General features: G+C 72.9%; 40 protein-coding genes. 26 read left to right on the forward strand and 14 right to left on the reverse strand.

What is annotated here, in order from left to right:
- Nucleotides 1–18 precede the first annotated feature (18 nt).
- From E1165_RS05035 to E1165_RS05045, 3 genes are read left to right on the forward strand one after another with little or no spacing between them, the layout of a single operon-like run.
- Nucleotides 19–1917, forward strand: a complete 1899-nt coding sequence (locus E1165_RS05035; protein ID WP_132388188.1) for a phosphatase PAP2 family protein — start codon at nt 19–21, stop codon at nt 1915–1917.
- A gap of 26 nt (nt 1918–1943) precedes the next feature.
- Complete coding sequence (locus E1165_RS05040; RefSeq protein ID WP_165945141.1) at nt 1944–3083, forward strand: Gfo/Idh/MocA family protein; 1140 nt, start codon at nt 1944–1946, stop codon at nt 3081–3083.
- A complete protein-coding gene (locus E1165_RS05045; RefSeq protein ID WP_207916578.1) occupies nt 3050–7474 on the forward strand; it encodes a glycoside hydrolase family 38 C-terminal domain-containing protein in 4425 nt (1474 codons plus the stop codon). The genes E1165_RS05040 and E1165_RS05045 overlap by 34 nt, the downstream gene beginning before the upstream one ends.
- Before the next feature lie 17 nt (nt 7475–7491).
- Here E1165_RS05045 and E1165_RS05050 read toward each other — a convergent pair whose 3' ends face one another.
- Nucleotides 7492–9672, reverse strand: a complete 2181-nt coding sequence (locus E1165_RS05050; protein ID WP_132388192.1) for a glycogen debranching N-terminal domain-containing protein — start codon at nt 9670–9672, stop codon at nt 7492–7494.
- 4 nt (nt 9673–9676) lie between these two features.
- Nucleotides 9677–10684: an SDR family oxidoreductase gene (locus E1165_RS05055; RefSeq protein ID WP_132388194.1), complete on the reverse strand. Its 1008-nt coding sequence runs from the start codon at nt 10682–10684 to the stop codon at nt 9677–9679.
- Nucleotides 10685–11170: 486 nt separating this feature from the next.
- Here E1165_RS05055 and E1165_RS05060 point away from each other — a divergent pair, with 486 nt between their 5' ends.
- A complete protein-coding gene (locus E1165_RS05060) occupies nt 11171–14086 on the forward strand; it encodes a LamG-like jellyroll fold domain-containing protein (RefSeq protein ID WP_207916581.1) in 2916 nt (971 codons plus the stop codon).
- A gap of 85 nt (nt 14087–14171) precedes the next feature.
- On the opposite strand, the gene E1165_RS05065 is transcribed toward E1165_RS05060, so the two are convergent.
- The 3 genes from E1165_RS05065 to E1165_RS05075 all read right to left on the reverse strand — a co-directional run bounded on the left by E1165_RS05065 (nt 14172) and on the right by E1165_RS05075 (nt 18688).
- On the reverse strand, nt 14172–15155 hold the full coding sequence (locus E1165_RS05065; RefSeq protein WP_132388198.1) for a TerC/Alx family metal homeostasis membrane protein: 984 nt from the start codon (nt 15153–15155) through the stop codon (nt 14172–14174).
- A 248-nt stretch (nt 15156–15403) separates the two neighbouring features.
- A complete protein-coding gene (locus E1165_RS05070; RefSeq protein ID WP_132388200.1) occupies nt 15404–17170 on the reverse strand; it encodes an ABC transporter permease subunit in 1767 nt (588 codons plus the stop codon).
- A gap of 3 nt (nt 17171–17173) precedes the next feature.
- Entirely contained in the window at nt 17174–18688 is a 1515-nt protein-coding gene (locus E1165_RS05075; RefSeq protein ID WP_132388202.1) for an ABC transporter substrate-binding protein, read from the reverse strand.
- Nucleotides 18689–18893: 205 nt separating this feature from the next.
- On the opposite strand from E1165_RS05075, the gene E1165_RS05080 reads away from it, so the two are divergent.
- Both E1165_RS05080 and E1165_RS05085 read left to right on the forward strand, forming a co-directional pair.
- Nucleotides 18894–20384: an ABC transporter substrate-binding protein gene (locus E1165_RS05080; protein ID WP_132388204.1), complete on the forward strand. Its 1491-nt coding sequence runs from the start codon at nt 18894–18896 to the stop codon at nt 20382–20384.
- Complete coding sequence (locus E1165_RS05085) at nt 20381–22114, forward strand: ABC transporter permease subunit (protein ID WP_132388206.1); 1734 nt, start codon at nt 20381–20383, stop codon at nt 22112–22114. Before E1165_RS05080 ends, E1165_RS05085 begins: the two co-directional genes overlap by 4 nt.
- Before the next feature lie 121 nt (nt 22115–22235).
- Here E1165_RS05085 and E1165_RS05090 read toward each other — a convergent pair whose 3' ends face one another.
- The 7 genes from E1165_RS05090 to E1165_RS05120 all read right to left on the reverse strand — a co-directional run bounded on the left by E1165_RS05090 (nt 22236) and on the right by E1165_RS05120 (nt 29640).
- Nucleotides 22236–23987, reverse strand: a complete 1752-nt coding sequence (locus tag E1165_RS05090; protein ID WP_132388208.1) for a hypothetical protein — start codon at nt 23985–23987, stop codon at nt 22236–22238.
- Nucleotides 23984–24565 (reverse strand): hypothetical protein, encoded by a 582-nt coding sequence (locus tag E1165_RS05095; protein WP_132388210.1) that lies wholly within the window; start codon nt 24563–24565, stop codon nt 23984–23986. Before E1165_RS05095 ends, E1165_RS05090 begins: the two co-directional genes overlap by 4 nt.
- A complete protein-coding gene (locus E1165_RS05100) occupies nt 24562–25107 on the reverse strand; it encodes an RNA polymerase sigma factor (protein WP_165945142.1) in 546 nt (181 codons plus the stop codon). Before E1165_RS05100 ends, E1165_RS05095 begins: the two co-directional genes overlap by 4 nt.
- A 205-nt stretch (nt 25108–25312) precedes the next feature.
- Nucleotides 25313–26347, reverse strand: coding sequence for a LacI family DNA-binding transcriptional regulator (locus E1165_RS05105; RefSeq protein ID WP_243704591.1), 1035 nt, complete (start codon nt 26345–26347; stop codon nt 25313–25315).
- 30 nt (nt 26348–26377) lie between these two features.
- Entirely contained in the window at nt 26378–27265 is an 888-nt protein-coding gene (locus E1165_RS05110) for a carbohydrate ABC transporter permease (RefSeq protein ID WP_132388216.1), read from the reverse strand.
- A gap of 2 nt (nt 27266–27267) precedes the next feature.
- Nucleotides 27268–28242: a carbohydrate ABC transporter permease gene (locus tag E1165_RS05115; RefSeq protein WP_132388218.1), complete on the reverse strand. Its 975-nt coding sequence runs from the start codon at nt 28240–28242 to the stop codon at nt 27268–27270.
- A gap of 84 nt (nt 28243–28326) precedes the next feature.
- Nucleotides 28327–29640, reverse strand: coding sequence for an ABC transporter substrate-binding protein (locus tag E1165_RS05120; RefSeq protein WP_207916584.1), 1314 nt, complete (start codon nt 29638–29640; stop codon nt 28327–28329).
- A gap of 300 nt (nt 29641–29940) precedes the next feature.
- On the opposite strand from E1165_RS05120, the gene galT reads away from it, so the two are divergent.
- Nucleotides 29941–33294 carry a galactose-1-phosphate uridylyltransferase gene (gene galT / locus E1165_RS30630; RefSeq protein ID WP_132388220.1) on the forward strand — a complete coding sequence of 1118 codons (3354 nt, stop codon included), beginning with the start codon at nt 29941–29943 and terminating at the stop codon, nt 33292–33294.
- 152 nt (nt 33295–33446) lie between these two features.
- Nucleotides 33447–34823, forward strand: a complete 1377-nt coding sequence (locus E1165_RS05130) for an NAD(P)/FAD-dependent oxidoreductase (RefSeq protein WP_132388222.1) — start codon at nt 33447–33449, stop codon at nt 34821–34823.
- Between the two features lie 13 nt (nt 34824–34836).
- On the opposite strand, the gene E1165_RS05135 is transcribed toward E1165_RS05130, so the two are convergent.
- Nucleotides 34837–35859, reverse strand: a complete 1023-nt coding sequence (locus E1165_RS05135) for a LacI family DNA-binding transcriptional regulator (protein WP_132388224.1) — start codon at nt 35857–35859, stop codon at nt 34837–34839.
- Nucleotides 35860–36127: 268 nt separating this feature from the next.
- Between E1165_RS05135 and E1165_RS29450 the strand changes: the two genes are divergently transcribed.
- From E1165_RS29450 to E1165_RS05190, 11 genes are read left to right on the forward strand one after another with little or no spacing between them, the layout of a single operon-like run.
- Nucleotides 36128–37651 carry a sugar ABC transporter ATP-binding protein gene (locus E1165_RS29450; RefSeq protein ID WP_207916587.1) on the forward strand — a complete coding sequence of 508 codons (1524 nt, stop codon included), beginning with the start codon at nt 36128–36130 and terminating at the stop codon, nt 37649–37651.
- Nucleotides 37648–38709, forward strand: a complete 1062-nt coding sequence (locus tag E1165_RS05145; protein ID WP_132388226.1) for an ABC transporter permease — start codon at nt 37648–37650, stop codon at nt 38707–38709. The genes E1165_RS29450 and E1165_RS05145 overlap by 4 nt, the downstream gene beginning before the upstream one ends.
- Nucleotides 38699–39760 carry an ABC transporter permease gene (locus tag E1165_RS05150; protein WP_132388228.1) on the forward strand — a complete coding sequence of 354 codons (1062 nt, stop codon included), beginning with the start codon at nt 38699–38701 and terminating at the stop codon, nt 39758–39760. The genes E1165_RS05145 and E1165_RS05150 overlap by 11 nt, the downstream gene beginning before the upstream one ends.
- Before the next feature lie 41 nt (nt 39761–39801).
- Nucleotides 39802–40881 (forward strand): rhamnose ABC transporter substrate-binding protein, encoded by a 1080-nt coding sequence (gene rhaS, locus E1165_RS05155; protein WP_132388230.1) that lies wholly within the window; start codon nt 39802–39804, stop codon nt 40879–40881.
- Nucleotides 40882–40941: 60 nt separating this feature from the next.
- The gene (locus E1165_RS05160; RefSeq protein WP_132388232.1) at nt 40942–41298 is read left to right on the forward strand and encodes an L-rhamnose mutarotase; all 357 of its coding nucleotides are present in this window, start codon (nt 40942–40944) and stop codon (nt 41296–41298) included.
- Complete coding sequence (gene rhaI, locus E1165_RS05165; RefSeq protein WP_132388234.1) at nt 41295–42476, forward strand: L-rhamnose isomerase; 1182 nt, start codon at nt 41295–41297, stop codon at nt 42474–42476. Before E1165_RS05160 ends, rhaI begins: the two co-directional genes overlap by 4 nt.
- Nucleotides 42477–42502: 26 nt before the next feature.
- Complete coding sequence (locus E1165_RS05170; protein ID WP_243704592.1) at nt 42503–44545, forward strand: bifunctional aldolase/short-chain dehydrogenase; 2043 nt, start codon at nt 42503–42505, stop codon at nt 44543–44545.
- A gap of 57 nt (nt 44546–44602) precedes the next feature.
- Nucleotides 44603–46039, forward strand: coding sequence for a rhamnulokinase family protein (locus E1165_RS05175; RefSeq protein ID WP_132388236.1), 1437 nt, complete (start codon nt 44603–44605; stop codon nt 46037–46039).
- On the forward strand, nt 46039–46833 hold the full coding sequence (locus tag E1165_RS05180) for a (Fe-S)-binding protein (protein WP_132388238.1): 795 nt from the start codon (nt 46039–46041) through the stop codon (nt 46831–46833). Before E1165_RS05175 ends, E1165_RS05180 begins: the two co-directional genes overlap by 1 nt.
- A complete protein-coding gene (locus tag E1165_RS05185; protein WP_132388240.1) occupies nt 46830–48257 on the forward strand; it encodes a lactate utilization protein B in 1428 nt (475 codons plus the stop codon). Before E1165_RS05180 ends, E1165_RS05185 begins: the two co-directional genes overlap by 4 nt.
- Nucleotides 48254–48904 (forward strand): LUD domain-containing protein, encoded by a 651-nt coding sequence (locus E1165_RS05190; protein WP_243704593.1) that lies wholly within the window; start codon nt 48254–48256, stop codon nt 48902–48904. The genes E1165_RS05185 and E1165_RS05190 overlap by 4 nt, the downstream gene beginning before the upstream one ends.
- 24 nt (nt 48905–48928) lie before the next feature.
- Here E1165_RS05190 and E1165_RS05195 read toward each other — a convergent pair whose 3' ends face one another.
- Nucleotides 48929–49423, reverse strand: coding sequence for a MarR family winged helix-turn-helix transcriptional regulator (locus E1165_RS05195; RefSeq protein ID WP_132388244.1), 495 nt, complete (start codon nt 49421–49423; stop codon nt 48929–48931).
- An 81-nt stretch (nt 49424–49504) separates the two neighbouring features.
- Here E1165_RS05195 and E1165_RS05200 point away from each other — a divergent pair, with 81 nt between their 5' ends.
- The 7 genes from E1165_RS05200 (at nt 49505) to E1165_RS05230 (ending at nt 57636) form a co-directional block, all read left to right on the forward strand.
- A complete protein-coding gene (locus E1165_RS05200) occupies nt 49505–50449 on the forward strand; it encodes an EamA family transporter (protein WP_132388246.1) in 945 nt (314 codons plus the stop codon).
- 69 nt (nt 50450–50518) lie between these two features.
- Nucleotides 50519–51520: an ABC transporter substrate-binding protein gene (locus E1165_RS05205; RefSeq protein ID WP_132388248.1), complete on the forward strand. Its 1002-nt coding sequence runs from the start codon at nt 50519–50521 to the stop codon at nt 51518–51520.
- A 20-nt stretch (nt 51521–51540) separates the two neighbouring features.
- Nucleotides 51541–52620 (forward strand): iron ABC transporter permease, encoded by a 1080-nt coding sequence (locus E1165_RS05210; protein ID WP_132388250.1) that lies wholly within the window; start codon nt 51541–51543, stop codon nt 52618–52620.
- Complete coding sequence (locus E1165_RS05215; protein WP_243704594.1) at nt 52617–53447, forward strand: ABC transporter ATP-binding protein; 831 nt, start codon at nt 52617–52619, stop codon at nt 53445–53447. Before E1165_RS05210 ends, E1165_RS05215 begins: the two co-directional genes overlap by 4 nt.
- Nucleotides 53448–53934: 487 nt before the next feature.
- A complete protein-coding gene (locus tag E1165_RS05220) occupies nt 53935–55074 on the forward strand; it encodes a SagB/ThcOx family dehydrogenase (protein WP_132388252.1) in 1140 nt (379 codons plus the stop codon).
- On the forward strand, nt 55071–56279 hold the full coding sequence (locus E1165_RS05225) for a cupin domain-containing protein (protein ID WP_132388254.1): 1209 nt from the start codon (nt 55071–55073) through the stop codon (nt 56277–56279). Before E1165_RS05220 ends, E1165_RS05225 begins: the two co-directional genes overlap by 4 nt.
- 97 nt (nt 56280–56376) lie before the next feature.
- Nucleotides 56377–57636 (forward strand): MFS transporter, encoded by a 1260-nt coding sequence (locus tag E1165_RS05230; protein ID WP_132388256.1) that lies wholly within the window; start codon nt 56377–56379, stop codon nt 57634–57636.
- Nucleotides 57637–57671: the final 35 nt, after the last annotated feature.

Raw genomic sequence — 57671 nt, forward strand, 5'->3', positions numbered from 1 at the left:
CCGCTGGAGTGATCACTGATGCCCGAGCCCGTCATCGCGTCCCACCCCCGCCCGCTGAGCCGCCGGAGCCTGCTGCGCCACACCGCCGCCGTCTCCGCCGGACTGCTCGGCGGGCCGACGGTCCTGTCCTGGCTCGCCGATCCCGCGGTGGCCGCCGCGGCGAAGGCATTCGTCGACGACTACCGGAGCAACACCACCGCCAACCTCACCGTCGACACGAACGCCGCCGTGCGCATCCTCTCCGGGGTGCAGCGGCTGTGGCAGACCGGCCCCACCTGGGACACCGGCGTGCCGCTGGCGCCCGAGGTGCTGCGCGCGAACGTGCGGTACTGCGCCGCCGTGACCGCCGCCCGTACCGAGGCGCAGGCCGCGCGGGCGTTCATCTGCGACCGCCAGCACCAGAGCTACGCGGTGATCGCCGGTCTCGGTGTGCTCGCCGACGTGTACAAGGCCGGGGCGCTCGCGGTCACCAGCATCACCGAGGCGCCGACCGGTACCCCGGCGACCACGGTCAGCGACGCCGTGCCGCCGGACGCGCCACCCGGCTCCGCGATCGGCGCCGGCTCGCCCACCTCGGCGCTGGGCGCGGTCGTCACCCTGGTGAACACCGTGCGCGGCCCGTTCGCCTCCAGCAACCCCAGCAAGTTCGCCGTGCAGTACCCACGCCCCTGGCGGATGACCGAGGAGAGCGAGGTCATCGACACCGGAGCGGTCGACGACCTCGGCTACCCGATCTACCGCAGCGACGTCACCGTCGCGCCGCAGCTGCTGCGCCAGCGTAGCCGCACCCCGGCCGACGACGGCGGCTTCCCCAGTGGCCACACCAACGCGCTGCACCTGGCCGCGCTCGCGTTCGCCTACGCCGTACCCGAACGCTTCCAGGAGTTGGTCACCTGCGCCTTCGACCTGTCGGACACCCGGATCACCGCCGGGATGCACTCGCCGCTGGACGTGGTGGGCGGCCGGGTCCTGGCCACCGCGTTGGCCGCCGCCGCCCTCAACGACCCGGCCAACGCCGAGCTGAAGGTGGCCGCGCGGGAACAGGCCGCCGCGTACCTGCAGGAGCGGACCGGCACCACCGCCGACACCCTCTTCGGGTACGCGCACCGCGCCGACCGCACCGTCGACCCGTACGCCGACCGGACGGCGAACCAGCGGTTGGTCGCCCCGAAGCTGACCTACATCCTGCCCCGGCGGGGCGAGGACGAGCCGCTGACCGTCCCCAGGGGCGCCGAGGTCCTGCTGGAGACCCGCCAGCCGTACCTGACGGCCGACCAGCGGCGCGCGGTGTTGCGCAGCACCGCGTTGCCGGCCGGCTACGCCCTGCTCGACGGGCCCGAGCAGTGGGGCCGGCTCCACCTGTTCGCCGCGGCCGACGGCTACGGCGCGTTCGAGGACGACGTCGACGTCACCCTGGACGCGGCTCGGGGCGGCTTCCACGCGGCCGACACCTGGCGTAACGACATCGGCGGCCCGGGCGGGCTCACCCTGCGCGGCACCGGAACCCTCGGCCTGACCGGCAGGAACCGGTTCCGTGGCGGCGTCCGGGTGCTCGGCGGCACCCTGGACGCCGGTTCGCCGGGCGCGCTCGGCTCCGGTGACGTCGAGGTCCACGCGGCCACGCTGCGGCTGGCCCAGGCCACCGTGCTGCACGGCGACTACCGCCAGCGCGGCGGGGTCCTCGCCGCCGCGGGCTGTCGGGGCGGGCAGGCCGCGCTGACCGTCGCCGGTACGGCCGAGATCGGCCGGGGCACCACCCTGGAGCTGACCGTCGAGGCCGGCGCGCACCTCGTGCCGGTGCTGCGCGCCCGCCGGGTGGTGGGCCGCTTCGACACCATCACGGTACGCACCCCCGGATACCGCGCCGAGCCGGTCTACACCCGCCACGCCGTCCTCGTCCGCGTGCGGCGCGGCTGACCCCCGGTGGTCTTCGGACAATGGTCATGACACCCGGACGCGCCGGCCAGCCGAGCGTCGTGCTGGTCGGCGCGCACGGCTACGGCCGCGGCCACCTGGAGCGGCTGGCGTGCCTGCACGCGGCCGGGCGGCTGCGCCTGATCGGGGTGGCCGATCCGCGGCCACTCGACGCCGCGCAACGCGCGCTGGCCGGTGCCGCCGTCCACCACCGCGACCCGGCCGCGCTCATCGCCACCGTCGAACCGGATCTGGTCGTGATCGCCACGCCGGTGCACACCCACGTCGACCTCGCGCTGCTGGCCCTGCGCGCCGGCGCGCACGTCCTGCTGGAGAAACCGCCGGCGCCCACCCTGGACGGCTTCACCCGGCTGCTCGCGGCCCAGCGCGACACCGGCCGGGTCTGCCAGGTCGGCTTCCAGGCGTTCGGCTCCGCCGCCGTCGGCGAACTCGCCCGGCAGATCCGCGCCGGCGTGCTGGGCCAGGTGCGCCACATCGGGGTCACCGGACTCTGGTGGCGCGACGACGGGTACTGGTCGCGGTCGGCGTGGGCCGGACGGCGGTGGTTGGACGGTCGGCCGGTCAACGACGGCGCCCTGACCAACCCGTTCGCGCACGGGGTGGCCCTGGCGCTGCGGCTGGACGGATCCGGCGGAGATCAGCCGATCGGCGAGGTCGAACTGGACACCTACCGGACCCGCGCCGCCGAGGCCCACGACACCGCCAGCGCCCGCGTCCGCACCGCCCTCGGCACCCCCGTCACGGTCGCCGTCACGCTCTGCGCGCCGGAGCCCGTCGAGCCGGTCGTCGAGGTGTTCGGCAGCGCCGGCACCGCCGTGCTGCGCTACACCGAGGACCGGTTGTGCACCCCGGCCGGCGACAGCACGCATCCCCGCACGGACCTGGTGGAGAACCTGCTCGACCACCTCGCCGACCCGGAGGTGCCGCTGCTGGTCCCGCTGGCGGACACCCTGGCCTTCACCCAGGTCGCCGAGGCGGTCCACCGCAGCCCGGCGCCGGTGGCGGTCGCGCAGGACTCCCTGGCCGACCTGCCGGCGCTGACCCGCCGGGTGGCCACGACCGGCCGGCTGTACCGCGAGCTCGGCGTGGGGTGGGCCCGCGCCGAGGCGTACCGGTGGACCCCACCACCGCCACCACCCACCGGGTGACCGCGACCGGCGACGACGAAGGACCGCACATGCGAATCAGCCAGATCGAGGGCACGGACCTGTTCCTCGGGCCCGAGGACGCGCCACGGCAGGTTGTCCGGGTCACCCTCACCGCCGGCAACCCGAGCCCACCGGCCCGGGTACGCGTCGAGGGGCCCACCGTCCGCACGCCGGAACCGGCCGTCACCGGACCGTTGGCCGCCGGAGAAACGGTGACGGTCGAGGTCGGCGTGCACGTCGCCGCCCCGGCCCCGGAAGGTTCCCGGCACCGGATCACGGCGGTGGCGGAGACCGCGACCGAGCGGGTCACCGCCGACGGCGACCTGCGTGCCGCCGCCACCGGCTGGACCGTGTGGATGATCTCGCACTTCCACTACGACCCGGTCTGGTGGAACACCCAGCGCGGGTTCACCGAGCTGTGGCAGCAGTTGCCCGACGTGCCCGGCGCCGACCGGCTGCGACCGCCGTTCGTCCGGACCGCCTTCGACCTGGTGCGGGCCCACCTCGACGCCGCCCGCCACGACGACGACTACCGGTTCGTCCTGGCCGAGATCGACTATCTCCAGCCGTACTGGAACGTCTTCGTCGACGACCGGGCGGACCTGCGCCGGATGCTGCGCGACGGCCGGATCGAACTGGTGGGCGGCATGTACAACGAGCCCAACACCAACCTGACGCACCCCGAGTCGACCATCCGCAACGCGGTGCACGGCATCGGCTACCAGCGCGACGTGCTGGGGGGCGAACCGCGTAGCGCCTGGATGCTCGACGTGTTCGGCCACGACCCGTCCTTCCCGGGGCTGATGGCCGACGCCGGCCTCACCTCCAGCGTGTGGGCGCGCGGCCCGTTCCACCAGGTCGGGGCCAAGCGGCACACCGGCGACATCACCCGGATGCAGTTCCCCAGCGAGTTCGAGTGGGTGTCTCCCACCGGCCGTGGCCTGCTCACCGCCTACCTGGCCAACCACTACGTGGCCGGCTGGGACATGGAACGCAAGGAGACCCTCGACGAGGCGATGGCCGAGGCGTACGCGCAGTACCGGGAGCTGCGCAAGGTCGCCGCCACCCGCAACGTGCTGCTCCCGGTGGGCCACGACCACAACATCCCGTCCCGGTGGTGCACCGAGATCCACCGCGCCTGGCCACGGCGCTACCAGTGGCCCCGCTTCCGGATGGGCCTGCCCCGCGACTTCTTCGCCGCCGTCCGGGCCGAACTGGCCGGCGGTCCCCGCCCCGGCGGCCGGCCGGTCTCCTCGCAGACCCGGGACATGAACCCGGTCTACACCGGCAAGGACGTCTCCTACATCGACACCAAGCAGGCGCAACGCGCCGCCGAGACGCTGCTGTTGGACGCCGAGCGCCTCGCCACCCTGGCCATGCTGCTCGGCGACCGCTACCCGAGCGAGGCGCTGGACAAGGCCTGGCGGCTGCTCGCCTACGGCGCCCACCACGACGCCGTCACCGGCACCGAGTCCGACCAGGTCTACCTCGATCTGCTGGCCGGCTGGCGGGAGGCGTACGAGCTGGCCGACACGGCCTGGCGGGGGGCCGTCGGCGCGCTCGCGGACAACGCCGACACCGCCGGCGACGGCCGCGCCCTGCTGGTGGTCAACTCGCTGTCCTGGGCCCGGGACGGGATCACCCGGGCCCGGCTGCGCTATCCCACGCCCGGCCCGGCCGCGGTGGTCGTCCGCGACGACGACGGCGCCGCGTTGCCCGCGGTGGCCGAGGGCTTGACCCGCCACGACGACGGCAGCATCGCGGAGATCGAGCTGTCGATCCCGGCTCGCGACGTGCCGGCGTTGGGTTACCGGGTGCTCCGCGTCACCGAGGCCGGCACCGCACCGGCGGTCACCGGATGGACGGCCGCCGCCGGCGCCCACTCGATCAGCAACGCCGCGTTCCGGGTCGACGCCGACCCGCGCCGGGGCGGCGCGCTCAGCCGCATCCTCGACCGCCGCACCGGCCGGGAACTGCTGCGCCCGGACGGGCTCGGCGGCGAACTGGTCGTCCAGGACGAGTACCCGGAGCATCCCCACCACGGGGAGGGCCCCTGGCACCTGCTGCCGACCGGGCCGGGCCGCGACTTCGGCGGCCCCGCCGAGGTACGGGTCGAGCAGAGCGCCGCCGGCAGCCGGTTGGTCACCGTCGCCGCCCTCGACGACCTGCGGGTCACCCGCGAGGTCACCCTCTGGCACGACACCGACCGGATCGACTTCCGCACCCTCGTCGACGGGTCCATCGGCCGCGACCGGCTGCTCCGGGTCCGGTTCGACCTCGCCCTGCCCGGCGCACTGCCGGTCGCGGAGGTCGGGTTCGCGGCCATCGGCCGCCCGTTCGGGTTCCCCGAGGCCGACACCGCGCAGCACCTCTGGACCCTGGACAACCCCGCGCACACCTGGGCCGGTCTGTCGTCGGCCGCCCGGATCCGGTTGCACGACGCGGACGGCGGCGTCCACCAGCACGCCATCGGCGTCGCCGAACTCGTCGCCGACGACGACCCGGAGCACACCGCCCGGGTACGTGGGCTGCTCACCGCGTTGGCCCGGCAGGGTGTCACCGCCAGCCGTACCTATCCGGGCGGGCCGCGCTACGGGGCGCTGGACGCCGATTCGAACCTGCCCGACGTGCGGATCGTGCTCGGCGCGCAGAACCCGTTCGCCGAGGCCGTCCTCGCGGCGGCCGGTGACACCTACCGTGCCGTGCTGGCCGCGACCGGGCGGGTGTTCGTCCCGGCGGCCCGGCCCCGCTCGCAGGTCTGGGTTCCGGGCGCGGACCTGCGCGGCCCGCGCGACCTGCCGGTGCTCATCGTCGCCGCCGCCGACCTCGGCCAGGCCGTCGACTCCCTCGCCGAGGATCTCGACGACGCGACGATCGAGGTGCGTCAACCGGCGCGACTGGCCGGCGCCGACGATCCGCTCACCGACTACTCGGTGGCCCTGGTCAACCACGGTACGCCCAGCTATGTGGCGCACCACGACGGCACGCTCCACCTGTCACTGATGCGGGCCTGTACCGGCTGGCCGAGCGGAGTCTGGATCGACGGGCCCCGCCGCGGCACCCCCGACGGGGCCGGGTTCGCCCTGCAACACTGGAGCCACACCTTCCGGTACAGCCTGCTCGCCGGGCCCGGTGACTGGCGGCGGGCCGGCTTCGTGCGCGCCGCGCAGGAACTGAACCACCGGCTGCGGGCCGAGAGCGTCCCGGCGGCATCCGGCCCGCTGCCCCGGGCGGCCAGCCTGGGGTCGGTCGAACCCGACACGGTCGTCCTCTCCGCGCTCAAGCCACGCGGCAACCCGGTCGCCGCCGGTCAACCCGGTGCGGTCGACCCGGCGAACGGCCTCACCCTGCGTCTCTACGAGTCGGCCGGCTCGCCGACACCGGCCCGGGTCCGGCTGTACGGCGGGTTGTGCGACCCGGCCGTCACCGACGTGGTCGAACAGGGCCTGGCGGTGTCGGCGGGGCAGCCGCCGGTCGGCCTCGACGGCGACGACCTGACCGTCGAGCTCAGCGCGACCGACGTGGTCACCCTGGCGGCGTTGCCGGCGCGGTCCGGGGTTGCCCGGCTGGCCCCGGCCGGGCGCGGCCAGCCGGTCACCGAGGTGGCGCAGCCCGTCTTCACCCGCTACTGGTTGCACAACAAGGGGCCCGCACCGGTGGGCAACCTTCCCGTCAGCGTGCACGTGCATCCCACGACGGCCCTGCTGCCGGGTCCGGGGGCGACGGCCCCGCTCCGGGTCACCGTGGGCTCCGCGACCGTCGCCACGGCCGGGTCGGTCGAGCTCGACGTGCCCGCGGGCCTGGCGGTGACCCCGGCCGGCCCGCACCGTTACACCCTCGAACCCGGCGAGTACCAGCACGTCGACCTCCGTGTCACCGCCGTCGACGCCCGGCCCGGACGGCACTTCCTGGCCGCGCGGATCCGGGACGGGTTGGGTCAGGTCCTCGAGGATGTCCTGACCGTCACCGTGGCTGCTGACCCCACCCGGGTCGAGGACCCGGCGGCGGGGGAGCCCCCGGCCCACGTCGACGCGGTGCTGGAACCGGCCGAGTTGGCGGTGACGGCCGGGACCAGCGGGACGCTCACCCTGCGGCTGCACAACCGTGCCGCCGGTGCGGTTCGCGGCGAGGCCGAACTGCTCAGCCCGTACGGCACCTGGGGCGGACCGGACGACGACCTGTCGACCGTCCCGTGGACCCAGGGGTTCGAGCTGCCCTCGGGAGGCAGCGGCACGCTCGACTTCACGGTGCGCGCACCGGCCGGCGCCCGGCCCGGGGGCCAGTGGTGGGCCCTGGCCAGGATCACCAGCTTCGGGCAGGTCTGCTACACCCCGGCCGTCCTGCTGACCGTCGCGCCGGCCAGCCCCGCCGAGCCCGGGGGCAGGACCTGAGCGCGGGACCGGACGGGTCACCGGGGTAGCAGCCGCTCCAGGCCGCGACCCAGGCGGGAGTGCGGGTCGCGCACCGAGGGGAGCTGAACGACCATCAGGTGTCCCCGCCGCGTCCGGTGACGCCAGCGGGTGCGGTTCCGGTGCCGCCAGACGTGCAGGTCGACCACGGCGCTGCCGACGCGTAGCCCGTTCAGGCGCAGTTCGGGCAGCCAGTCGGGCAGGTGGGGGTCGAGCAGCAGCAGGTGGGCGGGGGCGAACGGGCGCAGGCTGAGCAGTGCCTGGACCATCAGCACGACCGCGCTGGCGGACCAGGACTGCGGGGCGTTGGCCTTCGGGTAGACGCCCGGGTGCGGGTGGTCCGCGTCGCGGGCCAGCCCACCGACGGCCTCCGGGACGCGGTGGGCGGGGAACAGCTCGGCGAGGTCGAAGAAGCCGCGGGCGAGGCGGTGCAGTTCCGGCCAGCAGCCGTAGCGGCTGAAGCCGGCGGCGATGCTCGCCTGTTCGACGGCCCAGACGCTGCCGAGGTGGTAGCTGAACGGGTGGTAGGCGGGATTCTCGGTGCTCAGGGTGCGGATGCCCCAACCGGAGAACATGTCGGGCCGCATGAGCCGCCGCGCCACCCGTTGCCCCTGCCCCGGGGTGGCGACGGCGGAGAGCAGCAGGTGTCCGGCGTTGCTCGACACGACCCGCAGCAGTTGGCCGGCCGGCCCCAGCCCGAGGGCGTACACGTCGAGGTCGTCGAGCCAGAGCCGCTGGTTGATGCGTCGTCGCAGGCGGGCGGCCTGGCCCAGCAGCCGGGCGGCCTGGACGCGGTCGCCCGCGGCGACGAGGACGGGGACGATGTTGCGTAGCGCGCCGTACCAGTAGGCCTGTAGCTCGCAGGTGGCGATCGGGTCCTTCTGTTCGCGGCCGTCGGCGTCGACGATGGCGTCGGGGGCGTCCTTCCAGCCCTGGTGACGCACTCCCCGTGGGGCGCGTTGCCGGTACTCGAGCAGCCCGTCGCGGTCGAGGTCGCCGTAGCGGTCCAGCCAGGTCAGAGCGCGTCGCGCCGCGGGAAGCAGCGCCAGCGCGGTGGCGGTGTCGGCGGTCCACGCGTGGTACTGCCCCAGCATGGCGACGTAGTCGACGGGGGTGGCGTAGTCACCGTAGTAGCGGTCGAACGGGTTCTCGCCGAGCACGGAGGAGGGCGGGTCGCCGGCCTGGTGGATCATGGCGCCGGGTTCCTCGTCGCGCCAGTCGTCGATCCGGGTGCCCTGGAGGGCGGCGTTGGCCCGCAGCGCATCGCGTAGCGGGCTGCGCAGGGCGAGCAGCGCCTGCCACCCGGTGGCCAGCGTGTCACGGCCGAAGAACTGGTCGTACAGCGGGACGCCGGCGATCAACGCCGCCGGTCCTTCGGGCTGACCGAGGGCGAGGCTGGCCAGGTCCGTGATCGCGGTGTCCCAGGTCCGCTGCACTCCGGGGTCGCTGACGCGCAACTCGGGCAGGTCGTCGCCGAGGCGTGCGGCGACGGCGTCGGCCGGCGAGCCGACGGTGAAACGCCCCGGGCCGGGGGCGTGCTCCCGGCCGTCGAGGATCGCGGCCACGCTGATCTCCACCCGGCGGCGACCGCGTGCGGGCACCGACAGCGACAGCCGAAGGGCGTCGTCGTGCCAGTCGCAGTCGACCTCGGTCTCCACCCGCACCCGCACGGCGCGCTCCAGGTGGGAATGGTCGAGGCGCAACCGCACCTGCCGACGCGCCGGTTCCCAGTCGACGGCGGTGCCGCCGAGACGCTGCGGGTTGCCGGCGTCGGCTTCGGCGGGGCCGCTGAAGTCCGCCGCGAGGTGCACCCCGAGGGTCAGCGACCGGTGCTCGTGGCTGTGGTTGACGATGTCGGCGCGCAGCCGCAGGCCGCCGTCGAGGAACGCGCCGAGTTCGAGGTGGATGGCGCTGGCCTCGCGGTAGACGTCGGACTCGCGCCGGGCGGTGGCGTCGGGTGCCTCCGCGTAGGCCAGCATGGCGTCGGGGCCGACGTCGCTGACCGCGAACGGCGCCACGGGGTGCCCGTCGACGCTCCAGGTGAGCCGGGACAGCAGGCGGCTGTTGTGGACGTACAGGCCCTCTGCGCCCTCGCCGGTCACCAGCCCGAGCGGGTCGGTGACCAGCATGGTCCCTTCCCGGTAGACGAACCGCTGGTGGGGGCGGGTGCGTAGCTCCATGGCGTCACCGTCCTCGTCGGCGCAGGGCGGCCACGGCGAGCAGCGCGGCGCCGGCGGCCAGGGCCCGCAGGCGGTGCGGGTGGTGTTCGAGGACGCTGGTGTAGAGGCTGGTTGACTTGGCGTGCTGCCCGAACGCGCCGTCGGTGCTGCCGGGGCCGACGCTCGGGGTGAAGAGGTTGTCGGCGTCGTCGTCGGGGCGGTCGGAGTGTTGTTTGTCCACGACCCTGCCGGCCCGGAGCAGCACGGCGCCGGTCAGCCGGGGTGCGGCCCGGTGCACCAGTTCGAGCAGTTTCGCGCCGCTGCCGACCAGCGTCCGGGGCTGGGGGTGGACGATGGCGTGCCGCACCGCCTCGGCGACCACCCGGGGTTGGTAGATCGGTGGGATCGGCTGTGGCAGCACCCCGAGCTTCGAGCGGGCGTGCCGGAACAGCGGGGTGTTGACCGACGACGGCAGCAGGGTGCTGACGGTGATCGGGCTGCCGTCGTGTTCCAATTCCATGCGCAGCGACTCGGCGAAGCCGAGGACGCCGTGTTTGGCGGCCACGTACGCCGCCTGGAGCGGCACCGCCTGCACGGACAGGCCGCTGGCGACGTTGACGATGCCCCCCTCGCCCTGGGCGCGCATCTGGTCGAGGGCGGCCTTCATCCCGTACACCTGTCCGAGCAGGATCACCTGGATCGCCCGGGTGATCTCCTCGGGTGTCAGCTGGTGGACCCGGCCGTAGAGGGAGGTGGCCGCGCAGTTGACCCAGGTGTCGATCCGCCCGTACCGCCGCACGGCGGTGGTGGCCAGTTGGCGCACCTGGTCCCACTCGGCGACGTCGGTGGGGCAGACCAGGGCGGTGCCGCCGAGGCGGGTCACCTCGTCGTGCAGGGTGTCCAGCGCCGCGGTGTTGCGGGCGGCCAGCACCACCGTGGCGTGCTGCTCGGCCAGCAGCAGCGCGGTCTCCCGGCCGATCCCCGACGACGCGCCGGTGATGACCACGACCTGCTCGGGCAGTGAGCGGGGCACGACGCACTTCCTTCCTGGAAGGCCGGCGCAGGTGTCGAACCCTGCCGCTGGCGGTCTTCACGTCGTCGGGTTCCTCCTGGTGGCGCCCGGTTGTCCGCCCGGTGACTTCCCCGCTGCCGGTCGGACACACCAGTGAGCCGGACGATCCGGTGCGACCAGCCCGGGAAGAGGGAACGGTGCCCGGTGGGCCGCGACCGGGCTCACCAATCGCGGCATGTCGCGGTATTCCATGTTCCGAAGCCGCACAATGCCGCAAGCCGCCTCGTGCAACCGTGGGCGGCGCGCGGATGGGGGTCCATGACTCTGCGCGAGGCGCTGACCAGGCCCTTGACGTGGTCAGATGTGGTGGTTAACACTCTCGCAACCACTGCGTCACGGAGACGAGGCACTGTGGCGGCCGCTGGGGGGCGGCGCCACGCGACGGTGTGCCCCGCCTCGGCGCGGCATCCCTGCTCGTCCTAGAGAAGGGGCGATATGCTCCCCAGATTGTTAGCGCTAACATCGCATCGGCGGGTCGGTTCCCGTCTTCTGCCCGTCAGCGCCATCGCCACCCCGCGCCGACGCCGCGTCGCCGGTCTGCGTGCCGCCCTGTCCCTCGTGCTCGTCGCCGGCGGACTGGTCGCCACCGCACCGGCGCAGGCGGCGGAGGTGACCAACGGCCTCGTGCTGCGGTACAAGCTCGACGAGACCTCCGGCACGGTCGCCGTCGACTCCTCCGGCAATGGCCGAAACGGTACGGTCAACGGCACCGCCACGTGGGGCGGCACCGACGGGCTGGCCTTCGACGGCAGCAGCACCTACATCCAGGCGCCGAACAACATCATGGCGGGGTTGAACTCGATCAGCGTCGCGTTCGACGTCTTCGTCGACACCACCCAGGGCACGCCGTACTTCCTGTACGGGTTCGGCAACGTCAGCGGGACCCGGGGCAACGGCTACCTGTTCACCACCGGCGACGAGTTCCGTACCGCGATCTCCAACTCGTACTGGGTGGGGGAGCAGAGCACCCGGCCCTCGCCCTCGGGCAACCTGGCCCGCGGCGTGTGGAAGCACGTCACGTACACCCAGACCGGCACCACCGGCGTCCTGTACGAGGACGGCGTGGAGGTCGGCCGCAACACCTCCGTGACGCTCACCCCCGGCTCCATCGGCAACGGCACCACCACCGCCGACTACATCGGCCGTTCGCTGTACTCGGCGGACAAGTTCTTCAAGGGCAGGATGCGGGACTTCCGCGTCTACAACCGAGCCCTGAGCGCGGCCGAGGTGGCGCAGGTCGCCCAGTCCGCCGACCAGAAGACCGCGGACGCCGCCGCGGCGGCGCTCGTCGTCCGCAACATCAACGACGTACGCGGAAACCTGACCCTGCCCACCACCGGCGCCGACGGCACCACGGTGAGCTGGTCGTCGAGCAACCCGCAGGTCATCACCACCACCGGCGAGGTCACCCGGCCGGCCACCGGCGCGGCGAGTGCCACGGTGACATTGACCGCGACGGTGACGAAGAACGCGGCGGTCTCCACCCGGACCCTCACCGCCACGGTGCCCCCGCTGCCCGCCGCCGAGCCGTTCAGGGGCTACCTGTTCAGCTACTTCGCCCCAAGCGAGCAGGTCTACTTCGGGCTCAGCGAGGGCAACGACCCGCTCAACTACCGACAGTTGAACAACGGCAACCCGGTGCTGGTCTCCAACCTCGGCGAACAGGGTGCCCGGGACCCGTACATCGTCCGCTCGCCCGAGGGCGACAGGTTCTACCAGATCGCCACCGACCTGAAGGTCGCCAACTGGGACACCGCGCAGCGCACCGGCAGCAAGTCGATCCTCGTGTGGGAGTCGACCGACCTGGTGAACTGGAGCCCGCCCCGGCTGGTGAAGGTCTCCCCGGACACGGCCGGCAACACCTGGGCTCCGGAGGCGTACTGGGACGACACGATCGGCGCGTACGTGGTCTTCTGGGCCTCGAAGATCTATGCCGAGAGCGACCCGAACCACACCGCGAACACCTACAACAAGATGCTGTACGCGACCACCCGCGACTTCTACACCTTCAGCGAGCCGAAGATCTGGGTGGACCCGGGCTACTCGGTGATCGACTCGACCGTGCTCAAGCACAACGGCAGCTACTACCGGTTCACCAAGGACGAGCGCAACAACACCTCGTCCACGCCGTGCAGCAAGTTCATCATCGAGCAGAAGTCGACCACGCTGCGCAACCTGAGCTGGGACTTCGTCAAGGACTGCATCGGCCGGCCGTCGATCAAGGCGGGCGAGGGGCCACTGGTGTTCAAGTCGAACACCGAGGACAAGTGGTACCTGTTCATCGACGAGTTCGTCGACCGGGGCTACGTCCCGTTCGAGTCCACCGACCCGGCCTCCGGGAACTGGACGTTGTCGACCAACTACTCGATGCCGGGCAAGCCGCGCCACGGCACCGTGCTGCCGGTGACGGCCGCCGAGTACAACCGCCTGCTCGACGCGTACCAGCCGAACCAGCACGCGGTAAGCGCGCAGAACGTGTCGGCGACCACCGGGGTCAACCAGGCGCCGGTCCTGCCGGCCACGGTTCCGGCGACCTTCGCCGACGGCTCGACCGGCGCGAACCAGGTGACCTGGGACGCGGTGCCGGCCTCGGCGTACGCGCAGGTCGGCACGTTCACCGTGCAGGGCACCCCGATCGGCAACGCCAACCTGCGGGTCACCGCGACGGTCACCGTGCGGTCCCAGCCGGTGTCGCACCTGCTGCTGCACTACAGGTTCGACGAGGGCAGTGGCACCGTCGTCCAGGACTCCTCGGGACGCGGGTTCAACGGCACGTACAACCGGGCCCCGGCGTGGGGGACCGGCGTGCAGGGCGGCTCGTTCAAGATGGCCGGCGGCGCGGGCAACTCCAGCACGGCTCCGTACGTCACCATCCCCAACGGTGTGCTCAACGGGGTCGGCAGCACCACCGTGTCGTACTGGGTGAAGTGGAACGCCTCGACCACGATCAACCAGTGGATCTGCGCGCTCGGGCCGGACACCACCCGGTACCTGTTCACCACGCCCCGCAGCGGCGCCGGGCTGTTGCGCACAGCGATCACCACAGCCGGCAATCGGGGCGAGTCCTCCCTGGTGCACAACGCGGCGCTGCCGGGCGACAGTTGGCAGCACGTCGCGGTGACCCTCGACGCGGTCACCAAGACCGCGACGATGTATCTCAACGGCGCCGCGATCGCCACCGCGACCGGAGTCGGCGTCCAGGCGGCTGATCTGTTCGACCCGACGAAGGGCTTCAGCGGCTACATCGGCAGGTCGCTGTACCCGGCGGACCCGTACTTCTCCGGCGAGGTCGACAACTTCCGGATCTACGGCACCGCCCTGTCGGCGTCCGAGGTCGCCGCACTGGCCGGTAGCAACGGCTGAGCCGACGGAAGTCCACCTCCCGGGCGGCGGCCCGGCACCGCAACACCGGTGCCGGGCCGCTGGCCCGCTCCGGCGCCGGGGGCGGCTACTGCACGCGACGGGTGGCGCGCAGGCTGGTGACGGTGACGATGGTCAGGATGCCGACGATGACCAGGAGCGAGACCTCGGTGGGGATCTCCGGGACGTTCTTCCAGATGCCGTGCGCCCAGTGCAGGCCGAGCTTGACGCCGATGAACGCCAGGATGACGGCCAGGCCGTAGGTGAGGTGCACCAACCGGCTCAGCGCCGCGTACAGCACGAAGTACAGCGCCCGCAGGCCGAGCAGGGCGAAGGCGTTGGTGGCGAAGACGAGGTACGGGTCTTCGGTGATGCCGTACACGGCGGGCACCGAGTCGATGGCGAAGACCACGTCGGTGGAGAGGACGGCGACCACCACGAGGGCCATCGGGGTGAGCGTCCACCTGCCGTCGTGCCGGATGACCATCTTCGTGCCGTGGTACTCGTTGACCACGGGCATGAACCGACGCAGCAGGCGCACCGAGCGCATGCTGCCGATGTCCACCGTCTGTTCGTGCCCGGTAAACGCGTCGCGCAACAGCTTGGCCGCGGTGAACAGCAGGATCAACGCGAAGACCAGGAATGCGAAGTCGAGGGTCTGCAACGCCGCGTGGCCCAGGGCGATGAACACGCCCCGCAGCACCAGCGCGCCGGTGATGCCGAACAGCAGCACCCGCTGGGCGAGCACGCTCGGCACCGCGAAGGCGGCCAGCAGCAGCATGAAGACGAAGAGGTTGTCGACCGACAGCGACTTCTCGACCAGGTAGCCGGTGAGGTAGTCGAAGCCCCGGTCCGAGCCGAACCGCGACCAGATCCAGGCGCCGAAGACCAGCGGCAGTGCGATGTAGAAGGCGGACCAGCCCAGCGCCTCCTTCAGCGACACCTCGTGCGGGCGGCGGGTGACCACGAAGTCGAGCACCAGCAGGGCGATCACACCGGCGATGGTCACCGCCCAGAGCGACGGCGTGCTCACCGACTCGACGCCGGCAGCCGCGTACGACAGGTCGGGCACGAATCCTCCTCGAACACCGAGTCATGTTCGAGGTCTGCGTGACCCACGTTTCGTGGGCAACCACTCGAGGCACACCCGGGGCGCACCGTACTGACCGGCATGGTTCGCGGGAAGTACTCCCTCGTGCTGACCAGGTTAGGACAACCGGCTCCGGATCCGCACCAAGCGCGGCGCCGAACCAGGCCGAACGGCAGCCCACGCACGCGACCGGTCGCGGATCCTGGCGGACACCGACCGGCCGGGACCCACTACCCCGGCAGTGCTGCTCGGCGTCCCGAGGCCACCCCGGCCACGGCGAGGACGGAGAGCAGGACGAGGGCGCAGGCCGGACCGAGTACGGTCCAGGGCGCCAGCTCCGCGTACGGCTGGTTCTCCAGCAGCAGGCGCCCCCACTCCGGGGTGGGTGGCTGCTCGCCCAGGCCGAGGAAGCCGAGAGAGGCCAGCACGAGGACCGTGGTGGGCAGGCGCAGCAGGGCGTTGCGCAGCACGGCGGGCAGCACCGCGGGCAGCAGGTGGCGGCGCAGCAGATGCGCCGGCCCGGCGCCGAGCGAGATCGACGCGTGCAGGTGTCCGCTCGCCCGTTCCTGCTCCAGCAGGGCCGCGGCCTGCGCGGCGTAGGGGGTCCAGCCGACCACGCACACCGCGCCGGCGGCGCCCCACACCGACGGTCCGGTGACCGCCGTCGTCAGCAGTCCGACCAGGACGGCCGGCAGAGTCGACATCACCTCGGTCAGGCCCGCGCTGACCTTGCCCGCCGTGGCGAGCAGCAGCCCGATCAGGGTGCTGACCGCCGTCACCGCGACGGCCACGCCCGCCGTGCGCACCGCGCCGTGGCCGAGGCGGGCCAGGAGGTCACGGCCGAGTGCGTCCGTGCCCAACGGGTGCGCGGCGGAGGGAGGCAGCAGGCGGGCCGCCGTGTCCACCTGCAGGGGGTCGCGCAGCAGCCCGGCCACGACCAGCGTGAGCAGGGCGAGCGCGCAGCATCCGGCGGCCCAGCGGGTGGAGCGTGAGCGCGACAGGGCCGGCGCGTGCAGGGCGGGCAGAGCCCCGTCCCGCAGGGCGGGACCGAGGAGGGCGCGGCGCACGGCCTGGATGAGCAGTCCGGCGGCGACGCCGAGCAGGACGAGGACCAGGGTCGCGGTCTGCAGCGGTGGGAGATCCTGAGCCACGGCGGCGTCCAGCGCGAGCCGGCCGAGCCCCGGTATGTTGAAGATCTTCTCCACCGCGACCGCGCCGCCGACCAGGGCGACGACGGTCGGCAGGAGCTGGGGCAGCACCCCGGCCAGCGTGCGACGCAGCGCGTGTCGGGCCAGGTAGCCGGGCGGGAACCCAAAGCCGTGCCAGGTCCGTACCCAGGGTTCGTTGAGGGTGGCGGGCAGCGCCTGGTCGAGCAGGCCACCGATCATCGCCCCGGACGGTACGCCGAGGGCGAGCGCGGGCAGCACCATCGACCCTGGTCCCTCCCAGCCGCTGGACGGGAACCAGCCCAGCCACACCCCGAAAAGGGTGGCGAGCAGGGAGGCGAGGAGGAACTTGGGCAGCGCGGCGACAGCGGCGGCCCCGGTGCCCGCCCGTCCCTGCCGCAGCCGCCGCCGGGACCCGAGGTACAGGGTGCGGGCGCTGACCAGCGCGGCCACCACGATGGTGACCACGAACGCGCCGAACATCAGCGTGACGGAGACCGCCAGGGCAGCCGCCACCTGGGGCAGGACCGGTTCGCCGGACACCCAGGAGGTGCCCGCGTCGCCGTACGGCAGCCCGCCGAGCCAGGTCGCGAGATGTCTGAGCGGCCCCTCGTCCAGGCCCAGTTGTTCCCGTACGGCGGCCAGCTGCGCCGGAGTGGGATCCTGGTCGGCGGAGCGGGCCCGCAGGACCGTCAGCGCGGGGTCGGTCCCCGACAACCAGGGCAGCAGGGCGACGGCCGCCAGCAGGGCGGTCCCGGCGGCGGCGCGGCCGACACCCGCGCGCCACCGGGCCGAGCGGGCGTCGGCGTCAGTCGACGGGGCGCTGCTCATCCGCTACTTCAGGTGGGTGTCGACGTCGATCAGCGAGCGCTCGCGGGGGTCGAGGAGCACACCCTCGACGTCCGTGCTGATGCCCTGCACGACCTTCTCGTGCACCAGCGGCACGACGGCGTCGGTGCGCAGGATCTCCGCCTCGGCCCGCATGATCTCCTGCTGCCGCTTGGCGGTGTCGCCTTCCTTCGCGGCCGTCGCGATGGCCTGGTCGACCTTGGCGTCCTTCAGTCCGGCGATGTTGTAGACGCCGTTGCTCGTGAAGTCGCTGGCGAGATACGCGACCGCGTCGCCGGTGTCGAGCAGCGTCACCCGGGAGAAGACGAGCGCGTCGTACCGGCCCGCGAGCAGGTCGGCCTCCATCTGCGTGTACTCGCGTACGTCCTGCCGCACCCGGAACCCGGCCTTCTCCAGTTGCTGCTGGAGAACGGTCGCCGCCTCGGGCAGTTCAGCCCGGTTGGTGTACGTGGCCAGGCGTACCGTCCGGCCGTTGGTCTTCGATCCGACCTGCGCGGGGGTCGCGGCCGTCGCGCGGCCGGTCACCGCGACCCGCTTGTCGGCCGCCCAGGAGACGGCGGGCCCGAAGAGGCCCTGCGCGGGGTCGGCGTACCCGCCGAAGACCGAGTCGACGAGGGCGGAACCGTCCACCGCCTCGCGGGCGGCCGCGCGCAACGACGGGTCGGCGAAGATGCCGCTGCCGGTGTTGAGGACCAGGCTGTCGGTCCGCACGGAGGGCACCTCGTGGCGGGTCGCCTGGTCCAGCAGTTTCGCCTGGGCGGTGGGGATCCACTCGGCGATGTCGACCTCGCCGGAGCGCAGGGCGTTGGCCCGGGCGGTGCCGTCGGCGATCCAGGTCACGTCGATGCCGGATGCCTTGGCCCTGCCGCCCCAGTAGCCGTCGAAGCGGTCCAGCGTCGCCGCGGTCTTCCCGGTCAGCTTGGTGATCGCGAAGGGGCCGGTTCCGGTGCCGACCGGGCTGACGGTCCCGTCCGTCGCGTACGCCTTCGTGGCGAGGATGGCCAGCGCGGGACTGGCGAGCCGCAGCGGGAGCACCGGGTCGGGGCTCTTCGTGCTGATCGTGACGGTGTCGGCGTCCTCGGCCTGGGCGGTCAGGGTCACGTCGCTGAGCACGCGGGGCTTGGTCTTGGCCGCGTTGGCGTGGTCGAGCGCGTTGACGACGGACTCGGCGGTGACCTGGCTGCCGTCCTGGAACGTGGCCTTACGCAGCTCGAAGACCCAGGTGGTGGCGTTTCTCCGGGTCCAGGAACTCGCCAGTGCCGGCGTGGCGGCTCCGTCCTTCCCCAGCGCGGTGAGTCCTTCGGCCACGGAGAGCTTGCTCAGCACGGTGGCGTCATTGCTGTACGGGGAGAGGGCCTGCACCGGCGGTACCGCGAGGGCGACCCTCAGCCGGCCGGCTTGCCCGTCCGGGGAGGAGCCACTGTCGCCGGTGGCGAAACAGCCGGCCAGCAATGGGGTGACGGCGAGCGCCGCGAGCAGGGAACGGAACGTGGTGCGCATGGTGCGGGAGCTTATAAGGATAGCCTTACCAAATCTTCCGCAGGTGAGGCAGCTCTCAGCCGGCCGTGCGGCGAGGTGGTCGCGGAGTGCCGGAGGTTGCCCGGCGCGACGGCGGCCACGGGCGTGACCTGCCGCGATGTGAGGAGGCTTACAGTCGGCATCCGCTCTAATGCAGATGAAAGTCGGTCCCAATAAGCTGCCCGCCATGATTGCCGCACCAGCCGTCCGGCGCGCCGGCCTTGTCGCGTCCGTATTCGTCCTCCTGCTGACCGCCGGGTGTACCGGCGGGAGCGCTGCCGACCAGGCCGGCGACCACCGACTCCGGGTGGCGATGCTGCTACCTCCTCGTTCCGGGCTGTCACCGTTCAGCGACGACGCCTTCAAGCTCTCCCGCCTGGGCATCGCCGAGACGTTGGTCAACCTCGACGAGAACGGAGCGCCACAGCCGGCGCTGGCCACCGCGTGGTCCCGGGTCGACGGCACCACCTGGCGGTTCACCCTGCGAGAGGCGGTGCGGTTCCACGACGGCACGACACTGGACGCCTCCCGGGTCGTCGACGTGCTGCGGCGGGCGGGCACCGCACGGCCCAAGCCGCGGATTCTGGACGGGATCGAGCTGTCCGCCGAAGCGAAGGACGGCGCCGTCGTCGTCCGGACCGCGACGCCGGATCCGCTGCTGCCGCAGCGACTGTCCAGCCCGCAACTGTCGATCCTGGCCGCATCGGCGTACCAGGCAGACGCGGTGAACCCGCTGCGGGCCGGCACCGGCCCGTTCGTACTGACCCGGCTGGACGGCACGCGGGGCGCCAAGCTGGACCGCTACGACCAGTACTGGGGTGGCCGGGCCGCCTCGGCCGGGATCGACGTCTCGTTCGTACCCGACGGCACCGCCCGGACCGCCGCGCTGCGCACCGGCACCGCCGACATCGTCGAAGCCGTGCCGGCGTCGCAGCTGGCGTTGCTGGACAAGCAGCTGTACCGCACCGTGTCGATGCCCCGGACCAACACGCTCTACCTCAACAGCAGCACCCGAGCCTTCGCCGACCCCGCCGTCCGGGCCGCGGCCCGCGCCGCCGTCCAGCGCGACCCGCTGGTCTCCGGCGTGTACGAAGGAAACGCCGACGCCGCCCGCGGCCTGCTCGGGCCGGCGCTGCCCTGGGCCGCGCAGCGGCCGGCACGCGTCGAACGGCCGGCCGGACCCGCGACCGGCAAGAAGATCGTGCTGGCCACCTTCAGCGACCGCCCGGAACTGCCCGAGGTCGCCGCCACGGTCGCCCAGCAACTCGAAGCGGTCGGATTCGTGGTCGAGCAGGTGGTGCGCGAGTACGCCCACATCGAGGCCGACGCGCTGGCCGGGCGGTTCGACGCGTTCATCCTGTCCCGCGCCACCACGCTCGACTCCGGTGACCCGGTCGCGTACCTCGCCAGCGACTTCACCTGCGACGGCGGGTTCAACATCGCCCAGCTCTGCGACCGGGCGGTGGACCAGGCGATCAAGGCGGCTGCCGTGGAAGGGGACCTGACCAGGCGGCGCGCCCTGATCCTGGCCGCCGAGAAGGCGGTGCTGGAGACGGACGCCGCGGTGCCGCTGCTGCACGAGCGGGTCGCGCAGGGCAACGCCCCGGGAGTGGTCGGTGCCCTGTTCGACCCCCGGGAGCGGTCGCTGGTCGGCCTGAACACCCGCCGTACGGAATGACCCGCGCCAACGGCCCGCTCCTGGCGGTGTGCTCGCGGGTGGTCGCGCTGGCCGCCCTCCTGGCCCTGGTCGGCGCGCTGCCGTGGCTGTCCGGGCGGGACCCGGCCCGCAGCATCCTGCGCGCCCAGTACGGCGAGAGCATCCCCGACCCGGTCGCGCTGGCCGCGATCCGGGAGAAGCTGCGGCTCGACGACGGGCCACTGGTGCTGTTGGGTCGATGGCTGACCGGCCTGCTCCGCGGCGACCTCGGCGCGTCGTGGGTGACCGGTGCGCCGGTGGCGCCCGCCGTCTGGTCCGCGCTCGGCGTCTCGTTGGCCCTGATGGGCGCGGCCCTGGCCGTGGCGCTGGTCGTCGCCACGCTGCTGGTGCTGCGGGGACTGTGGCGTGGCCATACCACCCGGGGTGGTGGCGCGCTGGGCGCGGCCCTCACGTCGATACCCGAGTTCCTCCTCGGGACCGCGTTGCTGCTGGTCATGGCGGTGTGGCTGGATTGGGCGGAGCCGTACGGCTGGTCCGGTCCGCAGCACGTGGCGCTGCCGGCCCTCGCGCTCGGGATCCCGGCCGGTGGGCTGCTCGGCCGATTGGCCGACGACGCTATCCCGGGCGCGTTCCGGGAGTCGTGGGTGCGTACCTGGACCAGCGGTGGTCTGCCCCGGCGGAGCATCGCGTACGGGGTGCTGCGCCGCAGCCTGCCGGCGCTGTTCCCGCAGTTCACGATCGTCGTGGTGGGGCTGACCGGCGGCGCTGTCGCGATCGAGCAGCTGTTCGCCATCCCCGGCCTGGGCCGGCTCGCGCTCGGCGCCGCCGCGGCCCAGGACCTGCCGGTGGTCCAGGGCGCGGTGCTCGCCCTGGCTGCGCTCGCCGTGGTGGCGGGCATCCTCGCCACCACGGCACAGCGGCTGGCCGTGGGGCCGGCGCTGGACGCCGCCGGGCTCCAGCCGCCACCGCCGGACCCGGGGCCCCGAGGCCGTCGGGTCTGGCTGGTCCCCGGCGTCCTCGGGGGGTTGCTGCTGGCAGTGGTGCTGGCCGGGATGCTGCGTGACCCGACCCAGGTGGACATCGGTCTGCGGCTCGACTCGCCGTCGTGGGACGCCGCGCTTGGCCGCGACGCGCTCGGCCGCGACCTGCTCGCCCGGCTCGGGCACGGCGCTCTGCGTACCGTGGGTGTCGCCGTCGTGGTCAGCGCGGTCGCGTTCGCGCTGGGGGTGGCGGCCGGCCTGCTGCCACGGCTGACGCAGGGCACGGCCGAGCTGGCCAACGCGGTGCCGCCGGTGCTGGTCGGGCTGATCACCGCGGCGGCGTTCGGCCCGAGCACCGGTGGAGCGGCGGTAGCGGTGGCCGCGACCGCGTGGGCACCGCTCGCCCTGCACGTGGCCGCCCTCGTGCGGGAGGAACTGGCCAGCGGGTACGTGCAGGCGTGCTGGCTGCTGGGGGCGAGCCGGGCCCGGGTGCTCGTCGTCCACGTGCTGCCCGGCGTGCTGCCGCCGGTTCTCCGGCACGCGATGCTGCGCCTACCCGGCGTCGCGCTGGCCATCGCCTCGCTCGGTTTCGTCGGCCTCGGCACCCAACCGCCCACACCCGAGTGGGGCCGCGTCCTCGCCGAGGCGATGCCGTACGTGGAGCGTGCCCCGTGGGCGGCGCTCACCGCAGCGGCGGCACTCGCGCTGCTCGGCGCCGTGTCGGTCACCGCGTCGACCGCGCTCGGCGCCGCCCGCGCCCACCGCCGCTAGGCGTAGGGGGCGGTGGGGCGCGAGGCCCCCCGAGCAGGCGTGGCCGGCTGGCAGCGCCACACCTGCTCGGGAGGTCCTCACCCCATCGAGGCGCCGGACATGCGTTGCCGACGCCGCCCGGTCAGCCGACCAGGTACGCGTCGTCCACCTGCTGGGTGACCGTGGACCCGGACGAGTCGGTCGCGGTGAACCGCAGTGAGACGCCGCCCTTCGCCGGGTTGGCGACCAGCGCACGCCACCCGTCACCGGTCGGCGTGAGCGGAACGGCCCGCCAGGTGACACCGCCGTCGGTCGAGGCGGACAACCTCGCTGTCGGCACCGGCGGGTCAGTCGCGACGGTGAACCCGAACGGGCGCCCGGCCGGCGCCCGATTGAAGTCGTCGAGCCGCAGGTCGTACCGGGTGCCGATGAGCGGCAGGCGACCGGTGCCGGTGCCGGAGCGGAACGTCCACGTCGTCTCGGTCCGGGTGCTCAACGCCGACCAGCGCACGTCACGCCTCGCCGTGGCGGTCAGCCGGAAGTCGCGCGTGCCCGGCGGCACCAGGCAGCTCAACGGCTCGAACGTCGCGGACACACACGGCGTCATGTCGGCGGCGGTGAGCGCCAGGCTCCCGGTGACCCCGACGTACGGGCCGCCGAAGTCGACGCGGCGGCGTTGCGTGTCGGAGTAGAGCGGCAACCACGCGGTCACCTGGTCGCCGTCTCGCGTCGCCAGCGGCTCGCCCGACGGACCGGACACCGCCGGGGTCAGCGGGGCGGCGTTCCAAACCTCCTCCGACACCCCGGCGCGGTGGTACGTGCGCGGTGCGCCCGTCTGCCCGTCCAGTTCCGCGAACCCGCAGTCGGCGGCCTGCGCGAACTGGGTGTACCAGCCGACCTCCGGATCGGGCAGGTAGTACTCCGTGCGCCGGGCCGGCAGGGCGAAGTTGGTGCCGAACGACACGGTGGCAGGTCCGTTGCGGAAGATCGGCCCGATGTAGGTACCGCCGCACGCCCCGGTGGCCTGCGCCGTGTACCTGGTGCGAACCGCGGCGAGGTCGGCGGGACGGACCCGGAGGTCGAGCCGGTCCGGAACCCGCCCAGCGGTGCGCTGGACGAGGTTGTAGAGCTTCGCCGCGCTCTGCCACACGGTGTAGACGTACGAGGTGGTGTCGGCCCGCTGGGGGGTGGGGGTCACGTAGAAGGGGGTGTCGTCGAAGTTCACACCGCCGAACTCGTGCCTGACGAACCGACCGTTGGACGCCTGTTGCAGGACCGTGACGCTGGCGCTCACCGACGTCGCGTCGGCGTCGGTGAGCCGTACGGTGACCCGTCGGGCCGGGCGGGCGTCGAGCACGACGTCCACGGGGCCCGCCACGGTGATCTCCGGCCGCAGGGCCATGGTCGACGATTCCGCGTCACCCGTCGGTCCCGGCGTCAGGATCGTCGCCCGGACCGCGTACCGTCCGGCCGGCAGTTCGACCACCGTGTCCGGCCCGAGCTGTCCGAACGCGACCTGCCGTGCGGTCTGCAGGTCGTAGACGGCGTACCCGGACCGTCCGTCGACGGCCGGCCGGCCGGCACGGTCCACGGCAGCCAGTGAGACGGCCCAGGCCTGCGGGCTCGGTTCTGTTTCGAGGTCCGCCGGCGCGGGAGGATCGGCGACCGCGTGCCGAGCGTTCAGGTTGGCCTGCGACCGGCGGATGCCGGCGAAGGGCCTGGTTCCGGCCGGCAGCAGGTGGCCGTGCGCGGAACCCGCGCCGGCCCCGCCGACCAGGGACGATCCGGTTGGCCGGTGGCCCGCCGGGCGGTCGGCGGCGGAGACCATCGTGGCGCCGGGCGCCACCAGGAGCGCGGCGGTCAGCAGCCCGAGCCGCCCCCATGTCCTGCTCACTCGCCACCACCCTGGGTGGGGCGAGGGGGGATGTTCGTGTCGGCCGGGGCCGGAACGAGGTCCGCCGGCGCGACGAACATCTCGACCGTCTCGCACGCCTGCGCCGCGTGGTGGGTCCCCTCGCCCGGGATCACCACCACCCCGCCGCCGGTGCCGCCCTTCTGGAACACGCACGAGTACAACGTCTCCGGCGCGGTACCCGTACGGCTGATCCAGTCCCTGCGGCAGATGTCGACCGGGTCGTCGCCCGCCCGCCACGGGCGGATCGACAGGTCGGCGTTCGTGGTGCGCTCGGCGGCGCAGGCGATCGAGTTGCCGGGAACCTTCCAGTTGGGAGGCGGTTCCGGGGCGAACGCGAGCACCGCCGCCCCGGCGAGCCCGGTGACCGCGACCAATCCGACTCCGGCCACCACCACGGGCCGTACCCAGCGGGGGCGGGATCCGGTCCGGGACGACCCGGCGGCCGTGGGCGCGGAACTCGCCAGGACGGTGTGGAGCACCCGCTGCCCCTGCGTTCCCTCGGCCCAGCCCGGTTCGCGGTCCGGGCGAGCCGCTCTGATCATCTCTTCGACGTTCATCGTGCTCCTTCTCGTACGGGCATCGGGCGGGTGTCGGCGCGTTGGTCCGCAGGGGTGCGATGGAACGCCGCGCGGAACCGGCTCCGCGCGCGATGCAGCCGCACCGCGTACGTGGGTCGGGACACCCCGAGGGCCCTGGCCGCCTCCGCCGGGCTCAGGTCGAACCAGGAGGCGGTGACCAACAACTCGCGGTCGGCTTCGCTCAGCGAGTCGAGCACCCGGCGTACCCGGTCGGTCAGCACCACCTGTTCCGCCACCCCGTCGGCGACGGCGCGGTCGCGTGTCGCGGTCAACCGGCTGGTCAGCGCCGATCGGGCCACGCTCTGCCTGCGCCGGGCGAGCACGATTCTGCGCGCGGTGCCGAACAGCCAGCCGCGCTCCTGACCCGGCCGCAGCGAGTCGAGCGACCGCCAGGCCGCCAGGAAGACCTCCCCGACGACGTCACCGGCCTCACCGTCGCCGACCCGCCACCGCGCGTACGCGTGAATGTCGTCCGCATGCGCGCGGAACAGGTCGGTCATCCGTCCGCTGGAACTCTGCATCGCACCTCCACAACTCGGCTTGTCGCCGGTACTTGTCGGTGGAGGCGGCGACATTACCGGTGGCCTGCCGGTGGGGGGCGCGGCGTGCCGGCGGCGCGACGCGGTCGGGCGCCGACGCTCGGCGCGCGTCAGCTCCGGGCGTGCGCCGACGGCGATCAGGCGGTTGCCGCGGAAGACGCGGCCCAGGCCGGTCGTCCTTCTCGTGCTAGGCCGGGGAGGACCTGCGGACGACGAGCGTCGTGGGCACGGTGATGGACAGCGGGTTGCGCCCGGCGATGACGTCGGTGAGCAGCCGGACCATCTCCTCGCTGATGCGGTCCAGTGGGTGGCGCACCGTGGTCAGCGGCGGGTCGAGCGTGGCGGCCAGCCCGGAGTCGTCGAAACCGACGACGCGGACGTCGTGGGGCACCTGGCGGCCGGCGTCGCGCAGCACCGGGAGGGCGCCGGCGGCCATGGCGTCGGAGGCGGCGAAGACCGCGTCGAGGTCGGGTGCCTGGTGCAGCAGGGCGCGCATGGCCGACTCGCCGCTCTCCCGGCTCCAGTCACCGTGGGCGATCCGGGTCGGTTCCACCGCCAGCCCGTGCGCGGTCAACGCGTCGGTGTAGCCGTGCAGCCGGTCCACCCCCCCGGAGGTGTCCTGCGGGCCCGTGATCGTGGCGATCCGCCGGCACCCGACCGCGAGCAGGTGTTCGACCGCGGACCGCGCGCCCGATCGGTCGTCGGCCGCCACGGAGCTGATCACCTGCTCGTAGCCGAGGACCCGACCACAGGCCACGATCGGCACCTCGGCGCGCACCAGTTGGCCGAGGAGTGGGTCGCCGGAGTGCGGGGAGACCAGCAGCACACCGTCGACGTGGCCACCGGACAGGTACGACACCGCGCGGTCGCGTTCCGTGCTGGTCGCCGCGATCATGAGGATCAGCGTCTGCTCGCGCGCGGAGAGGGCCTGGGCGACACCGCGCAGCAGTACGGCGAAGTTGGGATCCTCGAAGAGCAGGTGTTGCGGCTCGGTGAGCAGGAAGGCGATCGATCCCGACCGGCCGGTGGCCAGGGACCGGGCGTGCGGGTTGGCGGTGTATCCGGTGCGGGCGATCGCGTCGCGGACCAGCCGGACCGCCTCGGGGCTCACCCAGTCGCGGCCGTTGAGGACGCGGGAGACCGTGGCGTACGAGACCCCCGCCACGCGAGCGACGTCGCGGATGGTGGGCCGCTTACGCTCCGGTCCGGGCGGGTTCGGCACGGCGGGGATCATACTCTGGTGTCCGTTCCGTCACGCCTTGACCGCGCCGGCGGCGAGGTCGACCTGCCAGTACCGTTGCAGCGACAGGAACAGCAGGACCAGCGGCACGATCGACAGCAGCGCGCCGGTGACCACCGACGTGTACATGGCCGGCTGGGACGCGCCCTGGTTGAGCAGGCCGTTGAGGCCGACGGTGATGGGGTAGAGCCGGTCGTCGCCGAGCATGATGTACGGCAACATGAAGTTGTTCCAGATCGCCACGAACTGGAACAGGAACACGGTGACCAGCCCGGTGCGCATCATCGGCAGCGCGACCTGGCCGAAGGTCCGCCAGTCGCCGGCGCCGTCGACGCGCGCGGACTCCAGGATTTCGCCCGGCACTGCCGCCGCCGCGAAGATCCGGCACAGGTAGATGCCGTACGGGCTGATCATGCTGGGCAGCAGCACGGCCCAGTAGGTGTTGGTCATCTCCACCTTGGCCAGCAGCAGGTACTGCGGGATGGCCAGGATGACGCCCGGCACCAGGACCCCGGCGAGGATCAGGTTGAAGATCAGGTTCTTGCCGGGGAACGTGTACTTGGCGAGCGCGAACCCGGCCATGGCCGAGATCAGCGTGGAGGCGAACGCGCCGACCCCGGCGTACAGGGCGGTGTTGCCCATCCAGCGCCAGAACAGCCCGTCCCGGTAGCCACTGAGCTGCACGACGTTGTCCCACAGGTGGGTGCTCGGGGCGAACGTGAACGTGGAGAAGAGTTCGGCGGCGCTCTTGCTGGAGGCGACCAGGACCCAGAGCACGGGCAGCAGGCAGTACGCCGCGCCGAGCAGCAGCAGCACGGTGGCCGCGGCGCTGTGCCGTTGCCGCCGGGGCCGCCTGGTCGCCTCGACCGGGGCGGGAACAGTGGCGGTGACGAGGCTCATGATCAGTCCTCCTGGTTGAAGGCGCGGCGGCCGACGAGCTTGAGGAACCCGTAGGAGAGGACGAACGTGGCGACGGCGAGGACCACCGAGGTGGCCGCGGCCGAGTAGATGTCGTTGCGGGTGAAGGCGTCGCGGTAGACCTTCATCAGCGGTGTCCACGTCGTCGAGATGGTGTTGCTCAGCGGCCGAAGGGTCATCGGCTCGGCGAAGACCTGCAGGGTGGCGATGAGGGAGAAGACGAACGTCATCACCAGCGAGGGCAGCAGGATCGGGATCTTGATCCGCCACGCGACGGCGATGTCCGAGGCGCCGTCGATGCGGGCGGCCTCCTTGATCTCGGTCGGGATGGCCCGCAGCGCGGTGTAGAGCACGATCATGTTGAAGCCGGTGCCGCCCCAGACCGCGATGTTGGCCACCGCCCAGAGCACCCAGGACGAGGAGAGCATCTCCGGCGCGGGGATGCTCATGGCCGCCAGCAGGTCGGTGATCGGACTGACCCGGGGCAGGTAGAGAAAGCCCCAGAGCAGCGAGGCGACCACTGCCGGAACCGCGTACGGCAGGAAGATCGAGATCCGGGCGAAGCCGCCGACCCGGCTGCGCCCGGCGTCCAGCAGCAGCGCCATGAGCAGCGCCACCCCCAGCATGGTGGGCACCACGATCATGCCGTACGCGGCGACCCGCCAGACGCTGGGCAGGAACTCCGGGTCCGACAGCGACCGGGCGTAGTTGCTCAGGCCCGCCCACTGTTCGACCCGGGACTTCGCGCCCAGTCCGAGCCCGGTGACCCGGACGCGACGCAGGCTCAGGTAGGCGGCGTACCCGATCGGCGCGGCCAGGAAGAGCGTGAACAGGATCAGCGCCGGGGCGAGGAACGTGTAGGGCACGCCGACGCGCCGGGATCTGGGTGTGGCGCGAGCCGCGAGGGCTGCGGGCGACGCGCCGACGGTGGAACGGGGGGTGGGGGAGAGCAGGGTCATCGCCGAGGCCTTTCGTGGCAGCCGAGTGGACCCCGGATCGGCGGGTGCCGGGCGGGACACGACGCGTCCCCGCCCGGCAGGCACTCATCCGGTGACGGTGAAGCCGACGTTCTTCATGTCGTCGACCGTGGTCTTCTGCATGGTGCTGAGCGCCGCGGTGAACGCGGCGGCGTTCCTGGCCTCCGCGGCCTTGGCGAACGCGTCGCTGTAGGCGCTGTAGGTCACGTTCACGTTCGGGCCGTAGGTGAACGGGTTCGCGATCTTCGACGCCTCCTCGGCGATCTGGTAGAAGTCGGCCTGGTTGGCGAAGAACGCCGGCGGCGAGGTGAGCGCCGTGCTGGTCGCCTCCTTGGCCGACGGGTAGACGTTCACGTCGGAGACCAGCAGCTTGAGGGCGGCCGGGTCGCTGTTGAGCCAGGCGATGAACTTCGCGGCTTGCTTCTTGTGCTTGCTCTGCGTGGTCACGCTGGTGGCAGAGCCGCCCCAGTTGCCGGTGGCCGGTCTGGCCGCGTCCCACTGCGGCAGCGGGGCGACCTTCCACTTGCCCTTGGTGTCCTTGGCGTTGCCCTCCAGCACGCCCGGGCCCCAGACCGCGCTGACCCAGCCGACCTGGGTGCCGTCGTTGAGCGCGGCGTTCCACTCCGGGGTGTACATCGGCTTGTTGTCGATGACGCCCTCCTGGACCAGCCCGCCCCAGTAGCCGGCCACCTTCCGGGTGGCCTCGTCGTCGATGGCGACGGTCCAGGACTGGCCGTTCACCCCCCACCAGGAGGCCCCGGCCTGCTGCGCGAGCCCCGCGAACCAGCCCGGGTCGGTGGCCGAGAAGGTACCGAGGTGCTGCTTGGGATTCGCCCTGCGGATCTTGCGGGCGGCTTCGGCGTACTCGTCCCACGTCTTCGGTGGGGTGATCTTGAGCCTGTCGAAGACGTCGGCACGGTAGTAGAAGAGCAGCGGGCCGGAGTCCTGCGGAACCCCGTAGACGGCCTCGGAGCCGAGGGTCACGCCGTTCCACGCGGACTCCGGGAACTTGTCCTTGAGGGAACCGACCTCCGTGGCGATGTCGGCGATGGCGTCGGCGGAGACCAGCGTGGGGATCTTCTGGTACTCGGCCTGCATGATGTCGGGCGCGCCGCTGCCCGCCTTGATGGCGGTGAGCAGCTTGGTGACCGCGGGGTCGCCACCGTCCTGCTTGTTGACGGTGACCTGGATGTCGGGGTTGGCCGCGTTCCAGGCAGCGGCCACCTTGTCCATGTTCGGAGCCCAGCTCCAGTAGGTGAGTTCGACCTTCCCGCCGGTCGTGCCGCTGCCCGGGTCGTCGTCCGACCCGCTGCAACCGGCAGCCGACACCATGGCGAGCGCCGTCAGCGTCGCCACGAGCGGTGCCAATTTTCTGTTCAATGGTCCTCCTTGATCGGCGTGACCGGTACGGGGACGGGGCGTGGCCCACGCCCGTCCGGGATGGGATGGCGCCGGAACGGAACCTGTAACCGGTTACAGTGATGGCGCGAGCCTGGCCTGTCAAGGCCTTGTTTTCTTCCCGTTAAGTGCCTGTATCTTGAGCTCTTCAGGGCACCTGGTGACCTGTGACCGATTACAGTCGAGCTACCCGGAGGGCTGATGACCACCGATTCGTTGCCGTGGCCCGAACCGCTCTCCGTGCGCCATCGTCCCTGGGCGGCCCCGTTACGACGACCCCGGATGAGCAACGGCGAGGACGTCCGCCCCGGCGTGTCGCTGACCAACCGGTACCTGACGCGCGACGGCGCGCCCGTCATCCCCGTCTCCGGGGAGCTGCACTACAGCCGTGTGCCACGGGACCGCTGGGCCGAACGCCTCCGGCAGATGCGCGCGGGCGGGATCACCGTGGTGGCCACCTACGTCATCTGGATCCACCATGTCGAACAGCGCGGCGCACCGCGCTTCGACGGCAACCTCGACGTGGCCACCTTCGTCGACCTCTGCGCCGAGGCCGGTCTCGACGTGGTCCTGCGGATCGGCCCCTGGTGCCACGGGGAGGTACGCAACGGCGGCTTCCCGGACTGGGTCCAGCGGGCCCCGGTACGGCACCGCACCGACGATCCCGACTACCTGGAACTGGTCCGGGAATGGTGGGGCCAGCTCGCCGCCGCCCTGGCCGGCCGCTGCTCACCGGCGGGCACGGTGCTCGGCATCCAGTTGGAGAACGAGTTGTACGACCAGCCGGAGCACCTGGTCACCCTCAAACGGCTGGCCCGCGAGGCGGGTCTGTCCGCGCCACTGTGGACGGCGACCGCCTGGGGCGGCGCGGACCTGCCCGAGGGCGAGGTGCTGCCCCTGTACGGCGGGTACGGCGACGGCTTCTGGGTGGACGCCGACGCCCCCTGGGACCCGACCTTCCGGGACCACTACTTCTTCTCCCACGTCTGGGACGACCCGGGCATCGGCGCCGACGTGCGCCGGGGGCAGGAGACCGGACCCGCGCACACCCCGCAGCGCCAACCCTCGCCGCTGTTCCCGGCCGCGACCTGCGAGCTGGGCGGTGGCATGGCCACCGCCTACCACCGGCGGCCGCGCCCCACGGCACGGGACATCGCCGCCATCGCCCACTGCAAGATCGGCAACGGTTCGGCCTGGCAGGGCTACTACATGTACGCCGGTGGCACCAACCCGTCCGGCGACGGCGGGACGCAGGAGTCACACGAGACGGGCTACCCCAACGACATGCCGCGCCTGGGATACGACTTCCACGCCCCGATCGGCGAGGCCGGCACCCTCGCCCCCAGCCACGCCGAACTCCGGCGCCAGCACGCGTTCCTGGCCGCCTTCGGGCCTCGGCTCGCCGAGATGCCCTCCAGCCTGCCGCAGGTGCGGCCGTCCGGCGTGACGGACGACCGGACGCTGCGCTGGGCGCTGCGCAGCGACGGCCGCACCGGCTTCCTCTTCGTCTCCTGGCACCAGCCCCACTGTCCGCTTCCCGCCTACCAGGGGGCCCGCTTCCGGATCGCCCTCGACGACGCCGAGCTCGTGCTGCCGTCGCGTCCGGTGGACATCCCCGTCGGGACGCTGGCCCGCTGGCCGCTCAATCTCACCGCCGGCGGCGTACGGGTCGCCTGGGCGACCGCCTCGGCGCTGACCCTGCTGCCCGGCGCGGTACCGACACTGGTGCTGGTGGCCGACGCGGGCATCGAACCCGAACTGGCCGTCGAGGACGACGGCGTACGGGTCCAGCAGGTCACGCCCGGCCTGGCACCGGTGCGGCTCACCACCGACGCGGGCGTCCTGGACGTGCTGGTCCTGCCGGCCGAGACCGCCGGCGCGATCTGGGTCTGCGAGGACGGTGGACGGCGGCTGCTGCTCAGCGACGACGAGCTGCGGTGGGGACCGGACGGCCGGGTCACGGTCAGGACGACCGGGACGCCGCGCGTGCGGGCGTACGACCCGCACGCGGGTGCCTTCGCCGAGCTGGCGGTCCCGCCGGGGCCGGTGCCCGGCGCGGTGGACGCCGCCGTCGAGCTTTGCCGCCCGGCAGCCGCCACGGTCCCGGTCATCTACGGCACGTACGACGGCCGTGAGTCGGCGCCGACGCCCGAGGTGTTCGACGATCTCGCCGCCGTCTACCGGCTCGGTCTGCCGGACTGGGCGGCCGACCCGGCGCACGACGCGCTGCTGGAGATCGACTGGGCCGGGGACGTCGGACAGTTGCGCGTCGACGGGCGCACGGTCACCGACCGGTTCTGGGACGGCTCCCGCTGGATCGTCAACCTCCGCGACGCCGGCTACCGTGGCGGCAGCGAGGTGACGCTGCACCTGCTTGCGCTGGCGGCCGGTTCGCCGGTCTCGCTGCCGTCCGCCGCCCGTGACCGCCTGGCCGGCACCGGCGCCCCGCTGCTCGCCGTCGACCGGGTGCGTGTCGTCGGTCGCCGTACCGTCGCCGAACCGGAGCGCATCCACCGGGTCCGCAAGACGGTGCGGCGGATGGCCGACGGCCGGGAGATCATCTACTTCGACGACACCGAGCCGTACCTCTCCGGCGGTGCGGCCCGCACGGCGCGCGACGTCCGGGCGCTGCCGCCCGCCGACGAGGTGGTGCGGGGCGCTTCCCAGATCCGGTGCGACCCGTTGACCGGCGAGTGGATCGCCATGGCGTCGCACCGCAACGACCGCACCTTCCTGCCGGCGGCCGACCAGGACCCGCTGGCGCCGACGGCGCCGGGCGGCTTTCCCACGGAGGTGGCCGAGCCCACGTACGACGTGGTGGTCTTCGAGAACAGGTTCCCGTCCTTCTCTCCTCGCGTCGGCGGCGAACCCGGCCTGGTGGACGGCGATCCACTCTGGCCGGTACGCCCCGCGAACGGCCGTACCGAGGTGGTCTGCTTCTCGGCGGCGCCGGAGGGTTCGTTCGGGTCGCTCGGCCCGCACCGGGCCCGTACGGTGATCGAGGCGTGGGCGGACCGGACCGAGGAACTGGGCCGGCTGCCGGGCGTCGCGCACGTCTTCGTCTTCGAGAACCGGGGCCGCGAGATCGGCGTGACGCTGCCGCACCCGCACGGGCAGATCTACGCGTTTCCCTTCCTGCCGCCGAAGGTGGCCCGGATGCTCGAGATGGCCGCCCGGCACCGGGAGGCCACCGGCGGCGCTCTCTTCCGCGACGTGCTCGACGCCGAGCGTCGCGCCGGCACCCGGGTGGTCGTGACCTCCGCGCACTGGACCGCGTACGTGCCGGCCGCCGCCCGATGGCCGGTCGAGGTGCACCTGGCACCGCACCGGGACGTCCGTGACCTGCCCGAACTGACCGGGCCCGAGCGCGACGACCTGGCGCGGATCTACCTGGATGTGCTGGGCCGGCTGGACCGGTACTTCCCGGGCCCGGAACCGTTGCCGTACATCGCCGGCGTCCACCAGGCGCCAACCCGCACCGGACGTGACCTGTTCCGCCTGCATGTGCAGGTGTTCTCGATCATGCGGGCACCGCAGAGGTTGAAGTACCTGGCCGGGGTCGAGTCGGCGATGGGCGCCTGGATCAGCGACACCACGCCCGAGCGTATCGCGGCCCGGCTGCGCGAGGTGGGCTGACCCGGGTGGGCGCCGCCCGTGTCACACAGCCTGCCGGGGGTGCGCGTGTGTCGATCGGCAGTTGTCGTTCGCTGGTCGCCGGCGGGGTTCCGGCCGCGACCGGCCTCTGTGCGACGATCGTGCCCCTTACCTCGTACCGTTTGGAGAGCAGGATGTTCCTCTCCCCGGCCCGGGTCTTCGCCGCGCTGAACGAGGTGCGACCGCCCGACCAGGCGTCCCCGGTCATGGGCAGGGCCGTCGTCGTCGGCGGCAGTGTCGCCGGGTTGTTGGCCGCCCGGGTGCTGTCCGACCACGCGGAACGCGTCGTCATCATCGACCGGGACGACCCACGGGCCACCGGCGTTCGGCCCGGCGTACCCCAGGGAACGCAACTGCACGCGCTGCTGCCCGGCGGCCTGCTCCAGCTCGAGCGACTGTTCCCCGGGTTCCGGGAGCAGGCCGTGGCCCGAGGGGCGGTCGAGGCGCCCCCCGAAGCCCGGCGGAACTACCTCGACGGCCGCCTGAAGGTCGTCGTGCCCGGCGACGCCGACAGCCTGTCGGGCAGCCGCCCCCTGCTGGAAGGGCTGATCCGTCAGCAGGTGCTGCGACTGCCCAACGTCACGACGGTCACTGCCCGCGCCACGGGCCTCGTGTGCGACAGCACCGGGGTCACCGGGGTCCGCTGCGACGTCGACGGGATGCCAGGGATCGAGAGCGGCGACTTCGTGGTCGACGCCATGGGGCGTTCCAGCAGGCTGTCGGACTGGCTGGAGCGTGCCGGCTGGGCTCCGCCCACCACCCGACGGATGACCGTGCACCTCAACTACGCGACGGCCGTGTTCCGGCGTCCTGCGCCGAATCCGGAGTTTCCGGTCGTCCTGGCGCTGCACAGTCCGGGCGGGCCGTCGGACGTGGCCGGCGCCGCGTCCTTCGCCATCGAGGATGGCCGGTGGATGGCCATGATGGCCGGTTACGGGGACAACCGGCCGGGGCGGACAGCCGACGATTTCGTACGCCGGTTACGCGACCAGTTCCCACCGGAGCTCGGCGACGTCGCCGGCAACGAGATGCTCGGCGACGTCCAGACGTACCGGCACGCCGACAGCCGGCGGCGGGACTTCCACGCGCTGAGGCGGTTCCCGGCCCGGCTCGTCAGCGTGGGCGACGCGGTGGCCTCGTTCAACCCGGTGTACGGGCAGGGGATGACCGCGGCGGCAATGCACGCGGCCTGCCTGTCGATGTACCTGCGGTCCCGTCCGGACCTTGGCGCGCCCGCGCGCCGGTTTCTCGCGCTGCAGAAGGTCGTGGTCGAGGCCGCCTGGTCGACCTCGACCTCCGCCGACCTGGCGTTGCCGCACGTCGGCGGGCCCTACCCGCGCGGCTACCGGATCTCCAGCTGGATCAGCAGGCAGATCGTCACGGCCACCGTCACGGACGTGACGGTGGCGCGGCGGTTCAACCAGGTCGTCTCCATGCGGGAACACCCGAGTTCGCTGGCCACCCCCGGCGTGCTGCTGGCTGCCCTGCGCGCCAACCTCCGGGCCCGGTGACCGGGCGCGGCGGTCAGCGCCGGGGCCGGTCACTGGAGTGGCGGACGACGAGTTCGGGTTGGAACACGACGTGCCGGTGCCGGTGCGTCGCGCCGGTCTCGGCCTCCTCCAGCAGCAGTTGGGCGGCCGTACGCCCCAGCTGTTCACGCGGCTGGCGGACCGACGACAGTGGAACCGCGGCCGCCCCGGCGAACTCGATGTCGTCGTAGCCGACGATCGCGACGTCGTCGGGCACCCGCAGCCCGCGGGTGGTCAGCTCCTGGAGCACGCCGAGCGCGATCAGGTCGTTGGCGCAGAAGACGGCGGTCGGACGCTGGCGGACCGGCAGGGTGACGAGTTCCGCGGCGGCCCGCCGACCCGCGGACACCGTCAGGGTGTCGGTGGGGGCCACCCGCAGCTCGCCGGTGTCGCCGTGCGCGGCCAGCGCCGCCGCCGCGCCGGCGTGCCGGTCGGCCACCTGCGGGATCGAGAAGGGTCCGCCGAGGTACGCGACGCGGCGGTGACCCTGCTCCAGCAGGTGTTCCATGGCGAGTCGGCCGCCCAGCACGTCGTCGACGGCGACGGAGCAGCAGTTGGCCCGGCCGGACTCGCGGTCGACCAGGACAACCGGAATGCCCCGGTTGTGGAGGCGTTCCAGGTCGGGCTGGCCGCCGTGGCCGACCGGCGTGATGAGGACTCCGCGTACCCGTTGCTCCTCGAGCAGCTCCAGGTGCCGGCGTTCCCGGGCGCGGTCCTCACCGCTGTTGCAGACGACGAGCATGGCGCCTGCCTCCTCGACCACCTGCTCCGCGCCGCGCACGACGTCGGTGAAGAAGGGGTTGGCCACGTCGAGGACGACGATGGCGATCGTGCGGCTGTGCCCGGCGCGCAGCTGCCGGGCGGAGTCGTTGCGGACGTAGCCCAGCTCGGCGATGGCGTCGAGAACCCGCTGCCGGGTGGCGGGGGCGACCCGGTTCGGCCGGTTGAGCACGTTGCTCACGGTGCCCAGGGAGACACCGGCGTGCCGCGCCACCTCCTTGATGCTTGCGGCTGACATGGTTCCCTCCCTCGACGCGCGGCGCTGGTGTCCGACGACGCCGGGCAGCGCCCGACGATCGGGGCAGTCTATAACCCTTGAAATGTTTCACCGGGTCGGTGGTGACCCGTCGGGGTGTTCGTCGCGGGCCGACGCGGCCGCGGTGTCGTGGCCGCGGAAGACCGCTGCCGGCCACCCAAGGAAAGGGCCTCGAAGGTCTTGACGCCTCGGATGGTCAGCCCCTAGCGTCCTAGCGCAGACTGCATGAAACGATTCAGAAGAGGGTCGGATGAGCCCCGATACAGGTGAGAGCACCTCATCCCCGCTGCTCGTCCTCGACGACATCGCCAAGTCGTTCGGCGCCGTCGCCGCGCTGCGCGGGGTACGCCTCGCGCTTCACTCCGGCGAGGCCCACGCGCTGGTCGGCGAGAACGGTGCGGGCAAGTCGACCCTCGTCAAGATCCTTGCCGGCGCCCACGCGCCGGACTCCGGTCGGATGACGCTGGACGGCAAGCCGCTGCTGCTGCGGGGGCCCGCCGACGCCCGGGCCGCCGGGATCGCCGTCATCTACCAGGAGCCGACGCTGTTTCCGGACCTGTCGGTCGCGGAGAACATCTTCATGGGCCGGCAGCCGCTACGGAGCCTGCGCCGTGTTGACACCCGGGCGATGAACCGTGCCGCCGAGCAGTTGTTCGCGCGCCTCGGCGTCCGGATCGACCCGGCCCGTCCGGCACGCGGGTTGTCCATCGCCGACCAGCAGCTCGTCGAGATCGCCAAGGCGCTCTCCTTCGACGCCCGCGTCCTGGTGATGGACGAGCCGACCGCCGCGCTCTCCGGCGTCGAGGTCGACCGGCTCTTCGGCGTCGCCCGCTCGCTCTGCGAGCGCGGCGCGGCGGTGCTGTTCATCTCGCACCGCTTCGACGAGGTGTTCGCCCTGTGCCAGCGGCTCACGGTGCTGCGCGACGGAGCCTGGGTCTCCAGCGGCCGCACGGCTGACCTCAGCGTCGACGAGGTCGTGCGGCGCATGGTCGGCCGGGACGTCGACTCGCTGTTCCCGAAGCAGGAAGCCGTGCTGCGCGACACCCTGCTGGAGGTGCGTGGGCTCACCCGCGCCGGTGTCTTCTCCGACGTGACCTTCAGCGTCCGTGGTGGGGAGATCGTCGCCCTCGCCGGGCTGGTCGGGGCCGGGCGTAGCGAGGTGGCTCGCGCGGTCTTCGGCGTGGACCGATACGACGCCGGCGAGGTTCTGGTCGCGGGCCGGGCCCTGCCGCCGGGCAACCCGGGCAGGGCGATCGCCGCCGGCCTGGCACTCGTGCCCGAGGACCGCCGTCAGCAGGGTCTGGTCATGGAGCTCTCGGTGGAGCGCAACGCCACTCTGGCCCGCCGCGCGGCGCTGGCCCGGCTGGGCCTGCTGTTCGGCGGCGCGGAGCGGGCCGAGGCACGGCGGTGGACCCGACGGCTGCGGGTGAAGACCTCCCGGCTCACCGCCGCGGTGGGCACCCTGTCCGGCGGCAACCAGCAGAAGGTCGTCCTGGCCAAGTGGCTCGCCACCCACCCGAGGGTCCTCATCATCGACGAGCCCACCCGTGGCATCGACGTCGGCACCAAGTCCGAGGTCCACCGGCTGCTGTCCGAGCTGGCCGGCGAGGGAATGGCCATCCTCATGATCAGCAGTGAGCTGCCGGAGGTGCTCGGCATGGCCGACCGGGTGCTGGTCATGCACGAGGGCCGCCTGGTCCGCGAGCTGTCCCGCGACGAGGCCGACGAGACGTCCGTCATGTTGGCCGCGACCGGTCAAGGAGCGATCGCATGAGCCTCAGCGACACCGGCGTCGCCGAACGGTCCACCGGCGCCCCGTCCGCCGGCGCGGGCCGGTCCGGCCGCGGCCTCACCGAGCGGCTGCTCGCCGTCCGGGAGTTGAGCCTGCTGCTCGCCCTGGGTGCGCTGGTTCTGGTCACCACGCTGCGCAACGACCGCTTCCTCAGTGGCCAGAGCGTCAAGGACCTGCTGCTGGGCTGCGCGATCCTGGTGATCCTCGCCGTCGGCCAGACCCTGGTCATCGTGACCCGCAACGTCGATCTGTCCGTCGGGTCGATCCTGGGACTGGTCGCCTTCGCCACCGGCGAGCTGTTCCTCGCCGCGCCCGGCACCCCGTGGCCGGTCGCGCTGGTGACCGGCGTCGCGCTCGGTGCGGTCTGCGGGGCCGTCAACGGCGGCCTCATCGCCGTGGCCAGGGTCCCCGCGTTGGTCATCACCCTGGGCACCCTCTACGCCTTCCGCGGTGTCGACTACTACTGGGCGGCCGGCCAGCAGATCAACGCCGCCGACATGCCCCGGTCGTTCCTGCGCCTGGGCAACCAGACGGTGCTGGGCGTACCCGTGCTGTTCCTGGTAGCGCTGGTCGTCGTCGCGGTCGCCGGCTACTACCTGCGTTCCTACCGCAGCGGTCGCGAGCTCTACGCCATCGGCTCGGAACCGGCCGCCGCCCGGCTGTCCGGCATCCCGGTCGGCCGGCGGGTGCTCGCCGTCTTCGTCGCCAGCGGAGCACTGGCCGGCCTCGCCGGGGTGCTGTACGCGGCTCGGTTCGGCACGCTCGACGCGGCTGCCGGCACCGGCCTGGAACTTCAGGTCGTCGCCGCCGCGGTCGTCGGCGGAGTGGCCATCTTCGGCGGCAGCGGCAGCGTCTACGGCGCGGCGCTGGGCGCCGTCCTGCTGACCATGATCGGCAGCTCACTGGCAGTCCTGCGCATCGATCCGTTCTGGCAGCAGGCCGTGGTCGGCGCGCTCATCCTCGCCGCCATCGGCCTGGACCGGCTCCTGGCCCTCCGGATGGCGGCCCGGCTCCGAGGGAGAAGCGCCCATGGCGCATGACAGCCTGACCCCCGCCCCACCGGCCGGCGTGAGGCCCGAGCGCGAGCCGGGCCGCCGGGCCGGGCTGGGCGGCGCCCTCGGCTCCTGGGACGCGGCGATCGTCGCCGGGCTGGTCGTGGCCGGGCTGGTGGCCGCCGTGGCGGTGCCGAACTTCGCCACCGGCCGCAACGCCCAGTTCCTGCTGCTCGACCTGGTGCCGCTGGCCCTGCTCGCGCTGCCGATGACGTTGATCGTCGTCACCGGGGAGATCGACCTCTCGGTAGCCAGCATGGTCGGGTTGTGCAGCACCCTGATGGGGCAGCTGTGGTTGTCCAGCGGGCTGTCGCTGGAGCTGATCTGCGTGCTGGTCGTACTGCTGGGAGCCCTGCTCGGCGCGGTGAACGGGGTGTTCGTCACCGGTTTCGGTCTGCCGTCGCTGGCGGTGACCATCGGCACGCTCGCGCTGTACCGGGGATTGTCGTTCGTCGTCCTCGGTGACCAGGCGGTCGCGGACTTCCCGGCCGACTGGACCGCCGCCGTGGTGCGGCCGATCCCCGGCACGTCCATCCCCGTCATGGTCGTCCCGGTGGTCCTGCTGGCGCTGGTGTTCGGCGTCGTCCTGCACGCCACCGCGGTCGGGCGGGCGCTGTACGCCATGGGCAACAACGGCGAAGCCGCCACCTTCGCCGGGGTGTCCGTGGCCCGGACGAAGTTCTGGCTGTTCGTGGCCTCCGGAGCCGTCTGCGGGCTGGCCGGCCTCTTCTGGACCCTGCGCTACGCCAGCGCCCGTGGTGACAACGCCACCGGCCTGGAGCTGACGGTGGTGACCGCCGTGCTGCTGGGCGGCGTGTCCATCTTCGGGGGCCGGGGCCGGCTGCTCGGCGTGGTGGCCGGCGTCCTGCTGCTCGGGGTCGTCCGCAACGCGCTGCAACTCGACGACGTCGACGCCAACGCGCTGACGATCGTCACCGGCACCCTGCTCATCGCCTCCGTGGTCCTGCCCAACGCGGTCGGGGACGTCCGCGCCCGGCTGCACCGACGACGGCAACGCGCGCAGGTCACCGCGCCGTGACCGTCCCCCACCCCCACCCCCACCTGCCCGGAAGGATATCGATGATCACCCTTACCCGGCTCCGCCTCGGAGCCACCGCGCTGACCCTGACCGCTCTGGTGCTCGGCACCGCCGCCTGTGGCGGCACCACCCGGGACAACGCCGGCAGCGACTCCGGCGCCAGCCAGGCCGGTGGCACCGCGAACCCGCAGGCCCCGATCAAGGAGGGCCTCAAGATCGCCTTCCTGCCCAAGCAGGTGAACAACCCGTACTTCACCACCGCCGACAACGGCGGCAAGGAGGCGGTCACCGAGGTCAAGGGCGAGTTCAAGGAGGTCGGCCCGTCCGAGGCCAGCGCCTCCTCCCAGGTCAGCTACATCAACACCCTGTCCCAGCAGGGCATGGATGTCATCGTGACCTCGGCGAACGACCCGAACGCGATCTGCGGCGCGCTGAACCAGGCCAAGGCGGCCGGCGCGAAGATCGTGACCTTCGACTCCGACACCAAGCCGGAGTGCCGGCAGATCTTCGTCAACCAGGTGACCGCCCAGGGCATCGCGGAGAACCAGGTCAAGCTCATCTCCGAGCAGATCGGCGGCCAGGGCGAGATCGCCATCCTGTCGGCGACCGCCAACGCCACCAACCAGAACACCTGGATCGAGCTGATGAAGGAGGAGCTGAAGAAGCCCGAGTACAGCAAGGTCAAGCTGGTCACGGTGGCGTACGGCAACGACGACGACCAGAAGTCCTTCCAGGAGATGCAGGGCCTGCTGCAGGCGTACCCGAACCTGAAGGGCGTCATCTCCCCGACCACCGTGGGTGTCGCCGCCGCCGCCCGCTACCTCAGCGGGTCGCAGTACAAGGGCAAGGTCAAGCTGACCGGCCTGGGCACCCCGAACCAGATGCGCGAGTACGTCAAGGACGGCACCGTCGACGCGTTCGCCCTGTGGAACCCGGCCGACCTCGGCTACCTCGCGGCGTACGCCGGCGCGGCCCTCGCCTCCAGCCAGATCACCGGCGCCGAGGGCGACAGGTTCACCGCCGGCAAGCTCGGTGAGTTCACCGTCGGCAAGGACGGGGTGGTCGTCCTCGGGCCGCCCACCGTCTTCGACAAGAGCAACATCGACACGTTCAATTTCTGATCATCTTCCGGTCGGTGCCGTCTCTCCTGCCGGCACCGACCGACCGTCGATGGGAGAGCCATGCCCCGTATCTGCTTCACCCTGCAGGTCGACCCGGCCCGGCTGGACGAGTACCGCGCCCGCCACGAGCGGGTCTGGCCCGAGATGCTGACCGCCCTGGCCGAGAGCGGATGGCGCGACTACTCGCTGTTCCTCCGCGAGGACGGCCTGCTCGTGGGGGTCCTGACCACCGACGACTTCGCGGCGGCCCAGGCCGCGATGCAGGCACACGACGTCAACGCCCGCTGGCAGGCGGAGATGGCACCCTTCTTCCTCAACCTCCACGACGACGAGACCGCCGACCGGGCCATGCGACCGCTGGACGAGGTCTTCAACCTCGACGCGCAACTCGCCGCCCAGACGGGAGCACAGGCATGACGCCGCCCGACGCGCCGACCCGGCAGCGGGTCACGCAGGCCCTGCGCGCACAGCGCATCGAGACCCCCTCGTGGGCGTACGCGAACTCCGGCACCCGGTTCAAGGTCTTCCCGCAGGAAGGCGTGCCGCGCAACCCGTACGAGAAGATCGCCGACGCGGCCGTGGTGCACCGCCTCACCGGCGTGGCGCCGACGGTGGCCCTGCACATCCCGTGGGACCGCGTCGACGACTACGCCGACCTGGCGAGGTACGCCGCCGACCAGGGGGTCGCCCTCGGCGCGATCAACGCCAACGTCTTCCAAGACGACGACTACAAGTTGGGCAGCGTCACCAACCCGGACCCGGCGGTGCGCCGCAAGGCGATCGACCACCTGCTCGAGTGCGTGGACATCATGGACGCCACCGGCTCACACGACCTCAAGCTGTGGTTCTCCGACGGCACCAACTACCCGGGGCAGGACGACTTCCGGGCCCGGCAGGACCGGCTCGCCGTCGCCCTGCGCGAGACGTACGACCGGCTCGGCGACGACCAGCGGATGCTGCTGGAGTACAAGCTGTTCGAGCCGGCCTTCTACACCACCGACGTGCCCGACTGGGGCACCGCCTACGCGCACTGCCTCGAACTCGGGCCGAAGGCGCAGGTGGTCATCGACACCGGGCACCACGCGCCCGGCACGAACATCGAGTTCATCGTGGCGTTCCTGCTGCGGGCCGGCAAGCTCGGGGCCTTCGACTTCAACTCCCGCTTCTACGCCGACGACGACCTGATGGTCGGCGCCGCGGACCCGTTCCAACTGTTCCGCATCATGTGCGAGATCGTCCGCGGCGACGCCCTGCGCCCGGAAGCCGGCATCGCGTTCATGCTCGACCAGTGCCACAACATCGAGCCCAAGATCCCCGCGATCATCCGCTCGGTGCTCAACGTGCAGGAGGCGACCGCCAAGGCGCTGCTTGTCGACGCCGACGCGCTCGCCGCCGCGCAGCGGGCCGGTGACGTCCTCGGCGCCAACGCGGTGCTGATGGACGCGTACCACACCGACGTGCGGCCGCTGCTCGCCGAACTCCGCGCCGACCTGGGCCTGGACCCCGACCCGATGGCCGCCTACGCCCGCTCCGGCTACTTCGAGAAGATCCGCGCCGAACGCGTCGGCGGCCAGCAGGCCGGCTGGGGCGCCTGAGTACACCGAGAACGCAGACAGGGGACATGAGGACGATGCACTCCGAGGTTCAGGCGCTCGTCGCCCGCAGCAACCGGCTCGGCGCCGACCCGACCACGACCAACTACGCCGGCGGCAACACCTCGGCCAAGGGCGAGACCACCGACCCGGTGACCGGCGGGCCGGTCGAGTTGCTGTGGGTCAAGGGCTCCGGCGGCGACCTCGGCACCCTCACCGAGGCCGGTCTGGCGGTGCTCCGGCTCGACCGGCTGCGCGCCCTGGTCGACGTCTACCCGGGGGTCCACCGCGAGGACGAGATGGTGGCCGCGTTCGACTACTGCCTGCACGGGCGGGGCGGGGCGGCGCCGTCTATCGACACGGCCATGCACGGCCTGGTCGACGCCCCGCACGTCGACCACCTGCACCCCGACGCCGGTATCGCCGTCGCCACGGCCGCCGACGGGCCCGAGCTGACCAAGGAGATCTTCGGCGACCGGGTGCTCTGGGTGCCGTGGCGGCGGCCCGGTTTCCAGCTCGGCCTCGACATCGCCGCCGTCGCGAGGGCGAACCCGCAGGCGATCGGCGTCATCCTCGGCGGGCACGGCATCACCGCGTGGGGGGCGACCAGCGACGAGTGCGAACGCCACTCGCGGGAGATCATCCGCGCCGCGCAGGCGTACCTCGACGAGCGTGGCCGGGCGGAGCCGTTCGGCGCGGTGGTCGAAGGTCACGAGCCGCTGCCGCCGGCCGAGCGGCGGGCGAGGGCCGCGGCGCTGGCACCCGTGCTGCGTGGCCTGGCCTCCACCGACCGCCCGCAGGTCGGGCACTTCACCGACAGCGACGTGGTGCTCGACTTCGTCGCCCGCGAGCGGCACCCCGCGCTCGCGGCGCTCGGCACCTCCTGCCCGGACCACTTCCTGCGTACCAAGGTCCGTCCGATGGTGCTCGACCTGCCGCCGACCGCGCCGCTGGCGGACACCGTCGCCCGGCTCAGGGAGCTGCACGCCGCCTACCGGGACGACTACCGCGCCTACTACCAGCGGCACGCCGGCCCGGACAGCCCGCCGATGCGCGGCGCCGACCCGGCCATCGTCCTCATCCCGGGCGTGGGCATGTTCAGCTACGGGGCCAACAAGCAGACCGCCCGGGTCGCCGGGGAGTTCTACGTCAACGCGATCAACGTGATGCGCGGCGCGGAGTCGGTGTCGCGGTACGCGCCGATCGACGAGGCGGAGAAGTTCCGCATCGAGTACTGGGCCCTGGAGGAGGCCAAGCTGGCCCGGATGCCCAAACCGAAGCCGCTGGCGACCCGGATCGCCCTGGTCACCGGGGCCGGGTCCGGCATCGGCCGGGCGATCGCCCACCGGCTCGCCGCCGAGGGCGCCTGCGTGGTGGTCGCGGACCGGGACGTCGCCGCCGCCGAGCGGGTCGCCGGTGAGCTGGGCGGTGACGACGTCGCGGTGGCCGTGCCGGTCGACGTCACCGACGCCGAGGCGGTGGCCGCCGCGGTCCGCGCGGCGGTGCTCGCCTACGGCGGGCTCGACCTGGTCGTCAACAACGCCGGGCTGTCGCTGTCGAGGTCGCTGCTGGAGACCACCGAGGCGGACTGGGACATCCAGCACGACGTGATGGCCAAGGGTTCCTTCCTGGTCTCCCGCGAGGCCGCCCGGGTCCTCATCGACCAGGGGATGGGCGGCGACATCGTCTACATCTCCAGCAAGAACTCCCTGTTCGCCGGCCCGAACAACGTCGCGTACGGCGCGGCCAAGGCCGACCAGGCCCACCAGGTCCGGCTGCTCGCCGCGGAGCTGGGCGGGCACGGCATCCGGGTCAACGGCGTCAACCCCGACGGGGTGGTGCGCGGGTCCGGCATCTTCGCCGGCGGCTGGGGCGCCCAGCGGGCCGCCGTCTACGGCGTGCCGGAGGAGAAGCTGGGGGAGTTCTACGCCCAGCGCACCCTGCTCAAGCGGGAGGTGCTGCCCGAGCACGTCGCCAACGCGGTCTTCGTGCTCACCGGCGGCGAGCTGTCCCACACCACGGGTCTGCACGTACCCGTGGACGCCGGCGTCGCCGCGGCCTTCCTCCGCTGACCGCCGGAACCAGCCGTGAACAGGGAGAGGTCTCATGGGTGACGGGCAGGGCACGCGGTGAGCGGCACGGTCACCGTCGCCGCCGTCGACCTGGGCGCGTCCAGCGGCCGGGTCATGGTCGGTCGCGTCGGCGCCGGGCGGGTGGAGCTCACCGAGGCGCACCGCTTCACCAACGAGCCCGTCCGCGTCGGCGACACCCTGCACTGGGACGTCCTGCGCCTGTGGCAGGGCGTCCGCGTCGGCCTGCGGGCCGCCGGCCCGGTGGCGAGCATCGGCGTCGACTCCTGGGCCGTCGACTACGGGCTGCTCGACGCCTCCGGGGCGCTGCTGGGCAACCCGGTGCACTACCGTGACGCGCGCACCGACGGGGTGGCCGACCGGGTGGCGGCGCGGCTCGGCCCGGAACGGCTCTACGCCACCACCGGCCTGCAACAGCTGCCGTTCAACACCCTCTACCAGTTGGTCGCGGCGGCCGGTACGCCGCAACTGGCCGCCGCCGACCGGCTGCTGCTCATCCCGGATCTCATCACGTACTGGCTCACCGGCCGGATCGGCGCCGAGCGCACCAACGCCTCCACCACCCAGCTGTACGACCTGCGCCGGCGGGCCTGGGCCACCGAGCTGATGGCCGACGCGGGCATCCGGGCCGACCTGTTCCCGCCGCTGCGCGAGCCGGGCACCCGGGTCGGCCCGGTCCGGCCCGACCTGGACCTGCCCGGTACGCCCGAGGTGGTGGCGGTCGGTTCCCACGACACCGCGTCCGCCGTCGCCGGTGTGCCGGCGGCCGGGGAGCGGTTCGCCTACGTCTCCTGCGGCACCTGGTCCCTCGTCGGGGTCGAACTGGACGCTCCCGTGCTCACCGAGGCGAGCCGGCGGGCCAACTTCACCAACGAGAGCGGCGTCGACGGCACGATCCGCTATCTGCGCAACGTGATGGGCCTGTGGCTGCTACAGGAGTCGCTGCGCGCCTGGGGCAGCGCCGACCTGCCCGAGCTGTTGCGGCAGGCCGCCCGGGAGCCGGCCCTGCGCTGCGTCGTCGACCCGGACGATGCGGTGTTCCTGCCCCCCGGCGACATGCCGGCCCGCATCGCCGACGCCTGCCGGCGCGCCGGCGAGCCGGTCCCCGACAGCCGGGCCGCCACCGTCCGTTGCGTCATCGACAGCCTGGCGTTGGCCCACCGGCGGGCCGTGCGCCAGGTCCAGCAGTTGTCCGGCCGGGACGTCGACGCCGTGCACGTCGTCGGCGGCGGCGCCCGCAACGAGCTGCTCTGCCAGTTGACGGCCGACGCCTGCGGCCTGCCGGTGATCGCCGGGCCGGTGGAGGCCACGGCGCTCGGTAACATCCTGGTGCAGGCCCGGGCCGCCGGCGTCGTCGGCGGTGATTTGGGGGCCCTGCGGTCCCTGCTGCGCGAGACCCAGCGCCTCGTCCGGTACGAGCCCCGGGGCGACCAGCCGGCCTGGCAGGCCGCCGAACACCGGATGGGTGGTGGATGATGCGTGTCGCGTTGTTCGTGACGTGCCTGGCCGACACGCTGTTCCCGCAGGCGGCGGTGGCGACGGTACGGCTGCTGGAGCGCCTCGGCCACGAGGTCGTCTTCCCGGAGGGGCAGACCTGTTGCGGGCAGATGCATGTCAACACCGGCTATCCGGATGACGCGCTGCGGCTGGTGCGCCGACACGTGCGGGTCTTCGCCCCGTACGACGTGGTCGTGGCCCCGTCCGCCTCCTGCGTCGGGTCGGTGCGCCACCAGCACGCCACGGTGGCCCGGGGCGCGGGGGACGAGCGGCTGGCCAGCCGGGCCGAGGCCGTCGCGGCCCGCACGTACGAGCTGTCGGAGTTCCTGGTGGACGTGCTCGGGGTGACCGAGGTGGGGGCTTACTACCCGCATCGGGTGACGTACCACCCCACCTGTCACTCGCTGCGGATGCTGCGGGTGGGGGACCGGCCGTCGCGACTGCTGCGCGCGGTGCGCGGGCTGGACCTGGTGGAGTTGCCGCAGGCGGAGCAGTGCTGCGGTTTCGGCGGCACGTTCGCGCTGAAGAACGCCGACACCTCGACCGCGATGCTCGCCGACAAGATGCGTCACGTGCTGGCCACCGGGGCCGACGTGTGCACCGCCGGGGACGCCTCCTGCCTGATGCACATCGGCGGCGGTCTGTCCCGGCTGCGCGCCGGGGTCCGGACGGTGCACCTGGCCGAGATCCTGGCCAGCACCGAGGCCGACCCCGCCGGTACCCCGGTCGGCGGGGCGGTCGCGGCGGCGCCGACCACGGGAGGTACGAGATGACAAGGTCCTTCCTCGGTATGCCGGCCACCGCGCCACCCGACGTCGGGCACCTGCGCGGCGCCGAGCCGTTCCCGGCGGCCGCCCGGCGGGCGCTGTCCGACGCCCAACTGCGCCGCAACCTCGGCCACGCCACCGCCACCATCCGGAGCAGGTCGGCCGCGGTGATCGGCGAGGTGCCGGACTGGCCACAACTGCGGGCCGCCGGCCGGGCCATCAAGACCGACACCATGGCCCGCCTGCCCGAGTTGCTGGAGCAGTTGGAGGCGGCGGTCACGGCGGCCGGCGGCACGGTGCACTGGGCCGCCGACGCGGTGGAGGCCAACCGAATCGTCACCGACCTGGTCCGGGCGGCCGGCGCGGACCGGGTGATAAAGGTCAAGTCGATGGTCACCCAGGAGATCGGCCTCAACGAGGCGCTGGAGGCCGCCGGTGTCGAGCCCGTCGAGACCGACCTCGCCGAGCTGATCGTGCAGCTCGGCGACGACCGGCCCAGCCACATCCTGGTGCCGGCGATCCATCGCAACCGGGCGGAGATCCGGGAGATCTTCCTGCGGGCGATGCCGGGCGTCGACCCGGCGCTCACCGACGAGCCGGCGGCCCTGGCCGCCGCCGCGCGGCGGCACCTGCGGCAGACGTTCCTGAGTACCCGGGTGGCCGTCTCCGGGGCGAACTTCGCCGTCGCCGAGACCGGCACCCTGGCCGTGGTCGAGTCCGAGGGCAACGGGCGGATGTGTCTCACCCTGCCGGAGACCCTGATCACCGTGATGGGCATCGAGAAGGTCGTCCCCACCTGGCGGGATCTGGAGGTCTTCCTCCAGCTGCTGCCCCGGGCGTCCACCGGGGAGCGGATGAACCCCTACACCTCGATGTGGACCGGTGTCACCCCCGGTGACGGGCCGCAGGCGTTTCACCTGGTGCTGCTCGACAACGGGCGCAGCGCGGTGCTCGCCGACCCGGTCGGCCGGCAGGCGTTGCACTGCATCCGCTGCTCGGCCTGTCTGAACGTGTGCCCGGTGTACGAACGCACCGGCGGGCACGCCTACGGGTCGGTCTATCCGGGGCCGATCGGGGCGGTACTCTCCCCGCAGCTCACCGGCATCGAGGACAATGCCTCCCTGCCGTACGCGTCGTCGCTCTGCGGCGCCTGTTACGACGCCTGCCCTGTGATGATCGACATTCCGTCCATCCTGGTCCACCTGCGTGGCCGGGCGCCGCACCCGAGGGCCGAGGCGACGGCGATGGCCGCCGCCGCGTACACGATGGACCATCCGGCGCTGTACGCGGCCGCGCAGCGCGCCGCGAGGCTGGGCCGCCTCGCCGGGCGCGGGCACGGACTGCCACCGCCGCTGTCCGGCTGGACCGCCAGCCGCGATCTGCCGCAGCCGCCGTCGCGGACCTTCCGGCAGTGGTGGGCCGAGCGGTGACCGCGCGTGAACTGATCCTCGGCCGTCTGCGGGCCGCGCTCGGCGGAGCGGAGCCGGCGCCGGTCGAGGTGACCCGGGACTACCGGGGTGTGGGGTCCGTCGCCGCCGACCTCGACGTGTTCGTGGATCGGCTGACCGACTACCGGGCCACCGTGCACCGGTGCGGCGACGCCGACGTCGCCCGGACCGTCGGCGCGGTGCTCGGTGGCCGACGGGTCGTGGTGCCGCCCGGACTGCCCCGGCACTGGCTGCCCGACAGCGTCACCGCGGTGCCGGACGACGACCTCGGCGTCGCGCTGGTCGCCGCCGTCGACGGGGTGGTCACCGGCGCGGCGGTGGCCGTCGCCGAGACCGGCACCATCGTGCTCGACGCCGCCCCGGACCAGGGCCGCCGGCTCATCACCCTCCTGCCCGACGTGCACGTCTGCGTGCTCCGCGTCGACCAGGTCGTCGCCACCGTGCCGGACGCCCTCGCCCGCGTCGGCCCGCACCGGCCCCTGACCTGGATCAGTGGACCCTCCGCCACCAGCGACATCGAACTCAGCCGGGTCGAGGGGGTGCACGGCCCCCGCAACCTGCATGTCGTCCTCGTCGCCGGCGATTCTCGGACGTCGACCGGCCCGGATGGTCCCGCAGCGCGGGGCTAGGTTCCGGGTCCGACGTTCGGTGGCTCAGCGGGTGTCGCCGAGCGACTCCAGCAGGTCCCGCAGCAGACCGGCCAGGGCCGCGTGGTCGGTGGGGGACAGCGCGGCGAGCAGCCGGTGTTCGGTGGCGACGTGGTGGGGCAGGACCTGGTCGATGAGGCTTGCGCCCTCGTCGGTGAGGGCGACCATCACCGCCCGGCGGTCCTCCTCGCTCGGCGTGCGGGTCACCAGCCCGCGCGCCTCCAGCCGGTCGAGGCGCTGGGTGACCGCCCCCGAGGTGACCATGGAGTCGCGCATCAGCTCGGTGGGGGTGAGCCGGTGCGGTGGCGGGCTCCGCCGGAGGGTGGCGAGGACGTCGAAGGAGGCGGCGTCGAGGCCGTGCCGGGCGAACGTCCGGTGCAGTTCGGCGCCGACGATCCGCGACAGGCGGGACAACCGCCCCACGACGGCCATCGGGGACACGTCGAGATCCGGTCGCTGCGCCCTCCACTGGTCGAGCACATGGTCGACGTGATCTGCCACCCGGCCAGGCTAGCCGATGCCTTAGCGGTGAGATAACTCACCTCGCCGCCAGGTGCCTTAGCGCTGAGCTAAATTGCCTTAGTGCTAAGCAAACGTGTCGGCATCCTTCTCCTGACCGCGGTGGCACCCCTGGTGTGGGGAAGCACCTACCTGGTCACCACCGCACTCCTGCCGCCGGAGCGACCCCTGCTGGCGGCGGTGGCCCGGGCCCTGCCCGCCGGCCTCGTCCTCCTCGCGCTGACCCGGCGGCTGCCCACCGGGACCTGGTGGTGGCGGTCCCTCGTCCTCGGAACGCTCAACATCGGGGCGTTCTTCGCACTGCTGTTCGTCGCGGCGTACCGGCTGCCGGGCGGCGTCGCCGCGACCGTCGGGGCGGTCCAGCCGCTGCTCGTCGCCGGTCTCGCCGCGGGCCTGCTCGGGCTACCGCTGTCCCGGCGTACCGTGGCCGCCGGCCTCGCCGGTGTGGTCGGGGTCGGGCTGCTCGTGCTGCGGGCCGAGGCGCGGCTGGACGCCGTGGGGGTCGCCGCCGCTCTCGGCGGGGCGGCGTGCATGGCGCTCGGCGTGGTGCTCAGCAAGCGGTGGCCGTCGCCGGCGCCGGTTCTGGCCACCACGAGCTGGCAACTCGTCGCCGGCGGCCTGCTGCTGACGCCGGTCGCTGTCGTCCTCGAAGGAGTCCCGCCCGCGACGATGGTCCCCGCCAACCTCGTGGGCTACGCGTACCTCAGCGTCGTCGGCGCGATGCTCGCCTATCCACTGTGGTTCCGGGGCATCCGGGCCCTGTCCCCGACCGAGGTGACGTTCCTCGGTCTGCTCAGCCCTCTCGTCGCGACCGCGCTCGGCTGGCTGCTCGTCGACGAACGGCTCACCACCGTGCAGGCCGTGGGTGGCCTGATCGTCCTCGGCGCCGTACTGGTCGCCCAGTGGCGCTCCCGCGCGGTGTCGGCGGACGGCGCCACCACGGCGCCGGAGCGGCTGCCCGCCACGGCGGCGCCCGCCGCGTGTCACCGTCCCCGGACTGCCGCATAGTGGCTATTGCAATCCATTGGCGACAGTGACTAGCGTCTGCCGGCAGGACGAGCGTGGCGGGAGCGTGGAATGCGGCGTCGTGCGGTGGCGGCGGTGGCGGCGGGCGCGTTGGTCCTGACCGGGTGTGCCTCCGGCGCGCCGTCTGGGTCCGAGGGTCTCGGCGCGGCTGCCGGGTTCCCGGTGACGGTCACCAACTGCGGGCGGACGCTGCGCTTCGACGCGCCGCCGGAGCGGGTGGTCACCGGCTATCAGCCGGTCCTGGAGACGATGCTGGCGCTCGGGCTGGCGGACCGGATCGTGGGCAGGGTCAACTTCTCGGAGAACGGACCGGGCGGGTTCCTGCCGGGTCACCGGGAGCTCTACGACCAGATCCCGGAGATCTCCGCCTCGATCGCGTTTCCCGGCCGGGAGGCCATGCTGGCCCAGGACGCTGACCTCGTGGTCAGCGAGGGTTACTACAACTTCGAGGCCAGCCGTGGCGAGGCCACCGTCGAGGAGCTGTCCGCCTCGGGCGCGGCGGTGTTCATCACCGGCGGGTGGTGCGACCAGGCAGGGCGGCGGGCCTCCACCATCGAGCACACCTTGACCGACGTACGGACGCTGGGGCGGATCTTCGGGGTGCCGGAGCGGGCCGAGCAACTCGTCGCCGAGCTGCGGGGGATCCTCGACGAGGTGCGGGCCGCCGTCGCCGGCCGGCCGGCGGTGCCCGTGCTGGTCACCGACGGTGGCGACGGGCCGGTGAAGGCCTACGGCGGGGCAGGCCTGACCCAGCAGATCATCGAGGCCGCCGGGGGCCGCAACGTGCTGGCGGCCGCCACGGAGGAGTACTTCGACGCGAGTGTCGAGCAGGTCGCGTCCACGTCACCGGACGCGATGATCGTCACCGACTACCTGCCCGGACCCACCGCCGCGGAGAAGTTCGCCACGGTCGCGGCGGTGGTGCCGGAGAGCCGGGCGGCCACCGGGCGGCGGTACCTGGCCCTGCCGGCGGCCGGGCAACACCCCGGCTACCGCAACATCCTGGCGGTACGGACGATCGCCGAGTTCCTGCATCCCGGCGCGTTGTCCTGATGCGGCCCGCCGGACCCGCCATGCCGGCGCCGTCCACCGTCGGCGCCGGCCTCCCGACCGGCCGGGGCGGCCTGCGGTTTCCGCTGGTGATGGTGGTGGCGCTCGGGTTGCTGGTGACCGCGTCCATCGCGTCGCTGCTGGTCGGGGCGGTGTCGGTGCCGCCGGGGCAGGTCTTCGGTGTCATCGGCGGGCACCTGCTGCCCGGGGCCGGGCCGGGGGAGTGGTCCGCGGTGACGGACCGGATCGTGTGGCAGTACCGGCTACCCCGCACGCTGCTGGCGATCCTGGTCGGCGCGGGGCTGGCGGTGGTCGGGACGGTGTTGCAGGCGGTGGTGCGTAACCCGCTGGCCGATCCGTTCCTGCTCGGGGCGTCCTCGGGGGCGTCCTTCGGCGCGGTGCTGGTCATCGTCTCCGGCACGGCGCTGGGCGGGGCGTTGACCCTGTCGGGGGCCGCGTTCCTGGGAGCCCTGACGGCGATGGCGCTGGTGTACCTGCTCGCCCGTACCGGCGGGATGCTGACCCCGGGCCGGCTGGTGCTCGCGGGTGTCGCGCTGGCGTACCTGTTTCAGGCGGGATACGCGTACGTGTTGCAGAAGGCCGACGCGGCCCGGGCGGCGCAGGCGGCGTTGTTCTGGCTGTTGGGCAGCCTGGCCGGGGCGCGCTGGGACACCCTGGCCCTGCCGGCGGTGGTGTTGGCGGCCGGGATCGGGCTGCTGATGCTGCGGTGGCGGATGCTGAACGCGGTCAGCGTCGGGGAGGAGTTCGCGGTGTCGCTGGGGGTGGCGGCCCACCGGCTGCGGGCGCAGATGTTCGTGGTGACCTCCCTGTTGACCGGGGTGCTGGTGGCCGTGACCGGGGCGGTCGCCTTCGTCGGGTTGATCGTGCCGCACACCGCCCGGCTGCTGGTGGGCGCGGACCATCGACGGTTGTTGCCGGTGTCCGCGGTCCTGGGCGCCGGTTTCCTGCAGGCGGTCGACATCGCCGCGCGGCTGTTGGACGCACCGCAGGAGTTGCCGCTGTCGGTGGTGACGGCCGTGTTCGGGGTGCCGTTCTTCCTCTGGCTGCTTCGCCGGCGTGATGCCGACGGGGTGGTGTCGTGAGCGGCGCGGCGGCCGGGGCCGCCCTGCGGGTCGCCGGGGTCACCGTCGCCCTCGGCGGCCGGGACGTGCTGCGGGGCGTGGACCTGCGGGTCGACGCGGGCCGGTTCGTGGGGCTGGTCGGGCCCAACGGCAGCGGCAAGTCGACGCTGATCCGGGCGGCGTACCGGGCGCTGCGGCCACGGGTGGGCGCGGTGTGGATCGGCGGCGACGATGTGTGGCGGATACCGGCGCGGGAGTCGGCCCGCCGCAGCGCCGTGGTCGCCCAGCACGACACCGAGGCGGCGGGCTTCACCGTCGCCGAGGTGGTGGCGATGGGCCGTACCCCGCACAAGGGAGCGTTCACCGCCGACGGCCCGGCCGACCGGGAGGTGTGCCGGCTGGCGTTGCGCCGGGTCGGGCTCACCGGTCTTGCCGGCAGGCCGGTCGCCGCCCTCTCCGGGGGCGAGCGCCGGCGGGTCGCCGTGGCTCGGGCGCTGGCGCAGCAGGCGCCGGTGCTACTGCTCGACGAACCCACCAACCACCTGGACGTCCGGCATCAGTACGACCTGCTGGCGCTGGTGCGGTCACTCGGGCTGACCGTGCTGGCGGCCCTGCACGACCTGGACCTGGCGGTGCAGTTCTGCGACGAGGTGTACGTGCTGCGCGACGGGACGGTGGCCGCGGCCGGCCCGCCCGCGCGGGCGCTGGATCCTGCGGTGGTGCGGGAGGTGTTCGGTGTGGACGCGCATCTCGTCACCCATCCGGTGACGGGCGCGCCCCGGTTGCTGCTCTCCGCCGCCGGACGGCAGGTGGAACGGAGGACCACAGTGGAGCCACCCGGACGTTGAAACTCGCTTGCCATCGAAACTTCACTATCTGCTGTTACATGGTAGTTGCATGGTCTTGGCAAGAGCGCGTGCCTTCGGTAGCGTCCTGGTAGCCGCACGTGAGCGAGCGTAACGGGGGTCGTCGTGACGGTGCACCTCTCTGCATGCCGTACGCCGGTGGTCAACCGCCGCGACGAACCCGCCTCCGGCGGCGCGTCCCCGCCGGGCGTCGGCCAACCGGCTCACGCCCCACGCGACGCACCGCCGTCCTGAGATCCCCCGAGCGGCCGCCTTGAACGCCGGCGGAGACGGTCGCGCCCCGGGGTGACCACATCCACGTGTCCGGAGAGGAGGTATTCGCCATGGCCTTCGAGATCGTGATCGTCGAGACCGACGAGGAGCTGCTGCACCACCCGACCACCTGACACACCCGGTGCCGGGCCCTCGCCTTGTGCGGGGCCCGGCACCGGCCCGTCTGCCGCGCCACCTCGACGAAAGGGCAAGCACGATGCGTGTGCGCCGCCGCGACCAGCTGATCTGCCGCTGGGACACCGACGCCCTGATGATCGCCCTGCCCGGCCAACGTCGATGGCTGCGCACCACACCCGAGCTGGTGCGCCTGTTGCAGCAGCTCGACGAGTTCACCGACGTCGAGGAGGTCGCGGCCCGGGTCGGTGGGGACTCCGCCGACGCCGCCACCCAGGCGCTGCTGACGCTCCGCGACGCCGGCATCCTCGTCACCGACGACACCGACGTCGCCGTCCCACCGGTCTGGCAGCACTGGGGAGCGCTCACGGCCCGCCTGCACACCGAGGCCCGCGACGCCAACTACCTTGTGGACTCGCCACACCGCGACGCCACCGCCGCCCGGATCATCGCCGACGGCGAACCACCCGAGCCGTTCAAGCGGTACCCGCACGCCCCGGCCGTCCACCTGCCCCGCCGTACGCTGCCCCTGCGGGATCCGGTCGACGAGGTCTTCGCCGCCCGCCGCACCCACCACGCCTTCGCCGACTCACCGGTCAGCGTCGACGCCCTCGCCACCGTGCTGGCGTGCACCTTCGCGCCGCAACGCTTCCTCGACGGCGGAGCGTTCGGTCCCCAGCAGGCCCGGGTCAGCGCCTCAGCCGGGGGCCGGCACGAAGTCGAGTGCTACGTCGCCGTCTTCAACGTCACCGGGGTACCCGCCGGCCTGTACCACTACGCGCCCGAGGTGCACCGCCTGGAACTGCTCGACGCCACCGTCGACCGCCAGCGCATCGCCGCCGTCGTGTACGAGCAGGAACCCTCGTACCGGGGAGCCTTCACCTGCCTGACCACCACCGTCGCGGCGCGGCTGTCCTGGAAGTACCGGCACCCCAGGGCCTACCGGCTGTGGATGTACGACGCCGGCCACTACGGGCAGACGTTCGCGCTCACCTGCACCGCACTGGGCCTGGCGCCGTTCCAGACCGTGGCGTTCCACGACAGCCGGGTGGAAGCGCTGCTCGGCGTCGACCCCGACCACGAGTTCGCCACCTACCTGCTCGCCGCGGGCAACCCCGTTCCCGTCGACGACACCCTGCCCGCCGGGCTGCGGCATCCACCTCCGGCCCGCCTGGCGGCCAGCGCGCATCCCTCGCCGGCAGACCTGGAGCGCCCGCGATGAGTCTTCGCCGTTGCGTCGGCATCCCCAGCGCCGACTTCCTCGCCACCTGCTACGGGGCCCGGCACCTGCACAGTCCCGCCCTCGACCCGACGCACTTCGCCGACCTGCTCACTCCCGACACCGTCGACCGGTTGCTCGCCGACACCGGGCTGCGCACCACCTCCGTACGGTTGGTCCGCGACGGCAGGGAGATCCCCGCCCCGGCCATCGCGGAGCGCGGCGACGGCCCGACCGAGCCCGGCTACGTCGACACCGACCGTGTCCGCGCCGAGATAGCCACGGGGTCCACCCTCATCCTGCGCTCCCTGCACCGCTACCACCCGCCCGTGCGCCGGCTGGCCCACCACCTCGCCACCGACCTCGGCGCGCCCGTACGCGTCAACGCGTTCATCACACCCCCCGACGCCACCGGCGTCGACCTGCACTACGACGTGCAGGACGTGTTCGTGCTCCAGATCACCGGCACGAAACTCTGGCACCTGCGCACCCCGCCGATCAGCCGGCCCCTGCCCGGGCAGGCGTGGTTCGACCAGCCGGCCGCCCGCCGTGCCCGCCTGGTGCGGTCCAGCACGGACCTCGCCGACATCCTGCTGTCGGCCGGTGACAGCCTCTACCTGCCCCGGGGCACCATGCACGCCCCACGTACCCAACAGGACCTGTCGATCCACCTGACCATCGCGGTCAGCGTCCTGACCCGCCACGACCTGCTGCGACGTCTCCTCGACGCCGCCGCGGACGATCCCTGGTACCGCGAACACCTCACCCTGTCCGCGCTGGAGGCCGACCCTCAGGCCGCGGGTGACCTGCTGGCCGAGGTCGCCCGCCGGCTGGCCGGGACCGCCGGGGACACCCCCGTCGCGCCCCTGCTGTGGGGGCTGCGCCGCGAGGCGTTCCGGGACCTGCCCGCCGAGCCGGTCCCGGTGCTGCCCAGCACCGGCGCCCGCGAGCCCCACGCGTACCGGCTCCGCCCCGGCGCCCAGTACACGGTCACCCACGTGGACGCCGGACTCCTCCTCCAGGTCCCCGGCAAGGAGGTCCAGCTTCCCGCCGCCACCGCCTCGGTCTTCGACACGTTGCGCGGCCACGGCCGCATCACCACGGGAGAGTTGACCGAGGCCGTCGGCGTCGACGGCAGCCGCACCTTCGCCGGCCTGCTCGTCGAGCTCAACCTGGTCCGGCCGGACGATCCCGATCCGGCCACATGACCGCCTCCCACCGGCGGGCACCACGACGGCGACCCGGTGCGGGGCCGGGAAGCACACCCAACGGGCACGCCCACGACGACCGGAGCCGCCGCACCCCATGAGCGCACCCACCAGCCCCGCCCCGACCCGCACCGCCGGCAAGCTGTACCAGCACCCGCGGTTCCTGCGGGTGTGGGCCAGCCAGTCAGCGGGAGCGGTCGCCGACCAGATCCTGCCGGTCGCGTTCGCCCTCTACGCCGTGCACCGTGGCGCGGGTGCCGGCACCATCGCCGTCATCCTCGCCGGCCGCGCCGTCGCCCTCGTGGTGTGCCTGCTCGCCGGGGGCATCCTCGCCGACCGCGTCTCCCGGCCCCGGATCCTGTTCACCGCCGACGTGCTCCGCGCCGCCGTCGTCCTCGGCGCCCTGCTCACCCTCGACCGGCTGCCGCTGGCCGCGCTCGGCATCGTCACCGCGTTGTCCGGCGCCGCCGAGGCCCTGTCCCGGCCGGCCATGCGCTCCCTGATCCCCGCGCTGCTCCCGTCGGGGCTGCTGGAGCGGGGCAACGCCCTGGTGGCCGCGGTGCAGCGCTCCGCGACCCTGGCCGGGGCGCTCGCGGGAGCCGCGATCGTCGCCGCCGTCGGCATCCACGCCGCTCTGGGGCTGGCCGCCGTCCTGTTCGGGACCGGCGCGCTGGCGGTGCTGGGGGTCCGCGACGCCACCGCAGCCCGGGCGCGAACGAGTGTGCTGGCCGACGCCGCGGCCGGGATCGACACCGTCCGGCGACGTCCCTGGGTACTCGCGGTCATGGGCGCCGTGGCGGTCCAACTCTTCGCCGGCACCGCACCCACCCTGACGCTGTTGCCGCTGGTCGCCGCCGAGCGCCTCGGCGGGGAGCTCGCCTACGGGGTCGTGCTCGGCGCGTTGGCGGCCGGCGCCCTGCCGGCCATCGCGGTGGCCAGCAGGTGGCGGCCCCGCCATCCGGGCGCGGTGAGCATGCTGGCGCTCACCAGCTACGCCGCCCTGCCCGCCAGCCTCGCCTTCGCGCTGCCCCTGCCGGTCACCGCGCTCTGCTTCGCCGCCGGCGGGTTCGCCGTGGAGCTGTACTTCATCTACTGGCTGTCCGCGCTGCAGCGCGAGATCCCCGCCGAGGTGCTCGGCAAGACCCTCGCCCTCGACCAGCTCAGCGCCTTCGCCCTGCTGCCGGTCGGCTACGCCCTCACCGGGCCGGCCGTCGCCGCGCTCGGTGCGCGACCCACGCTCGTCGTGGCGGCGGTCCTGACCGCGGTGGCCAGCGCCGCCGCCCTGCTGGTCCCCGGCGTCAGTGCCTTCCGTGACCCCGTCCAGCCGGCGGCGCGGGACTCGCCGACGACTGCCTGACCCGAGCGCCGGAACGGGTCCGCCCGGGCGTGCGC

Source organism: Micromonospora sp. KC723, from assembly GCF_004348595.1.
In the GTDB taxonomy this organism is placed as follows: domain Bacteria; phylum Actinomycetota; class Actinomycetes; order Mycobacteriales; family Micromonosporaceae; genus Micromonospora.

Coding starts and splice junctions, on each gene's coding strand:
- E1165_RS05035 (WP_132388188.1), top strand. CDS start 19: ATGCCCGAGCCCGTCATCGCGTCCCACCCCCGCCCGCTGAGCCGCCGG.
- E1165_RS05040 (WP_165945141.1), top strand. CDS start 1,944: ATGACACCCGGACGCGCCGGCCAGCCGAGCGTCGTGCTGGTCGGCGCG.
- E1165_RS05050 (WP_132388192.1), bottom strand. CDS start 9,672: ATGGAGCTACGCACCCGCCCCCACCAGCGGTTCGTCTACCGGGAAGGG.
- E1165_RS05070 (WP_132388200.1), bottom strand. CDS start 17,170: ATGAGCAGCGCCCCGTCGACTGACGCCGACGCCCGCTCGGCCCGGTGG.
- E1165_RS05075 (WP_132388202.1), bottom strand. CDS start 18,688: ATGCGCACCACGTTCCGTTCCCTGCTCGCGGCGCTCGCCGTCACCCCA.
- E1165_RS05080 (WP_132388204.1), top strand. CDS start 18,894: ATGATTGCCGCACCAGCCGTCCGGCGCGCCGGCCTTGTCGCGTCCGTA.
- E1165_RS05085 (WP_132388206.1), top strand. CDS start 20,381: ATGACCCGCGCCAACGGCCCGCTCCTGGCGGTGTGCTCGCGGGTGGTC.
- E1165_RS05095 (WP_132388210.1), bottom strand. CDS start 24,565: ATGAACGTCGAAGAGATGATCAGAGCGGCTCGCCCGGACCGCGAACCG.
- E1165_RS05100 (WP_165945142.1), bottom strand. CDS start 25,107: ATGCAGAGTTCCAGCGGACGGATGACCGACCTGTTCCGCGCGCATGCG.
- E1165_RS05110 (WP_132388216.1), bottom strand. CDS start 27,265: ATGAGCCTCGTCACCGCCACTGTTCCCGCCCCGGTCGAGGCGACCAGG.
- E1165_RS05115 (WP_132388218.1), bottom strand. CDS start 28,242: ATGACCCTGCTCTCCCCCACCCCCCGTTCCACCGTCGGCGCGTCGCCC.
- galT (WP_132388220.1), top strand. CDS start 29,941: ATGAGCAACGGCGAGGACGTCCGCCCCGGCGTGTCGCTGACCAACCGG.
- E1165_RS05130 (WP_132388222.1), top strand. CDS start 33,447: ATGTTCCTCTCCCCGGCCCGGGTCTTCGCCGCGCTGAACGAGGTGCGA.
- E1165_RS05135 (WP_132388224.1), bottom strand. CDS start 35,859: ATGTCAGCCGCAAGCATCAAGGAGGTGGCGCGGCACGCCGGTGTCTCC.
- E1165_RS29450 (WP_207916587.1), top strand. CDS start 36,128: ATGAGCCCCGATACAGGTGAGAGCACCTCATCCCCGCTGCTCGTCCTC.
- E1165_RS05145 (WP_132388226.1), top strand. CDS start 37,648: ATGAGCCTCAGCGACACCGGCGTCGCCGAACGGTCCACCGGCGCCCCG.
- E1165_RS05150 (WP_132388228.1), top strand. CDS start 38,699: ATGGCGCATGACAGCCTGACCCCCGCCCCACCGGCCGGCGTGAGGCCC.
- rhaS (WP_132388230.1), top strand. CDS start 39,802: ATGATCACCCTTACCCGGCTCCGCCTCGGAGCCACCGCGCTGACCCTG.
- E1165_RS05160 (WP_132388232.1), top strand. CDS start 40,942: ATGCCCCGTATCTGCTTCACCCTGCAGGTCGACCCGGCCCGGCTGGAC.
- rhaI (WP_132388234.1), top strand. CDS start 41,295: ATGACGCCGCCCGACGCGCCGACCCGGCAGCGGGTCACGCAGGCCCTG.
- E1165_RS05170 (WP_243704592.1), top strand. CDS start 42,503: ATGAGGACGATGCACTCCGAGGTTCAGGCGCTCGTCGCCCGCAGCAAC.
- E1165_RS05180 (WP_132388238.1), top strand. CDS start 46,039: ATGCGTGTCGCGTTGTTCGTGACGTGCCTGGCCGACACGCTGTTCCCG.
- E1165_RS05185 (WP_132388240.1), top strand. CDS start 46,830: ATGACAAGGTCCTTCCTCGGTATGCCGGCCACCGCGCCACCCGACGTC.
- E1165_RS05205 (WP_132388248.1), top strand. CDS start 50,519: ATGCGGCGTCGTGCGGTGGCGGCGGTGGCGGCGGGCGCGTTGGTCCTG.
- E1165_RS05210 (WP_132388250.1), top strand. CDS start 51,541: ATGCCGGCGCCGTCCACCGTCGGCGCCGGCCTCCCGACCGGCCGGGGC.
- E1165_RS05220 (WP_132388252.1), top strand. CDS start 53,935: ATGCGTGTGCGCCGCCGCGACCAGCTGATCTGCCGCTGGGACACCGAC.
- E1165_RS05225 (WP_132388254.1), top strand. CDS start 55,071: ATGAGTCTTCGCCGTTGCGTCGGCATCCCCAGCGCCGACTTCCTCGCC.
- E1165_RS05230 (WP_132388256.1), top strand. CDS start 56,377: ATGAGCGCACCCACCAGCCCCGCCCCGACCCGCACCGCCGGCAAGCTG.